Raw genomic sequence first — 57,671 nt, 5'->3', positions numbered from 1 at the left:
CAAAAAATTTTCCTTCCTAATTGGAAAGTAGCCGTCTATCGAAATAATCATCCTAGATCGTATGATTATTATTTCCATACATTTTTAGAGTGTTAGCATCTAATTCATGTATAAATTTATTGTTTTTATATTGTTCTAATCTTTTATAAGCGAGGTCCCATTCAACATTGAATAGCTCTTGAATTAATTGAATGGCTTTATCCTCATTTCCTGGTAAGGTTATGTTATTTAACATAAATGTTGGTACACATGCTTGTACCATAAAATTATTAGCCTTCCACTCTTGATACTCAATCCATGAATAGGGCATTTTCTCCTGGCTGCCACAATGTAATAAAACATGACAAAGCTCATGGCAAAAATCCTGCCACAGCTGTTTAGGTGATAGGTCTTGATTTAAAAAAATATAAGCTCTTCCACCCAAAAACAAAACTTGACTAGGATTATCCCAGAAATATAGTAAAATACCTAGCCTGCATGCAATTTCATTAACATCTAGCTGATGTGGTAATAAAATTCCTATTTTCGTATAAAGGCTTTCAATAAAATCTTCAGTGTATGTAGTATTTGACATAAAATCATCCCCAAACTCTATGTAATGAAACGTATGTTCTTATTTATTTTATAATAAAACCCCACTTCTAGGAAGAAGGGCTAAAAACATACATCTTATTTCTTTTCATGTTTGATAATTTCCCAAATATCACGTAAACGACGAACGGTTTCTTCATCTGATTTAGGAAGCTCTTTATAAAAAACCTGCAACTCTGGATCGTTCGCAAATGCATGAAAAGCTGCCTCGTCTTTATCAAAAGGTTGTTTTTCATCTGTTTCACATAATATATACGCTACACTTACATCGTATTTTTCTGCTAACTTTTGAACACTTCCTATGGAAATTTCGTTGCGGCCTTGTTCATAATAACCGTACGCACTTTCCGAAATACTTAAGAATTTGGCAACATCTGCTTGCGTTAATTTAGCTTCTTTCCTTAACTCTTTAAGCCTTTGCGATACATTAGACATGACATGATTACACCTCACTTAAATATATAGTTTAATTATACAACAATTTGTTGGGTTTATAGCCAATTAAAAATAAAAAACAACAAAAAATCTAGTTTTTGTTTGACTGACAACTTTTTGTTGGGTATTATTAAGACAACAAAAAGTTGGGGGTGCGATTTTGAAAACAACAAATCGTCGGTTAATACTTATAAAGGCTAGAAAACAAAATAATTGGTCACAGAAAAATGTTGTGGAAAAACTTGATAAATCAATAGGTATTACTATTAGTGAAAGCTATTATGGAATGATTGAGCAAGGAGTACGCACACCTTCTTTAGAAGTAGCATTAGCAATTTCTGAACTATTTGAAATGGAACCATCCCAAATTTTTTTACGTAACAAGACAACTAAATGTTGTGTTTGTAAGGAGACCAAAAGAAAATTTATATATCAATCCATTGCAAGCTTTTAACCATCATAATTTAAACGTTCCAATTGTTGAATGAGTAATAACAAGCCCCGGACTTGTACGGAGTTAGCGCTAACTAATATGACTGAAATAATTATTCTTTAGAATAAGGACCAGTCTCAATTCAATGTAGGTCGTTAGAATAAATATTGTCAATGAATATGGATTTTATGAGAAATAAACTCGGTATCCCTTCAAACGGGGCAGTCTTACTTTTCTAATAAGCTTTTGGACAAGGTGGATCATTTGAGTAATACAAAAACTAAAAAAAGCATTTTATACGAGCTAGACATCAATGAATTACTTATACGAATGAGGGGCGAACGCAAATGGCTAAATTTAGGCATGTACACACAACATTTTGGGATGATGGCTTTGTATTAGATCTTACACCAGAGGAGAAATACTTCTATCTATATTTGATGACAAACGGTAACACAACTCAATGTGGCATTTACGAATTACCATATAGAGTCATAGAAATGCATACCGGCTATAACCGTGAAACTGTACAAAAATTATTACAAAGATTCTTTGAATACGGGAAAATCTCTTACAACGAATTAACAAAGGAAATCATGTTGATTAACTGGGCGAAATACAACTTTATCAATTCTCCTAAAGTCAAAAAATGTATCGAAAAAGAGCTTCTTGCCGTTAAACATATCCCTTTTGTTAGGGGCTATGTTACTTCATTAGAACAGTTAGGATACAGTATCGATACCGTATGTATATGGTTAAATAAGCTGAATGAGCAAAAAGAGTCTAATGATAGTAATAATAAAGATTCGATACCCTATCCATACCCTATCGATAGACCTTCTAAAGACTGTAGGGAAGAAGAAAAACAACAAGAAAAAATAAAAGAAAAAGAAAAAGAAACAGCAGAGTGTGAAGATAGTCAGTCGACAGTCACTAACGAACAATTAATTTTTTTAACTAAATTCTATGATGAAAACATCCAAAAAGCTTCTAGTTATATTTGCGAATGTATAGAACATATGGCATGTGAAAATAATCCAGTCCTTGTTTATGAGGCTATGAAAATTGCGGTGCTACAGCAACCAAACAAACCAATTCAGTATATAGAGCGTATTTTAGTAAACTGGCGAACAGATTTAATAACGAATGATGGGCAACTAAAGGCTAAGGAACAAAGGGAGATAAACAAGAGACAGCAATCCTTCCCTTATTCTTATCAAAAGTCTCTTGGCCGAAGAGAAATAGTGCCAGAATGGTTTGATAAGCGTAATGATAAAGTAGAGCACCTAATACCATCTACTGAATCTAATAACAGCGCGATAGATTTTGAGGCCGAGAGACAAAAAGTTTTAGAAATGCTTGGCAAATAAAAATGTGAGCCATTGCTAATAAATGTAATTTCGTAAGTTTGGTGGTCAAGGATGAACTAGCACTTAAAAACCAAAAGGGGATTTTGAGGATGGGTGGTTGATATTTATTTAGCACAAGGGTAAGTACTTAACGGTTAATGACGGAATGATAGAGCAGAGAGAATTGAAAAGATACATAGGAGGGCAAAGCTATGATAATAGAGAAAATACCACTAAATCGTTACCAACTAGACAAGGCAATTAAAAAGTACAATGACAATATGCGTAAGTACATGAGAATGAAGGAAGAATTAGAATCATTGACAGCTGTGGCTTCTACAACCAAGTATGGCTTTGAGGCAGCAATGCCAAAAGCTATTGGAAGAGCGAGTGACCCAGTTCATGCACATGTTCAGATGAGGGCTTTACGTGAGGAGCGTATAAACAAGATTAAAGATGAGCTACTATTAGTTCAAAATTTAGCTGACAAGGTTACAGGCGACCTTGAACTGGAAGTCCTTTTCTGGTTACTAGAGGGTATGCCATTTCGCTGGATTGGAGCAAATCTGAATATGAGTCATACTAGTGTACAACGTGTGCGTGAAAGAATTTTAGATATGATGCTGAAGTAACCTAAGGGTTACTTCTTTTTTTATAATCCTTTAAATAATTTGCTCAAGAAATCCATTTCGTATCGGTTGTTTAATACTCGTATTCACTGAAGTGCGAGTACAAAGCTTTACTAGACAAAAATACATATTAAAACACAAGGGAATTCTAAAACAAATAGAAGATTCTATACCTCCAAAAGTTCTTGATTAAATCTAAAGGTAGAAGAATTGCTTGGTAAGATTTTTTTAATTGCCAAATGTTCCAAGTGTGACAGATGTTCCAAACGTTCCAAATATATCATTTTAAGTAACTGATAGTGTAAACTTGGAAGTAGGACGACGAGGTAAGGATTTCCCCTTTTGAAATTTATAACATCATAAATTAACAAGAGTGAGACCGTCGACCGATCAATATGTCCCATAAGCTTGGGTGAGGCATAAATAAGCTGTTTTATTTTTTAGAGATTAGTTATCGGATCTCCAGGAATATAACAGGCAAAAGAGGGAGTGGTTTCAGTTGAAAGATTTGTAAAACAAAGCTAAGTGGGCAAGGGTAGTAGCTATAGACATCTCATCAGTTCCATAGGAACAAAACGTATTCTAAGCAATCAATTGCAAAGGAGACTATGCGAAATGGTTCACATTCAAGTAAAAGTAAAATGACGCTTTCCTATTCGGTATAAGGGAAGGCGTTTTTTAGTTGGAGAAGAAAAACCGATTCACAAATCAAGGTTGGATCGATTGGATGAGCTGAAGCTTAAATAATCAAAACACCTGAGCTCATATTTACTAACGAACTTGTTGAAGGAGGCTTTGGATGGAAATTTATGATATTCAAAATGCTTTATCTATTAAGCTTCACGAAGCTTTCGGAGCGGAATATAAAAAATATATAGATGAAGTGCCGCAGGAGTTTCATACGCCTGCTTTTTTAATTCAGTTTTTGAGCTTAGAGCATATCCGACAAATAGGTGGTCGATGGAAAGTAACAGCAAAGTTTAATGTAAAGTACTTCCCTGAAAATGGCATATCTGAGGCGGCTAATATGACTTTGAAGGTTCAACAAGTAATAAAAGAAATAACGCTGTTAAATGGTTCACTACTGCTTGGTACCGGAGCAACTAGCGAAATTATTGAAGGCATTGGCAATAATTTTATTCAATTTAATTTCTTCTTACAAGAAAATGAAGAAAATACTTTTATGGGGTCATTAGATCATTATATGCACAAAGAAGAGGTGGTTTCAGTTGACAAAAGCAATTCAGAAGAAGGTTGAGTTGAAGGAAAGCAAAAACGTAATTATTTCAAAATTACCTGAATTTACAAAAGATCAACTTTTAAAAAGTCAAAAATATTTATATCGCCGTGATGCATTAAACGCATTACTAGATTCAAGTAAAACTTATTCATTCGCTCAAGTGGATGAAATACTAAAGAAATTCGATAAGGGAGGTAATTAATATGGCGTTAGGTGGAGGAGTATTTTTATCACAAAACAAAGTATTACCAGGAAAATATCACAATTTTATTAGCGCTACTCGTGCATTTGTAAATCTAAGCAATCGTGGTTATGTTGGTTTGCCAATTGCACTTGACTGGGGCGTCGATGGTGAAGTATTTGCTGTAACACAAGAGGATTTACGAAAGGATTCACGCAAAATTTTTGGTTATGAATATATGGACTCAAAAATGAAAGGTATCCGTGATGTATTTAAAAATGCGGTCACGGTTTATTTTTACAAACTTGCGGTGGATGCAGAGGCAGCGACAAATGATTTTGCAACAGCTAAGTACAAAGGTGCTCGAGGGAATGATATTACGATTGTCATTCAGGCAAATGTTGATGAGCCATCGAAATTCGATGTTAAAACATTACTTGCTAATGTGTTAGTAGACGAGCAAATGGCAGTAGCGACTGCTACAGACTTAATCGCCAATGATTTTGTCGTGTTTAAACCGAATGCACCTCTAGCTGTTACAGCTGGTACAGCATTAGCTGGAGGATCCAATGGCTTAGCTATTACTGGAGGTGCACATCAAGAGGCACTAGACGCTTTAGAAGCATACGGGTTCAATATTCTAGGCTGCTTGTCCTCCGAAGGTTCAATTAAATCGCTGTATGTTGAATATACAAAGCGTATTCGTGACCAAATCGGTGGTAAATTCCAACTTGTAGGTCATAAACTTGGCAGTACTAACCATGAAGGTATTATTGATGTACAAAACGATACTATCGGACCGGAAGAAGAAGTATTTGGTGCCGTATATTGGGTGTCTGGTGCTCAAGCTGGGGTAGCTGTCAATAAATCAAATACTAATAAAAAATACGAGGGTGAATTTACACTTGATATGTCTGAAACAAAGACACAGTCACATCTCTCAACTTTATTAAAGGCTGGCAAATATTTGTTACATCGTGTTGGTGATGAAATTCGTGTACTTGAAGATGTGAATACCTTTACTTCATTTTCGGATGATAAGAACGAGGACTTCAGCTTGAATCAAGTCATTCGTGTACTTGATCAGCTTGCGATTGATACAGCTCAATTATTTAATACTCGTTATTTAGGTCAGGTGCCAAATGATCAAGATGGTCGCATTTCCTTATGGAATGACATTGGTAGTCATCGAATGGAAATGCAACGTATTCGAGCTATCCAAAATTACAACAAGGATGAACTAACGGTAGCACAAGGTAATTCAAAGAAAGCTGTTGTAGTAAATGAAGTCGTGATTCCTACGGTTGCGATGTCACAACTTTACATTACAACAACAGTAGCATAAAGGGAGGGCAAACAGATGAAATCAAACAAAACATTAATTCCAATGAATTTACAGTATTTTGCGGATGCTACAATGCATGCTCGCAATGCCATTCATGGTGCTCAAGGTCGAGCATACGTGACGGTTGAAGGAAGTCGTTATTTATTTGCTCAATTAATTAATTTAGAAGCTCGTATGGATAAAACTAAAACGCAAGTTCCTATTATGGGGCGTGTAGCTAAAGGTAATAAGGCTACTGGAGCAGAATATACAGGCAGTGCTACATTCCACTTTAATACGTCAATATTCCGTAAGTTATTAAAGCGATACAAAGACACTGGGCAGGATATTTATTTTGATATCCAAGTGACTAACGAAGATGGGTCAGCGTCGGTAGGTCGTCAAACAACGATTCTGGTTGATTGTAATATGGATGGAGGTATCATCGCTGCATTAGATGCAGATGCGGAGTACTTAGAGGATTCTATTGATTTCACCTTCGAGGATTGGGATATGCCAGAAGAATTTACAACATTACAAGAAATGCTATAAAACGAGAGATCATGATGTGGGCTCTTTTAAATATAAATAAAAAGGATATGGTGATTAATTATGTCAAACTTAACTGCATTTTTTGCACACAATAAAAAGCAAAATGAAAACATTAAGCATGCTATTTCAAAGAAATTCGTGGATGAACAAGGGAATCCAATTGAATGGGAGTTCGCGCCAATTTCGCCAGAACGAGACGAGGAATTAAAATCTGAATCTACTAAGCGTTCTATGATTATGCAAGGAAAGCGTAAGGGGCAGTATAATACTGATTTTGATCATTTTAAATACCAACGTTTATTAACTATTGAATCTATTGTATATCCTAATTTAAACGATAAAGAGCTACAGGATTCTTATGGTGTGATGGGGGCTGATGCTTTACTTGGTAAGATGCTGACAATTGGTGAAATTGCAGATGCCTCAGCGGTAGCACAGGAAGTTAATGGGTATCAAGCGGAACTAGAGGATATGGTTGAAGAAATAAAAAACTAATAGACGACGGTGATGGTGAAGCTAATATAATGCATTGGTGGGTGCATAAAATGCGTCGTCTTCCGTCTGAATATGTATCGCTATCCTTGGCGGATAAAGCTTGTATTATAGCGTCTCTACGGATTAAAATCGAGGAAGATAAGAAGCAAGAACGCGAGGCAAAACGAGGGTCTAAAAAAGGTAGAAAGCGTTAATAAGTAGCAAATTAGCCTACAGGGCTATCATTTATTTAATTTATGTCAATTTTGGAGTCTTGCAAATTCAACTATGCTGGAAAATTGAGTTGGAAACAATAGAAAACACATAGCTCTACTTAAGTTTAGGAAGAGTTAAAGTTTAAATTATTAAACAATAGCCATAAAAGCATCCTTCTCAAAGGATGCTTTTTTTATAAAGAGGTGAGAGTTCATGGCTACAATCCGTACGGCAATTCAAATTGATGATCGTTTAAGTAAACCAATTAAAGCCATGCATAATATGGTTTCCAGAATGGTCAATCAGTTGGAAGCTATGCATGCCGCTTCTGGGCAAATGATGGATATCTCTAGTGTTCAACTAGCTCAAAGAGAATTAGCTAAAACTGCTGAGCAATTTAACAGAGTTGAAATCGAAATTCGAAAAACTGATCACACCCTACAAAGTTTTAGCAACAATATTAGGGATGGTACTACAGCAGTTGGTGGATTATTAACTAAATTCAAGGAGATAGCAGGTAAATATTTAGATTTTCAAGTAGTTGGGAGAGTACTCTTGTCCAATGAAAATAACACCACATCAGGGTTAAATTTAATCAACAATGGTTTACAAACAACCGAGCAACCTTTAACACAAGCAATGGGAAGTGGAAACCTTCAAGGCCAGGATTTAAATAATGCATTTCAGTCTACGTCAAATGGTGTCCAAAATACTACGAATTACCTTAATGCTTTAATTGAGAAAATACGAGAAATAGCAAGTAGTGGTAAAATTTCTATGGCCGAGATAAGGAAAGCTGTCCTTGGTTTGGCTTTTGAGGGAATATTCGATGGGATTGTAAAAAGCGATCTTTTTAAGGAGCTCGTGCAAAATGCAGCTATTGCTATGGAGAAATTATCTTCAATTGTCTCTAGTACATTGAGTTTTTTTATACCCGATGGAAGTTTAAAAGATAGTTGGTCGTTTATAGTTCCTATAATAAGTACTGTTGCAGCAGCAATGTTGGTATACGAGTCTGCTTTACTACTAGTAAAAGCAGCAGAAATAGCCAGTACGATTTGGACTGGTCTAAGAACGCTTGCGATTGGATTATTAACGGCAACTACATGGACGAGTGTCTCTGCAACATCAGCCGCAACAGCTGCAGCATGGGGCTTAAATGCAGCGATAGCAGCCAATCCTATATTTATTTTAGTAATAGCCATTGTAATTCTTATTGGTCTTTTCTATTTAGCGGTAGCCGCTTTCAATTATTTTGCTGGGACCTCGGTTAGTGCTACAGGAATAATAGCTGGGGCATTCATGGTGTTAGGATCAATGATATATAATGTAATCGCCTATATGTGGAATATGTGGGCCTCTTATGTGGAATTTTTTGTGAATGTATGGAAAAACCCGATGTATTCGGTAAAGAAATTATTTTATAATCTAGCAACTAATATGTTAGATTTAATTATTTCAATGATTAGTGGATGGGATGGATTTGCTACAAGCTTTGTTAATGCTATTGTTGACGCAGTTAACTTTGCGATACAAGCTTGGAATTGGTTTGTGAAGCTATTACCAGAGAATATTTCATCTTCCGTAGGTTTAAAAGTGGGTACAGAGTATAGTCACCGAGAGTCCATTACAAGTGATCTAAAGGGTCTTAGAGGAATTTTGGATAACTGGGTTGGCGAAGCTCCTGATGATTATTGGGAAGCGCCCAAAATGGAATTTAAAGAATTAAGTAAGTCTTGGGATAAAGGATACAATTGGGGGGCCAATCTATTTCAATCAGGTGAAGAAAAAAGCAGCAATATTAAAGGTGATAAGATAAAAAATGACATTGAAAATGCGCTAGCGTTAGGTGACAAACTCGATAAAGGTAATGAGTTAGGTAAGAAAACAGCGGACAATACTGAGAAGGCAACGGAAGGTATTAAAATAATGAATGAGGATTTAAAGTATCTCCGTGATATAGCTGAACGTGAAGCAATCAATCGTTATACGACGGCAGAAATCAAAGTAGATATGAAAAATGAAAACCGAATTAGCAGTGAACTAGATATTGATGGCATTATTGATAGATTTGGTCAACGTGTTGAAGAAGTTTCAGGAATGCTAGCAGAAGGGGGTTCAATCGAAGATGTATAATTTTTTTCTAGATGGCTTACAGTTTCCTATCGCACCTTCCGAACTCACTTTGAAGATTAATGGCAGAAACGAAACAGTAGTGTTAATGAATGAGGGAGAAGTAAATGTAATAAAAAAAACAGGACTAACGAATATAGATTTTGAGGTATTACTGCCCAACGTCAACTACCCATTTGCTGTTTATCCAAATGGTTTTCAACCAGCTTCATTTTACCTTAGTAAACTAAAAAAATTAAAAATCTCTGACAAACCTTTTCGATTTCTCGTAAATCGTATGCTGCCTACAGGTAATTTATTATTTGACACAAACATGACTGTATCAATTGAGGATTATGAGATTAAGGAATCAGCCGATAATGGCTTTGATGTTATTGTACGAATCCAGTTAAAGCAATACAGGGAGTACGGCAATAAAAAAATCAACTTGAAACCAGCTACAAAAGCTAATAATGCAGGAAGTACAGCAAAGACCGCATCGAAAGCTGTAGTAGAGCAGAAGCGGCCAACTACAGGAAAAGAAACCCCAAAAACACATACTGTTAAAGCAGGAGAAACATTGTGGGCTATTGCTAAGAAGTACTTAGGTGATGGCTCTAAATACACCGAAATAGCAAAAATTAATAATATTAGCAATCCAAACGTAATTAAACCAGGGCAGGTGATAAAACTTGGCTAAATCAAAACTTTGTATCATGAGTAAGGCGCAACTATACGAATGTGCCGTAGAGGAAGGTATAGTGTGGGAAACACATCGAAAAGGCACTCCAGGAAAACTGACATTCAATGTAATTAAGGATGGTATGCTTAGCTTTCATGAGGGGGATGCAGTTACTTTCGAATATGACGGACACAAGATTTTCAAAGGTTTTGTCTTTACCAAGAAACGTTCGAATAACAGAATCATTACGGTTACTTGTTACGATCAACTTCGCTACTTTAAAAATAAAGATACCTATAGGTATGAGAATAAAACAGCTGCTCAAGTACTTAAAATAATTGCAAAGGACTTTAAGCTAAAGACCGGTACTATAGACGATACAAAGTATGTAATACCTTGTATGGTTGAAGATAATCAAGAACTGTTCACGGTTATGTCTAATGCCTTGGCTGAAACGACTCTCAATACTCAAAGGCTATTTGTGCTCTATGATGACTTTGGAGCTTTGAATTTACGTGAAGCTAAGGCGCTTCAAACCGATTTACTGATAGATGAAGAATCAGGTGAAACGTTTGAATATACTTCATCCATTGATGAAAACACGTATAACAAAATCAAGTTAGTACGTGAAAATAAAGAAACAGGTGAACGTGCTACTTACATGGCCGAAAGTGAAAGCAGGATGACCGAGTGGGGTGTTCTTCAGTTAACAGATAAGTTCGATGAAGGGGTAAATGGTAAGGCTAAAGCAGAAAGCATGCTTAAGTTTTATAATCGTAAATCGAGAAAGCTACACATTAATAAAGTATTCGGTAATCCAATTGTACGTGGTGGTAGTCAGGTAGCAGTACTCTTGTATGTTGGTGACTTATCAGTGGCTAATTTCATGATGGTTGAAAGTGTGAGGCATACCTTCAAAGAATCTAATTATAGTATGGATTTAACGCTGATTGGCGGTGATTTCATTGCGTAGTATGGAGGATATTTTAAAAGAAATTCAAAAACTTGTGTTGGGAGTTCTGAATGCCCAAAAGCTCGCTACGGTTATTTATGGCAATGTATTAAGAGTAGATCCACTAGAAGTTCAAATTGATCAGAAATTGACTTTAAAAGAAGAACAATTGAAGCTCACCCGTGCTGTAATGGACTATGAAGTAGAGATGGGTGTAGATGGTGGACCAGAGCAGATATATAAAATCTATAACGGCTTAAATACGGGTGACAAGGTGACGATGATCCGCGTGCACGGTGGTCAACAATACTTAATCATAGACAAAGAGGTGATTTGATGATTCCACAGGCCATAAACGATGGACTGACATTCGATTTTGAGGAAGAAATTGAACCTTCTAAGACATTTAAAATAAATAACGAATTAGATCGCTGTTATGGCACCATTGATGAACTAGAGGCCATGAAACAAGCGATTTTTTTTATGCTTAATATCGAGCGTTACGATCATTTAATTTATAGTTGGAACACAGGTTTTGAAACCAATGATTTAATTGGCCAACCAACAGTATATGTTGCCAGCGAAGTAAAACAACGCATTCAAGAGGCTTTATTACAAGATGACCGCATTACGAATGTCGATTCTTTTGAAGTAACAACCACTAAAAATAAAGTGCACGTTCAATACGTAGCCCACACCATTTTTGGTGAAATCACTGCAGAGAAAGAGGTGGATTATTAATGGTAGCAATTTTTGATTTAAATACTTCCTATGAGGATTTATTAGTTCAGAAACTTTCTAATGTACCAGCACAGGATAAACGAGAGACATCGTTGATTTATCAGGCAACAGCAGCCAATACTGCCGAGACAGCTCAAATTCTTTTTACATTGCTAAACTACGAAAATCAAATGTTCGCAGATACGGCCTCACGACAGAATTTAATAAGGCGGGCAGCTGAACGGGGACTTAGTCCAACGCCTGCAACGAAAGCTATACGCAAAGGAGTATTCAATATCGATGTTCCCTTAGGTGCACGTTTTTCGCAGGAAGAATGCAACTACGTAGTCCTTGAAAAAATCGAAAAAGGTATTTTTAAGCTGGAGTGTGAAACCGTAGGTGAGATTGGAAATTTTGAGACAGGACAACTAATACCGATTGATTACATTGCAGGTCTTGAGACAGCACAGTTAACGGATTTGTTAATTCCAGGAGAGAACGAAGAAGATACAGAAGCTTTTAGATCGCGTTATTTCAATAGCTTTGAAAGTATTTCGTTTGGAGGGAACCGCGCCGATTACAAAGAGCGAGTTGGAAATATACCAGGGGTTGGAGGTGCACGTATCTACCGAGCAAAATATGGAGGTGGCACTGTTGGCGTTACGATTATTGACTCTACTTTTTCGAAACCATCCAATGAATTAGTGGGGTTAGTACAACAGTTGATGGATCCATTAGATGCGCAAGGTGACGGAGTTGGCCTTGCTCCTATTGATCACAACGTTACTATTTCGGCTGTCAATGAAACAACAGTAAATATCATATCAACAATTACCCTGCAATCTGGTTGGTTTTTTGAGGATGTAGAGAATGCTATCCAAGAGGTAATTGATGGATACTTTAAGGAGCTCGCAGAACTTTGGGCGTCGGCAGTTACAAAACAAGAAGATGAAGCAGGGCTGATTATTCGTATAAGCCAAATTGAAACACGTATTCTTGGTATTAATGGAGTCATCGATATAGCTAACACAATATTAAATGGTAAGGCAAGCAACCTGGAACTTGATAAAGAAGCAATACCAAAGAGGGGGACTATAAGTGGCTAGAAAAGTGGATGTTTTAAGCTACCTCCCTCCTATCCTTCACGAAATCAAGGAACTTCAAAAGATTGCATCACTTGAAAATCCATCATTAGAGCGAGTATGGGAACTAACGGAATCGTTATTTAATAATCAATTTATCCTTGCCCTAGATGAAAGTGGTGCCCATCGTTATGAGAGAATGCTTGGTTTAATTACTAATGAATCAGAAACACTTGAAACACGTCGTTTTCGCATTTTATCACGATATCAAGAACAAGCACCGTATAGTTTTCCCGTTCTGAAACAGCTACTTGATAGCTTACTAGGGGAGGGAAAGTACGAGCTTACTCGCAGTACATCTGAAAAGTGGGTACGTGTAAAGCTGGAGTTAACCGTGTCTCGAGAATTTGAAATTGTAGAGGTATTACTAGAGCGAGTAACTCCACAAAACATGTTGGTGTATGTGGAAATTAGATACATCCAACATAGTGCACTGGCGCGCTTTACACACGCTCAATTGGCCGCCTATACACATAAACAACTGAGAGAGGAAGTGTTATCGTAATGTCTACTGACACTGTTAATTATGGTTTTAAAAAGGATAATGAAGATGAGTTTTATAATGTAAATGTGGTTAACGCCAATCTTGATAAGATTGATACGGAGATGAAACGTATTGAGGATACCATCCCAACTGTCAGCCCTACTGATTCAGTCAAATGGTTGGAAACAGTAGGAGGCACAGCGAACGCCTTAACTGCAAATGTTCCTGACATTGAAAGCTACAAAAATGGTCTAGCTGTATCATTTCCAGTTAATGCAAACAGTACAGCAGCAATGACATTAAATATAAATGGATTAGGTGCCATTCCTCTAAAAAAAGCGAATGGCACAGCGTTTAGTAATGCAAAGGCTAATGGTGTGTATACTGTTCGCTATCGTGCAGGGGCTTTTATCTTACAGGGTGAGAGTGAGGTGGAAATAGGAAAACAAATCATCACACCAAGTACAGTGAACCAAGCAATCACTCAAGGTGTACATGATGGCACGGGGTATGTACATGGTAGTACAAATCTAATGTCTCAAAACATCAAGAAAGGCGTAACAATATTCAATGTAAGTGGAACATATGAAGGGGAGTTAAGTGGCTACGATTCGTACTATCTAAGCCCGGTTACTAATGTTCCTAAAACCCAACCTTTTTACACAATTCCTATGACTGGTGGATACCGCATTGCACTCTTTATGCCTAATAATGGACCATCTGGATCAGGTGATAGGGATTACATGAATGGTGGCTCATATCCTACAATGGATTATAGACACATAGATCCGAATCCACGATATGGAACCAATGGATACCTTCAAATAATAGTTAATTCGTCAGATGGTAGATCATGGACATACAATTTCCCATTGGGATACAATCAATGGTTCCCATGGTTCTCAGTAATTCTGTCAGGTACTAGGCTAGATCTTAGAGCGTATTACGAATATGATAAACCTGTGATTGATGAGGTATATAACCGTGCCGCTAGTGCAGTTCATGTTAACACTACTTTGGCATATAGTGGTGTTAACGATATTTCAAGCATCCAATTCAAAATGTTCTGGGAGTACGATGGTGTGACTCATACATCAACGTCGGTACAAGGTATAGTACAAAAATACAAATAGGAGGGGCGTACATGATAGGATTTAAAGTATATTATGAAAATGCAACTGGTGAAGTTATTCTGACAATTCCAGAGAAACATAATCCAGGTGCTGTTGAGACTACACAAGAACAAGATTTCATTATGTTTGCCGTGCTTTCTGCAAGAAAGCCAGACACGGTTAACTTCATTCAGCTGCCTTATGGTAAATACCGCAGCGATTTTGAAATCGCAAATAGTTGGAAGGTTGATTTAAAGACAGGAAAGGTTCTATTTGAATATCCAAAATTCGAAATGCCTATATCTGAACAGATACATCTTTTACGACATGAAAATGAGGAACTAAAAGTTGAAAATCAAGTATTAAAGATTGCGTTAGCTGAATCAGCAGAAGTACAACAGCATGATAAAATGCTGAATCAATTAGCTTTAGCTGAACTAGTTGAAACATTAACAACTAAGGAGGTCTTATAATAATGGCTAAACTATATTGGGATTTAATTAAAATGAATTTGCGAACAATCGATCAGGTGCCGTTGTTATGGCGAGAAACTGTACAAGCATTACTTAATAGCGAAAACAAGTAAACGCAGCATAAGCTAGCGTTATTTTTTATGTGTTTTTTAAACTATGAAAGCAATGGAGATGAACTAGTGAATCTCGATGCTTCTCATATGGCTTTTTATTTTAAATAGGGCAAAGGATTGATGTCATGGGAGATGAATTAATCAGAAATATTTATGAACGCCTTGGAGGTATCGAGGCAAAAATTGATGATATTAGAGATATTCGTCAAACTGCGGATAACGCTAAGGATATCGCAGAGGAAGCATTAGCGAGTACTAAAAATGCTCACCATCGATTAAACAAAATTGATAAAATCGTTTGGTGGGTATCTACAACTATTATAGGCGCTGTTATTTTAGGATTGTTAACACTTGTTATCAAAACCTACTAGGGGGATCATACTATGGAATTTTTATATGATTATATTATTGAACAGGCGCTAATTGTAGTGCCTGTTTTATTGGTTATAGGACAGGTTTTAAAGAATACACCTAAAATGCAAGATTGGTTGATTCCCTATATTTTATTAGTAGTTGGGGTTACGTTTACAATCAGCTTGATGGGTTTCACTATGCAAAGTATTGTACAAGGGGTTCTTGTAAGTGGAGCTGCTGTTTTTAGCAATCAATTATATAAACAATACTCAGATAAAGAGGGTAATGGAAAATGAGTTATGTCATTGAAAAGCGATTCATGTCAGGACTACCAAACTATGCTTTAACTGCAGTCAAATACGTCATTGCCCATGAATCGGGCAATGCAAATAATTGTGGCCCGAACGCTCTAGAAAATGAAATAACCTTTATGAATCGTAATAAAGCAAATGCCTTCACTTCCCATTGGGTAGGAGGTGGAGGACGTATTGTACAAATTGCCCCCGTGAATCGCGTGCAATATGGTTGTGGGCCTAAAGGGAATCCATTTAGCTTTGCCCAAGTAGAACTAGCTCGAACCAATAATAAGGAACAGTTTGAAAAAGATTACGCGGCTTATGTTTGGCTATTAAGAGAGCTTGCAAAAGATGCTGGAATCCCTACTATACTTGATGGTAGTGGCAATGGTATAAAGTCACACCGCTGGATCACAGATCATTTAAAAGGTACGACACATCGAGATCCATTTTCATATTTGATGATCATGGGGATATCAGAGGGTCAATTTAAAAACGATATTTTGAATGGTATGGATTTACCACAACAAATTGAAAAGGATGATGGGTGTATGAAATTTACAAATGAGACAACAAAAGCTGCAGTACGTGATTTAATCAAACAAACCGTAGACAAGAAATTAATAGACAAATCGTGGCTAGATAAATTCGATGCGGGTACATTAACTGGCGGAGATTTTGAAGGATTAAAAATCATCATTACACAACGGAGCACTTAATAGCAGAAGCCTGTTACCCTAATTGCAAAAGGGCGTATGAATTCTTATTTTTGAAATATGAGGTGTTGTGGTTTCCAATTTGGATTCGATGAGAGACTGTATATCATATGAAGAATTTCGAAATAATTGGGTTGAAAACAACAGTGAATGGTTTAATGAGGATAAGAAATTGCAACATTGGAATTACAAGAACCCAATTCTAAAACAATCAAACTATCTAGTAAGAATTTAAAAAGACCGGGTCTCAAATTTTGAGCCTAGGTTTTTTGTTTTTTATTATGAAATTCCTATATACAAGTTGCTGCAATCGTATTTTTTCTTTTATTTAACTTTAAATGTATAAATTACCTTGTAAAATAAGAACATTTGTTCTATGATAAAAATAAGAACAAATGTTCTTAAAAGGGAGCTTTTTATTAAAACATAAGGGGATGATAACTTTGGCATTTACAGTCAAAACAGAAGCAGAGAAGATTTTTACAAATTTAATGGGAACAGGAGCTAGTCGATTACCAACAGATCCTGTAGGAGCTGATAATCGAGCAAATTTTCATGGTATTTTTGAAAATAATCCAGCACCAACATCTGAATTACAAATTCAACGAGCGGGAAGTCAGTTACTTTTTTTAACTGCACTTTACCCAAATGCATCAACATCTACAGTGCGAACAAACATATTGGCACGTATTCATCGCATCTTAAATAGATATGCGTCTAATATTGTGAATTATAAAGGAGATGGACTAGCTGGTGGATTAGGTCCTATGGGTCTTTATTCAGCATACGCTTTAGCAAATGATGGAGGATTTGATTACGATCGAGCTGGTACAACAGTTGTAACAAGAACACAATTACTAACTTATTTGAACACATACTTAAAACCTAATCTCTTAGAAAATGCACTGGCTATACGTTTAAAAGAAGGAAAATTGGATAAGGATTATCGGACTGTTGTCTCAAATCACACTCATTTCAATGGTACAAACCATGCTTGTTTTGCGTTAAATGGAATGATTGTTCAATTAGGAGCTAAGTTCTTTATTCATACGGCTATTAAAGGGGCCGGGAATACTATTTACACTGATTTTAATGCTTTCTTTAACACTTTAGCCATTAATTTACGTACTAAATTTGGTAATACCCGATTGAATAATGGTCTAACTGAATTGTGTTTACCTATAGGTGGTGGTATTTACAAAGACAGTATTGCCTATGGTTCATATGCTCAAGTAAGAGGTTACTTCCCAGCGGCTGGATATAATTCACTTATCGTAATGGGGCTTAATTTTGCAGCGAGAGCCTACCGTTGTGCAGAGCTACGTTTATCCGCCACAGCTCCACAATTAAGGAAAGTAGTTGCTTTACCTACTCATGTATGTTCATCAGTCGCTACAGAATTAGCCAATTATTATAAAACATACACAGCTTATTCTAATCAAGCTTTTGAATTAGGTGGACCTAAATTTGTTGCATTAGGTGCAAGTGAAGATAATGGGTGGCTAAAGGTGGCTAAAGATTGGTATGACTATCAAAAACCTCCGCAAGTAGTGTCGAACTATTTAGAAGGTGTATTTGGTAAAGATACGCCTACAAGTTCAGGTCTCTTTTTAAATCTTGCTTATCAAGATGCTTACGATCCAATTTCTGTAACTTCTTATCTCTATTCAATGACTTGGAATGGAGATCATACTTTGGTTAATACGACTATCGGGAATGCAATTAAAGCGAAGTCAGGAACATCTTTAGCTAGCCCATATTATGTTGCGTCAGCTCATGTTGGTTTCAAAGCAAATGCTGGGGCATCTCGAGTACTTCAGGGCTTAGCTGGTGCCATGAATAATGGAATAACAACACTTAATTAACAGAAAGAATCACTAAGTTATTGACGAAAGAATTTATTTAAAAATTTAAGCCCATTAGCTTAATTGGTAATGGGCTTTTTCTATTAAATCGGTATTATTTTCAGTATTTATCTTTGGTATTACTTAATTATTACTTAAAAAATATCAATATATTATTCAATCTAATACTACTAAAATATAGGAAGTTCAAAAAAGGAGAATGTTTGATGAAACAGGTATTTATAAAACCAGCTGAAGGTATTTATACAAGCCTTTATGGCATGAGAAGTGGTTCAATGCATTATGGAGTTGATATCGCAAATAGTAGCTCCAATGTACCAGTACATGCTTCCTCTGCGGGTGTGATTAACAAAGCCGTTGGTGGTTGTTCAAATAATGGCTCTATCGGTAATACATGTAATGGCGGTTATGGAAACTATGTAATAGTTCGACACAGTATTGATGGGAAAACATATGATACACTTTATGCTCATTTACAATCTATTAGTGTCTCTGTTGGTCAAACTGTCAATCAAGGTGATAAAATTGGTGTTATGGGGAACAGTGGGAGTTCAACTGGTCAACACGTGCATTTTGAAATATATGAAAAAGCACGAGTGTCTCAATCAGAGGCCGTAGATCCTATGCCTTATTTAAACGGGGACAAGCCAACAGTTAGCTACCATACGTATGATGGAACTTGGGCAACGATTACAATTACTCAGAAGGCAAATGTGTTCAAAAATGTTGGCTATGAAATTATCGGTCAACTTGAAGCTGGTGGAAAATACAAAGTGTATGGTCAAAGAGAGTATGCAGCTGATGGAACTCTATTCTATAATGTAGGGTCTGGTTATGTTCACCATGCTTACGGAACTATTGCTAATCACCATGCAACTATTACATCTACTATTAATACGTATAGCACTCCTAATGGAGCGTTTAAACGTCAATTAGCACCAGGAACTTATAAAGTACATGCCGCCAAAGATGGTTGGTACAATTTAGGTGCAGAATGGGTTAAAGCGGATCAAGTATTAGTAACTAAAAACTAAATTCAAAAGATAATTAATATGATTAAAGACTTGCCTAGCAATGATGTCGGTCTCTTTCTGTTAGTAATTTTAATGACAGGATGGAAAAAATTAAAAGGATTATCAAAAGAGACCTATCAATAATTATGTAATTTATAGTTAAACAATGTCATGAATCACTATTAAACAAAATTTTTAAAAAACAGGGTCTCATTGAACTGCCCCGTAAAAGTTAGACATCAATCTAACTTTTACGGGGGTTTTTTTTATGGCAAAAGTAAGTGTTGAACAACGTATTCCAGCAGTTCAACGATATTTAAATGGAAATGAACCTTTGATCGAAATTGCGAAAGATATCGGTGTGATAGCTCAGGTTGTCAGCGAATGGGTTCGCCGTTATCAAAAAAATGGCGTAGAGACTTTCTTAACGTCCTATACAAACTATTCAGCTGACTATAAAATGAATGTACTTAATTATATGAACGAGACAGGTACATCTTCGAGAGACACAGCTGCACTATTCAATATTTCATCTTCTGGCATGATTCGGAATTGGAAGTTGAAGTTTGAAGTTGGTGGTTATGATGCCCTTGTTTCTAAGAAAAAGGGGCATCCATCTATGAAAAAAGAGACAAAAAGAACAACGAAATCAACACCAGCTGAAGGATCTGTTGAGGCGTTAGAAGCACGAATTAAACAATTAGAAATGGAGAATGCGTACTTAAAAAAGTTGAATACTTTAGTTCAAATGCAAGAAAAATTACCAATCAAATCAAAGCGCAAGTAATTTATGAACTAAAGGAAATCTATGAAGTAGTGGAATTAAACAAAGTTGCTGATATTCCATGTAGTACGTATTATTACTGAGAGAAGCGTTTGAATCGTCATGATAAATACGCTGATGTGAAAGTCGCAATTCAGTCCATCTATCTGAATGCCATTGGCATAAAGTGTAAAGTCCGCATGAAGAAATATCGTTCGTATAAAGGTAACGTCGGAAAAATTGTCCCAAACATATTACAACGCGATTTTACAGCGAAAAAAATGAACGAGAAATGGGTAACAGACGTGACAGAGTTCCATCTATTTGGTGAGAAACGTTATTTATCACCCGTCCTTGATTTATGTAATGGCGAAATCATTGCATACACGGTCATGAAGCGTCCAGGCCAGGATGAAATTGCGTTATTAACCCATAACATTAATCAAATGTCAGAAGAAATTATGACCAGTATTGTCATGGAAAGAAAAGTTGAGCAGCAAAAGAATGACCTCATTACAAACGTTTCTCATGACCTAAGAACACCGTTTATTTGAAAGGTTTTATAAAAAGGATCCATCAAGAACAAATGTAATGGAGGGCTCGGGGCTTGGACTAGCGATTGCCAAAAGCATCGTGGAGCTTCACGGAGGAACAATTCACGCAAAATACAAGAACGAAACATTGTACCTTATTATCTCACTGCCCTTTACGGCGTAACTAATTTGTCCAAAGTGGATAAATGGTTATAGCATGATGTGGTTGTTCATGGCTGGCAAGCATATCCTGCATGGCAGCTAAGAAAGCAGTGTTTTTAATTAATATTTGAATTTCTGTCTGTTTGTATTGCTTTTGAAAATCAGTAATATAATCTCTAATGATTGAAAGGTTGTAGTGACTGTTAATTTCCACTTCAACGAAAAATGGCAATGTTAAATCAGGAAGCTTGGTACTACCACCGCGGCGAATCCAAACAGCTTCTTGTACATAATAACGGATGGGTAGTTGACGGTTACTGGCAATAAAAATATCCATAAAAAGCCCCCTTCTATGTCTATTTCAAGCCTAAAGGAAAATTCCTCAGTCGTCAAAAGAAAACATGTGGAAATCTTAACAGTGATTTTCTCATGTTTTTTTGTTTGCTTTTTGTTGAATTTTGTTTGATTATGTCCGTTTTTTGGACTAATTGTAAAGGTAGTGTAAACATTTATTTAATCCATTGTAAATGATATGTACAGAAAGCTTAAAACTATTAATAATAAAGTCTGACAACAAGGAAAGGGTTGAATAGATTGGATATCAATATACAGGAGATGATTTTCCAATTTCTTGGAGGGTTAGGCTTATTTCTTTTTGCTATTAAATTTATGGGAGATGGTTTACAGAAGGCTGCTGGTGACCGTCTACGAGATATTTTAGATAAATTTACTACAAACCCATTAATGGGTGTACTAGTGGGTATTATTGTTACGGTTCTTATACAGTCCAGTTCAGGAACCACTGTTATTACAGTAGGACTAGTAAGTGCTGGACTTATGAAATTGCGCCAAGCAATCGGCGTTATTATGGGTGCCAATATTGGTACAACTATTACTGCCTTTATAATAGGGATTGACGTAGGTGCATATGCATATCCCATTATGGCAGTGGGTGCCATTTGCTTATTTTTCTTTAAGAAAAGTATCATTCAAAATATTGGACAAGTACTTTTCGGGTTTGCTGGTTTATTTATTGGTTTAGAGCTCATGAGTGGTGGGATGAAGCCTCTTCGAGATTGGCAGCCATTTATAGATTTGACTATCCAAATGTCCGATGTACCGATTTTAGGTGTATTAGTAGGTACAATATTCACTTTAATTGTTCAATCTTCCTCTGCTACAGTTGGTATTTTACAAGGACTTTATGCTGAAGATTTAATTTCTTTACACGGAGCATTACCTGTTTTGTTTGGTGATAATATTGGAACAACCATTACTGCTATCTTAGCTGCCTTAGGTGCTTCTATAGCAGCAAAAAGAGCTGCTGCCACTCATTTACTATTTAACGTAGTGGGTACGATTATCTTTATGCTGATACTTGGCTTATTTACGAACTACGTAGAATGGATTGCTGGATTGCTTAATTTAGAACCAAAAATGCAAATAGCCTTTGCTCATGGAACTTTTAATGTCATTAATACGCTCGTTCAACTGCCGTTTATTGGCGTTTGGGCATATGTCGTAACAAAATTAATTCCTGGTGAAGATTCAGTCATCGAATATAAACCAAAATTTTTGGATAAAAATTTAATTGTTAAGTCACCTTCAATTGCACTAGGCCAAGCAAAAATGGAAGTCGTGCGTATGGGGGAATATAGTATTCTAGGATTAGAAGAAACGTTAACGATTTTAAAAACAGCTGACACAAAATTGGTAGGCAAGGTCGAACAATTGGAAGAAGCTATCAATAACTTAGATCGTCAATCTACAGAATATTTAATAGAGCTATCAAAGCAATCTCTATCGAACCATGATTCTCAGCTGCATCATGCTTTGTTTGACAATATTCGTGATATCGAGCGAATTGGTGACCATGTAGAAAATATTATCGAGCTTCTACAATACAAAGATAGTAATCGCGTCCGCTTAAGCGATCAAGCGCTGAAAGAGTTAGAAGATATGTTCATTTTTACATTAGCGACTGTAAAAATGGCTATCGAATCTCTCGACAAACAAGATCGATCTTTAGCACAGCAAGTGGTTGAAAAAGAAAATGAAATAGATAATATGGAGAGACGTTTACGTAAATTGCATATTAAGCGATTAAATGAAGGCGTATGCTCAGGTTCAGCAGGCATTGTATTTGCAGATATCGTCAGTAATTTGGAAAGAATCGGAGATCATGCATCCAATATAGCGGAAACTGTTATTTCCTAAAATGGAGCTGTTCAGTAGCGTGAAAACTACTGAATAGCTTTTTAATTGGCGTTCAATGGGATGGATAAGACATCCAAAATGGTGGATAAAGCCTTGAAAGTGACGGATAGAATCGTAAATGTAGGGGATAAAGCCTTGAAACCAATAGCTATCCATATTCATTAGTTGGTGCTGTAATAGTCGTAATCATAGGGGCGTTGAGTTTATGAGGTGGAGTAAAGTACGAGTATGAATAGTTTCTCTTAAAATGAAAAAAGTAAGTAAGACATGGTTGCGTCTTACTTACTTTTACTTTAATGGATATCTCTTTTCTTAAAGTTACCGCCACGAACTTCTGAAACATCAGAAATCACAACAAAGGCACCTTCATCAATATCTTTAATAATAGAAACTAGCTTGTTTTCTTCCATACGGTTAATGACACAGTTTAAAATTTCAGTTGGTTCATTGGAGAAGCCACCACGTCCATGTGTATAGGTAACACCACGTCCGAGACGAGCTTGGATTGCGTCCCCAATCTCCTCAGATTTTGCACTAACTACACGGACTTCTTTTGATTTCTCTAAACCAACCTGGATAATATCGATAACATTTTTCGCAATATAATATGTTAACGCTGAGTATAAAGCGCTCTCTAAGCCAAAGATAAAGCTTGCCCCTAAGAAAATAAAGGCGTTGATAAATAAGATAATATCGCCGACTGAAAATGGAATTTTACGTGATAGTAATACGGCTAAAACCTCCGAACCATCTAAAGCGCCACCGTTACGTAAGACAATCCCAATACCTACACCAAGCAGCATACCACCAGATAAGACAATTAGTAAGGGATCATTCGGTCCTAAAATGGTTTTAACATCATGTAAAAGAACCGTGGAAATGGATAATGCTGCGATACCAGCACTACTCATTAAGGCAAAGGTTTTTCCAACCTGCTTATAACCGATATAGACGAATGGGATATTTAGTACAAAGAGCAGTAAGCCTAATGGAATTTCAAATAGGTGAGCTCCCATAATACTGAGACCTGTTACACCACCATCAATAACAGCATTTGGAATCAATACAGCCTCTAGCCCGTAAGCAGCAATAACTGCCCCAATAATAATCATAATGAATTTTCGTGTGTTTTCTAGTGACTTTCCTTTTTTCATAAATCTTCTCCATTTCTTTACGTAAAATATTACTTAAGGTTTTGGAATAATATTTATAGCAATTGTTTTAGTCTCCGAACCTTTACTTGAGTCGGCCATATTATAGTATTTAGTTAATAAAGCGTTTAATTCATCATCAAAATTCTTGAATTGATCAACTGATAACGTCAAGTCAATAAAAGAAAAAGTAGCTAAATCTGCGGTACTTTCTTTTTCATCAAGTGAATGTAAATAATTTTGATATTGAGATAGTAGCGCTAATTGATAGTAGGAAATGTAATTTAATTTTTGCTTGGTTTTGAGCTGTGTCCACTCCTCCTTACTAAGTTTTGCTGCCCCTTCATTTAATGCATAGAACTTCTCTGTAACAGAACGTACTTTTCGCTCCTTCACAATTTTTATGACGTTTTCGTCCACTAAAATTTGGATATGTCGATATAAAGTAGCTTGCGGTACATCCTTAATGACTGAAATCATCTCCAAAGTGCTTAAGCCTTCTTCTTTATTGTGCATTAGAGCTTGTAAAATTTTCATTCTCACAGGGTGCATTAATACCTCTGCTTTATTGCGCATAAACCGATCCTCCTAATAAATGAATGAGATGGTATCAAGGAAAGCATTCGAATGTTCTCAAATTGAGAACATTATCAAAAAATATATTATAGGTTTTTTTTGGGGGTGTACAGTAAAAAGGTAATGTAATTTTTTTACGCTTATGTTATCATTATTGATAATGATAATGAATGGTGGGCTATAAATTTATGAAATTACACTATGGTTTTGAAGACTTAGGTCAAATGGATTGGGCAAGCATACTACCAATCCTTTTACCTTTTTTATTCGTAGGTTTTTTACTTATCGTTGTTGCACTTGTCGATCTATATCGGCACCGAGAAACGAGAGAAAATATACTAATGTGGGCAATTATTATTTTGTTCTTCAATACAATTGGTTCGGTTCTATATTTTGTAATAGGTAGAAAGGATGTAAATAAACATGCGCTTAGAAATTAATAATATTACAAAAAAATTTAAATATAAAACTGCCGTGAATAATTTTTCATTAATTATAGATACGAATGAATGTGTAGGGCTTATTGGATCAAATGGAGCAGGGAAATCCACATTAATTCAAATCATTGCTGACATTCTTTATGCAGATGAAGGAAACATCGTGCTTGATGGACAAAAAATTTCAAAGATGAAAAATCAAATTGGTTATTTACCACAGTACCCTAATTTCTTCTCGTGGATGACAGCATTTGAAACGCTATCCTTTATGGGGACACTTTCTGGCATATCAAAAAAACAATTACAAAAGGACATTCCAATTCTTTTAGAAAAGGTGGGCTTAGGGAAAGAAGCGCATGTTCATGTCGGAACATTTTCTGGAGGTATGAAACAGCGTCTTGGCATCGCACAAGCTTTATTACACAAGCCAGCTTTAATAATTATGGATGAACCGGTATCAGCACTAGATCCAATTGGTAGACGTGAGGTGTTGAATTTATTAAAACACATCAAAAAAGAAACGACCATATTACTCTCTACACATATATTAGGCGATGCGGAGGAGGTTTGTGAGCGCTTTGTGGTCATTAAAAATGGTTACAAAATAGAAGATGCGACAAAATTAGAGTTACTGAATCGCTACCAAGACTCAGCTATCTTTATAATGATTCAAAAGAAAGATGTTAAGTGGCTAAAAACGATTGAACAGTTACCGTATGTAAAGAAAATCGAAGGTTGTGGTGATGGCTTTAAAGTATATGTCAATCAGTTGGAAGCGGATGCCCATCGATTACTACAGTACGGATTGGATTCTAACGTGATATTTACAAAGTTTAATCTTGGCGTTCAAGAAAGCTTAGAAGAAATATTTTTAGAATTGGTGGTGTAGCGGGAGTGAATACATTTATAGCATTAAGTAAAAAAGAAATGAATCAAATGACAAAGGAGTATAAGGTCATTTGGCTACCCATTGTATATATTCTACTAGGTCTAACTCAGCCAATCATGATGTATTTCTTGCCTGCTATTTTACAATCAATGGGTGGTATTGAAGGGATTATGATTGATCCAACATTGACAAAGCCAGAGGGACAAGAAGTGCTTGCCTCAACCCTTAATTCGCAATTTGATCAATTAGGTATAATCATACTTGCCATTGCAACGATGGGTATTATTCAAGGAGAAAAAGCCAATGGAATGATGGCATTCATTCTCACAAGGCCTGTATCTATCTCCTCCTACCTGGGTAGTAAAATCCTTACTCATTATGTTTTAGCTGTTTTATGTATTACGATTGGCTATGCAATGTCCTTTGGCTATACATCTTATTTATTTACCTCTGTACCGATAACGCGTGCATTAATGGCTTTAGCATTTTATTGTATTTGGCTGTTGTTTGTTATTACATTTGTTGCCATGATCAGTACCTTTTTTAACAGTTCACCATTTATTGCTTTAATCAGTATTAGTGTTTTATTCATTTGTCGTTTTTGTGCTGGCTTACATCCAATTTTAGATGTTATTAATCCAGCTAGTAATAGCTTGTATGCGACTACGATATTAATGACAGGTGACGTAGCAACATGGTATGGCTTTAATTTTGTTGTCACAATAATACTTGTACTATTCATGGTGGTTATCATGCATCATTTTATTGCTAAAAAGAAATTTTAATATGAAGGAAATCCTCGGCAAATGAATGTAAAAGTAAATCGTAAAAGCAAAATTCCCTATTATCAGCAACTCACACAGCAGCTGCTTTTATCCATAACGACAGGAATTTTAAAAAAGGGAGACCATTTGCCTTCTATTCGTCAGCTAGCGGCACAAACCAACCTTAATCTGCATACAGTTCATAAAAGCTACAAAGAGCTTCAGAAAAAGGGTATTATTACCATTAAACCTCATTCTAGAGCAGTCGTTAGTGTAGATTCTAGCAAGGCAAAGACTATTTCACTTCAACAACTTTCTATGAGTGTGGAACAAATATTGATAGAAGCGTATCTTTTGGGAATTAAAGAAGGGCAACTTGAAGAAATGTTTCAGGAGAGTTTACGAAAATATTATACGGAGAGTTAGAGTGAAAGAGAGGGCTTCTACAATGCCCCAAAAACTATCCAACCGTTACTGTTACTGACTGTTAAAGAAATTGCATAAAAGGCTGCATAGACAATATTCCGCTATAAAAACCAAAGCTTTCATTTGTGAACGTTATTTTATTTGAAGTTGTATGAATAATTGAAGAATCGATATAAAGATACAGCTAAAAAAATAAGGATGAAAAAGGTAATAAGGAAATTACAATCGGTAAAATAAAGCCCAGTAGTGCAATGGCAGTGACTACGCCAACAACAGCTAAAGCAATTATTCCCCAAAATGCGAGTTGGTCAAATATACATGGAATTTTAGCGAAAAAAATTGTTAAAATTTCTAAAATAATCCAGTCGGGGCTGCTAATGAGAAAAGCACCAACTGCAATCATGATGATTAAGCGGAAAAAGAATTCTCTTTAATTTTCATAGGGCATGACGTGTGAGTAATGTGCCAGAACGGTTGTCTTCGGCGAATTACGGTGCTGGACAGTTCTTCGAGTGCTCTTGTCGACGATCTGCCGGCAATCACGGGATGCCTTTTTTGGAGAAGTTTATGCCTGGGATATATGAGCCCGTATGATGAAAGTTTTTTCATTTCATCATGGTGGGCTACTTAGTGGGATGCTTGGTGACAAGAGAAAGGTTAAATTAGAGAGGGGAAAAATTACGTGATGGCGAGTGTTTAGGAATCAATCCTATTAAATTGGAGAAATAAAATTATTCTTTCATCAAATGTAAATAATTAAAAGCGATTTTTAACAACATAATTGTATTTAAGTTATTGAAGTCTATATTCATTAACTCTGAAATTAACTTCATACGATATCTAATTGTGTTTTTATGTAAATATAATTGTTGAGCTGTAACTTCTATATTCATATTACTTTTTATAAAATGTTCCAAGGTATCGAGAAAGTTAGATTTATTTTTTTTATCATACTGTATTATTGGATCAAGTGTTTCCATATAAATATATCTCATTTCTAAATCTGAGTTTTCTGAGTATAAAACCCTTTCTAAATATAGGTTGGAAAATTCAACAATAATTAGTCTAGAGTCTTGTACGTTAGCGGATTGTTTGACTATCGTGTTTAATGCAATCCTTGCTTCTCTATAACATTCCTTCAAAGAATTAAAATTATATTTTCTACTTACACCTACTGAAAATCGTATTTTTGGAAAATGTTTACTTATATCATATACCAAATGATCTAACAGGGACCTATAGTTATTTATGGGTAATAAAATAATTATTTTGCTATTTAAATCTAGGCCGGTTAATATATTATTTTCTTTACATAGGTTAGACCAATTAAAGAAACTTAGAATTTCATGATAGGAAGGCAACGTAATCGCGTTATTTATAGGCTGGATTTGAACAAGTGCTAAAATATACTGATCATGTAAAGTTATATCTAAATCAATCAACTTTTTATTTAATAGCTCTTTAGTTTGATAGTTATCATTGATCAAATCCAACAAAAATTCATTCATTTGGCGTTGTTCAATAGATTTTATAATATTTTGTTGCTCTACATGTAAATTAGCTATTAGCGCTGCGTGTTCGATTGCAACAGGGGCTTCTGCTGACTCCTCATTTAATAACCCCCAAATAAAAATTCCTCCCTCTAAAGTGTTTTTTTCATTAATCCATTTGATTGTAAAATTAATATTTTTATAGCGGACTTCTTCTATTTCATTGCCGATTCCACTAAAGACAGTTGTTATAAGATAATCCAATTCTAAATCATGTTCAAATTTCTCAGGATAATCTATACGGATATTCAAACCTTTAAGATAAATTGTTAAAGGAATTCCTATAATTTTATATAAAATTTCTGCTAGACTGTCTATTTTTTTTCTTTCTTTCAAATAAGTATGAAATTTATTATAGACGTTGTTTAATGCTTCTATTTCTTGATTTCTAAATTTATTAATAGTGTTTGTAATTTCTCCTAAATATTCAGTCCAGGGATATTCATTATTTAATGAAATAATAAGAAAGCCTTTTTTATTACAATATTCTATTAATTCACTTGGGATATAAGGAATATGTCTTCCAATTTTAATACCTAATCCAAAGCATTTTCTTTCAATTAATACTTTTATAAATGCCAATAAATCACTTTCCCAAGATTGCATTTGATTAGAATTTACGAAAAAACCTGTAGTAAGTACAAAATCGCCTGAACTTAACCACTTATCGCCGTCAGGAGCATCGATAAATGTTACGTTTTTAATTTTTTGTGCTAGTGGACAAACTGTGATAACTTCCGTATTTTCAAAACAACCGAGAGCAAGCAATTCCTTACAATTCATAAAATCCCCCCCTTTTTTATTCAAAAGTACAATAATTTCAATCTTAATTTAGATAATTATACAACAAATGAAGCTATATAATTGCAAATAAGTCAGAATATAAAGAATTTTCTGTTATGGAGGGATTGAAAATTATAAATGAAGAAGTTGTAGATATGGAGATTGTAAATAAGGAAAGAGTAGTGAATTTATTAAGATGTTTAGTACAAATTAATACTGTAAATCCTCCTGGTAATGAGAAGGAACTTGCCTCACTTTTAGATGTATTTGTAAAAGATTTTGGTTTAGAAACAAAAATTATAGAGTCATTAGAAAATCGATCTACTATAGTCATTTACTTACGAGGTAAAAATAAGAATGCGAAGAAGCTTTACTTCAGCGGTCATTTAGATACTGTACCGATTGGGGAAGATGAATGGGATTATGATCCATTCGAAGCAAGGGTAGAAAATGGCTTAATTTATGGACGAGGTACTTGCGATATGAAAGGTGGGGTAGCAGCACTCATAGAGGCTATGCTAATTCTTAAAGAATCTGGAACCGTATTAGAACATGACATCATATTTTTAGGAACTGCAGGTGAGGAAGTAGATTGTTTAGGTGCACGGACCCTAATGGATAATGGAGTTATAGAAAATCCTGGTGCCATAGTTATTGCGGAACCTACTAGTTTGGAAGTATTTATTGGACATAAGGGTGTGCTTTGGCTTGAAATTAGTACCTTTGGTAAAACAGCACATGGCTCAATGCCTAAACAAGGAATTAATGCTATTTCGAATATGTTAAAGATTTTAGAAGAACTAAATAACTTAGCATTCCCTTTAAAAGATGAGCTATTAGGAAGTACTACAATGAGTGTTAATAGGATTGACGGTGGGGTTGCAACAAATGTTATTCCTGATAAATGCACAGTCGCAGTTGATATTAGAACAGTAACGGCTGAGACAAATGAGTTAGTGATAAAAAGTATTGAAGAAGTGATTAGAAAACTAAAGTCGAACGATCCATCTTTTGTAGCTAGTATTAGTGTTTTACAAAATTTAAGACCTCTCTTAAATGATAGCAAAGACAAATTCATACAATATGCACAAAAATTGAATAAGGATTTAAACTCAAAAGAAATTGAAAATATTGGTGTCAATTACTATACAGACGCATCTATCTTCGGAAAATCATTGGATTGTCCAATAATAATTTATGGTGCTGGGGATGAAAAACTAGCCCACCAGCCAAATGAAAATATTGAAATTGAGAGTTTAATTAAATCAATCAATTACTATGTTAATCTAGCAAAAAATTTCCAGGACATTTATTAAATCTAAGGAGGACTATAAAATGGGTGAATTAAATAATACTGAATTTATGTCAAAAACGACGGTGTACACAGGATCGGGGAGTTTGAAGTTTCTCTCAACTACTGTTGAAAAGTTTGAAGACGGTAATATTTTAGTAGTTACTGATAAAGGAATTGAGGCTTCTGGTATTTTAAACAAAGTTATTAATTCATTGGAAGGCGTCTCAACAGAAAAGCATATTTTTAATGACGTCAAACCGAATCCTAGTGTTACAGCTACTAATGCAATCTATGAATTATATAAAGATAAAGGGATTAAGAAAATTGTTGCAGTAGGTGGAGGAAGTGTTATTGATACAGCCAAAGCATTAGCTGTACTTTTTACAAATGGAGGATCAATTTCTGATTACTTTGGCTTTGACCTTTATCAAAATCAACCGTTACCAGTTTTCGCTATCCCAACTACAGTTGGAACAGGAAGTGAAGGTGGTCATGCAGCTGTAATTACTGAAGATGATAAAGAATTGAAAACAAAGAAATTGGTATTTGGAGAGGCACTATTCCCTAAAGCAGCTATTTTAGATGGCGATTTATTATTAGGAATGCCTAGTTCGCTAGTTTCAACGACAGGAATGGACGCACTTACTCATGCTATTGAGGGGTATGTTTCTAGAAATGGGTCTATTTTGACTGATGCTCTTAACCTTCATGCAGTAAAAGTAATTGGAGAAGCTATATTAGAAGCAGTGGCCGATACTACTAATGTTTCAGCTATGAATAAAATGGTACAAGCAAGCGCTTCAACTGGTATCGGTATGTCAAATGGTGGCTTAGGCTTAGTGCATGGAATTTCACATGCTATCGGTGCACAATTTGATGCACCTCATGGAATCGTAAATGCAATTTTATTACCGTATGTATTGGAATATAACTGGATTTCTAATCCAAAGAAATTTGCAGATATTGCTCAAGCTTTACGTGTAAATACTTGGGGAATGTCAGTCGAGGATGCAGCTAAGGCTGGGGTAAAACGTGTTAAAGAACTAACATTAGAGGTTGGGATTCCAGCGAAATTAAATGATATTGGGATTGATAAATCAAGCATTGATGTCTTAACTGATATTGCATTCAACGATGAATTATATATGAATGCAAATCCTAGAAATGCAACGAGAAAAGATATTTATACTATTTTATCGAAAGCTCTATAAATCAAAAAAGGAGAGTGTGATTATGAATAAAACAATTGAGATTTGTCAAAAAGTGTCTGAATTTTTAGAGAACGATGCGTATCTGTATATTAATGGTGAATTTGTACCTTCTTCAAATAATGTTACTTTTGAGACATTCAATCCAGCTAATAATGAAGTATTAGCAAAGGTTCATGAGGCAAGTGTGGAAGATGTGAATAAAGCGGTCTTAGCAGCTAAGGAAGCATTTGAGAATGGTCCGTGGTCTACTATGACTCCAGCTGAAAGAGGAAGTCTAATTTATAAATTAGGCGAACTCATTGATGAGCATAAACAAGAGCTAGCAGAAATTGATAGCTTAGACAATGGGAAACCTATTACGGAACTATTCGAAAACGATATTCCAAATGCTGTAGGCCAATTTAAATATTTTGCTGGTTGGGCGACTAAAAATATGGGTCAAACCATTCCGATCGGCGATAACTTTTTAAACTATACACGTCATGAACCAGTTGGTGTAGTTGGTCAAATTATTCCTTGGAACTTCCCTTTAATGATGGCATCTTGGAAAATTGCTCCAGCATTAGCTACAGGCTGTACAGTTGTCCTTAAATCAGCAGAACAGACACCCCTTTCTGTATTATATTTAGCTAGATTAGTAGAATTAGCAGGAATCCCTAAGGGTGTAGTAAATATTATTTCTGGTCACGGTGAAACTACAGGAGATGCATTGGTTAAGCATCCATTAGTCAATAAAATCGCATTCACAGGTTCTACTGCTGTAGGTCAAATTATTATGAAAGAAGCCGCAAATACAATGAAGCGAGTAACATTAGAATTAGGAGGTAAGTCTCCGAATATTGTCCTATCTGATGCAAATTTAGAGAAAGCAGCTGATGGAGTATTTGCAGGCATAATGTATAACCAAGGTGAAGTATGTAGTGCAGGTTCCAGAGTTTACGTGCATGAAGATATTTATGACATTTTTATTGCGAAATTAACTGAACGTGCCGAAAAGGTGAAACTAGGTAGTGGATTATCTCACAATACGACGATGGGATCTTTAGTTTCACTAGAACAAAAAGAGCGTGTAGTAAATTATATTAAAATTGGACAAGAAGAGGGAGCGAAAATCTTATATGGAGGTAAAGCATCAGAGCAAGGATGCTTCGTTGAACCTACAATTTTTGTAGATGTTAATGATTCTATGAGAATTTCTAGAGAAGAAATTTTTGGTCCGGTTATGGTAGTGTCTAAATTTAATTCTGAAGAAGAGATAATTCATCGAGCTAATGATTCAGAATTCGGCTTAGGAGCTGGTATTTGGACTGAGAACTTAACAAAAGCACATCGACTTGCAAACAAATTAAAAGCCGGTTCAGTTTGGATTAATTGCTACAATGCAACAAATCCTGCATCTCCATTTGGTGGATATAAAAAGTCAGGGTTTGGCCGTGAAATGGGGTCATACGCTTTGGATAATTATACTGAAGTGAAAACAGTTTGGGTAAATTTATTTTAATAAAATTATATTTCCATATATTTAGGGATATCGATCGAACAAATGATGTAATTCAAACAGTATAAATAAGACAGCTATATTATCTCATATAGCAAGTTTACATTAATCTAGCTGTTTTTATGATAATTCATGTCCATTTAGTCTTAGGCTTTCAAGTAATGATTTAAAGTTTTTTAATCATTCATAAATTTCCTTATAAAGGGAGGAATAGCATGGTTACTAAATATATTATCGTCTCCATTTTTTTGGTTATATTATTTGCGGTATCCTACAATACGTTCAGAAAGATAAAAACTTATCAAGATTATAATTTGGCTGGCAAAGGAACAGGATTATTTGCATTAACGGCAACTCTAGTAGCAGCAGAGTTTAATACAGCAACTTTAATAGGTGGAGCTTCTGTAGCTTATCTATTTGGTACTGTTGGTATGTGGTATACATCTTTAATATTTATTGCGGTATTTCTTGCATACGCATTTACGGTTGCTAAAAAATATAGGAAATTAAATATTTCAACCATTTCTCAATTTTTTGATAAACGTTTTAAGAATGAAAAATACTCAGAACTTATAAGATTTATGTCAGCCATCATCACATTGTTCTATACATGGCTAGCACCAGCTTCGTATCTAGCAGGTTTAGCAGTAATAGGAAGCGTTTTACTTGGGGTAGATCCAGTAATCTTTTCCATAACAATTGTAGTGATTTGTCTAATTTTAAGTATCACTGGTGGATTATTGACAGCAATTGGTATTGATGTTGTAGCATTTATAATGATTATGATTGGGATTCCAACAATTTTATTTATTGGTATTAGTGCAGCTGGTGGATTTGGAAGTTTGAGTCAAGTATACGAACCGAAACTTTTATCTTTGGCACCAGTTTGGGATACAGAGGTTAACTTCCCTATCGCATTGACATGGGGCCTGCAAATTCTGTTCTTATATATTGCTGCCCCTTGGTATGGTCAACGAATCTTCTCAGCAAAGAATGAAAAAGTTGCTTATACAGCTATGCTATGGAATACATTTTTCATTGTAGTGTTATACGGTATGGTCGTTTTAGCTACAATGTTCTCAAAAGTTGTATTCCCAAGTCTGGATAAACCAGAGGAAGCGTTACCTTTATTAATAGCAACTCAAAGTAACTCATTAGTACAAGGATTACTATTAGTAACATTATTACTTGTAGGGGTTAGCACTCTGATTGCAGTTTGGAATTCTGCAGTTTCAATCATTGTAAATGATGTTGTACGCAGATATTTCTTGAAAAATAAAGGGGATAGACAATTCATAATTGCTTCAAGAATATGTTTTGTTATAATTGCAGCTTCTACATTAATTTTTGGGATCGTTTTCATTGGAAATATTCAAAACTCATTGCTGTTTTTATCAACTTTTACAGGTATAGTGGCAATTCCGATACTAATTTCATTGTATTGGAAAAAGTACAACAGCTTGGGTGCACTTTCATCAATGATTTCAGGGTTAGCATATTCCGGAATCGCTATAACTTTAAGCTTCCCAATTTATTTTATTAGCCCTATTGCTGTAATTGTAGCTACTATTGTAGGAATAATAGTTTCTTTGGCAACATCTAAAAACCATGTTACCGATAACCAAGAGTTTTATGAATTAATTGAATCACCTTTAGAATTAGAATCCCATGAAACTGAAAGTGTATTCATTCCTAAAGAATCAAACTAAGTGGGGAGAGAGTTATTAATCAGCTCAGTCGCAATGTCAGTATGCGAGGTATTGCCGATGGCGCTTTAAAGGGTTATTCATCAACTTTTAGTGTTGATAAAGATAAAATCGATCCATTTAAAATACCTGCGCCTGAAGATGTTTTAAAAAGGGCGGAAAATACCGATATTTGGCGTCAGATCTAATTAATAATAGTTCAGGCACAATTATTAAGGGACGAGCAGATGATAATAGTTTTTACTACTATGAATTTCCCCAATAGAAATGACAATTTACAGAGACTGATTATAACAATGAAGACCACTCCGTAAAGGGTGGTCTTACTTATATTTCTTTTATGGGAATCAGTGTACCGCCACCAATATAAGACAAATTAGCATTCTATCAACCTGAGCTGTTTCCAATTTAGACATATGAAGGTACATAGGCCCATAAAAATTTTATCAGGGAGCGCCTTATTTAAATCAAAAACACCGCTACAATCGTCGTCACAACAAGCCCAATGGCTACAGGAATTAAGTTCCGCCTTGCCAGTTCAAATGGGCTGACATTACAAATAGCAGCAGCTGGAATTAAAGCCCAAGGAATCAAGGTACCGCCACCAACCCAAATCGCTGTGATTTGCCCTAAAGCAGTTAAAGTGGCTGTTCCCCCACCAATGGCATTCCCAAATAGACTGCCAATCGAGCCTGCTAAAGAAATTCCAGAGAAGCCCGAACCATCCAATCCAGTAATAGCTCCAACAACCGCTAACGTCATAACAGCAATTTCCTTTGTTAAAGGTACGACCGCGGCAAGGCCAACTCCAAGATCATTAACAATGCCGTGTGAGGTAGCGGGGAGATGGTCCCCGATGATTTGTGTAAAGCCAGCATCTCCAAGATAGAAGAATGCGGCGATTGGGATAACAGGGCCGAAAACTTTAAAGCCGAATTGGAACCCTTGTATCAAATAGCTTGTTGTCTTCTCGAGACCCTCCGCTTTATGAGTAACAATACTAAGCAAAAGTAGGATAAAAACAGAGGTTCCACCGATTAGAGCAGTTGCATCGCCGCCCGTTAATTTGAATACTGACATCGTGATTACATCTAATATAAAGGCAATGGGAATAAGCACGGCGAAGAAACGCTTTTGCCCAATTGACAGTAAATGTTCAGTAGTTTCTTTTTCGCCAGCTTCCTCTTCCTCGTTGACCGTATTGAAAAGTAACGTTCCTCGTTTCATATCTCGCCGTAAGAAAATATAAGCAACAATTGTCGTCACAACCCCCATAGTAATAACGAGTGGAATACTAGCCGTAACCACATCTCCAACAGGTATACCTGCTGCATCAGCGGTTAGTTTTGGAGCCCCTTGTATGACAAAATCACTCGATAACGCCATCCCATGCCCAAATAAGTTCATCGCCATGGCAACGCCAAGTGCAGGAAGCCCCGCACGAATCGCAACAGGCAACAAAACGGCTCCTAACAACGCAACAGCCGGTGAAGGCCAGAAAAACCAAGAGATTAACATCATCAAAAGACCAATTGTCCAATAGGCAAGTGCGGGTGTCTTAATTAATTTGGTAAAAGGAGCAATCATAATCTCATTAATACCTGAAGTTATCATTACTCGACTCATGGCAACAATAATCGAAATAATCAAAATGGTGGATAACAACTCTGTAATGGCGTAAATAAAGCTGTTAAAAATACCACTAATGGACGAAGTTAAATTGCCAGTCGCAATGATCGCTAGCATGAAGATGCCAAGTATACAAATGAGGGTGGTATCACGACGTTTAACCATAAATCCGATGATGAGCACAATGAAAATAACGTAAATCCAATGGAGAGCTGTGAATTCAATCCCCATAATGTTTCCCCCTCAATATTCGACCTGATTTTATAGAATATGAAGAGAAAAAAAAGATGGTGATGATTTTGAAAAATTTCGAGCGTGGTGGAAGTTCTTGTAAATTTATAAGGTAAATAATAACTATTGATGCTGAAAAGCATAAAATTAATGAAAAGGGCCGTGCTACACGTTGAAGTAATACTTTGAAATGATGAAGGAGCAAGAATAATAAGCGATAGCATTGTTACGAAGAAGAACGCTAATCAAGAGAAAAAAACCTAGCCATTATGTATAAATATTAATAGGTAAAAAATATAGTATGACAGTAATTATTACTTCGTATTGACTTTATAGATACAACACTTTATTATATAGACCAGTCATTATAATTCGGAGGGGAACATGCCTAGAAATCAAGAAAGTAAAATGAAAATTTTATCGACGGCGTCAGTACTATTTCAAAAACAAGGGTACCACGCTACTGGATTAAATCAAATTATTAAAGAGTCGGGTTGTCCAAAAGGTTCGCTTTATTATTATTTTCCTGAAGGTAAGGAACAATTAGCGACAGAGGCAATTAACAGAACAAAGGATCTTGCTGTTCAAGAGCTAAGAAATTTATTTTCACAGCATGATGATGTCATAAAAGCTTTAGAGTGTTTTTTTGATCAATTTACAAGTTTTGATTCGAAAGTTGCCCATGATGGGATCCCATTAGCACTTATTTCTTTGGAAACTTGGCATATGAGTGAGCAACTTCGTTTAGCATGCAAGGATGCTTATGAAGCACTTATTTTGATAGTAAAGGCAAAATTTATTCAATCAAACTGGCCCCCTGATGAAGCTACAGAAATGTCGTATTTAGTCTTTAGCATGATAGAAGGTGGCAGTATTTTTGTACTCACTTCCCAATCAAATGAACCACTTAAAAGAATATGTAAAACGATTATAGAATTACTCGAGATAAAACAACGTGAAATTAGAGGAAATAGAGGGATATAAAAAGCGATACATGCTCAAAGAATGAGGTTTTCATACATTGGAATACTAATAAACAAAAGTTATATAGCCAGAATTCAAAAGGAGGTATGGTTTATGCCATTGGATAACATTTCAAGTAACTAATAGTACAAACTAAGGAGTGCTTGAAATTTGCTAAAATCATATATTCATTCATTTTTAAACACAAAGGAAGAGGAATTTAGTGGAAATATATTAGTAGTTCGTCAAGGAGAAACCATTTATAAAGAATCTTTTGGAAAAGCAAATTATGAATGGGACATACCAAATACCGCTATAACTAAGTTCCGTATTGGGTCAGTAACAAAAATATTTACTGCCATTGCAATTTTAATACTAATGGAAGAAAAAAAGTTATTGTTACATAATACTGTAGCTGATTTTATTCCGAACTTTCCAAAAGGCAACCAAATTACGATTGAACATCTATTAACTCATACATCTGGCATTGGTAATATAACTGATCAACCTGATTTTTTATTAAAATCTTATCAGCTACAATCTCCAGATGATTTGATAAATTGGATTGCTTCATGTTCATTCAAATCTTTACCAGGGAAAGATTTTAATTATTCTAATTCAGGATACATTGTGTTAGGTAAGATACTTGAAGTAATAAGTGGTTTAAGTTATGAAGAATTTCTTAAACAAAAGATTTTACAGCCTCTATCCATGTTAAATACGGGTCTTGATTCTAACGAAGCTATTCAAAAGCATAAAGCAAGTGGTTATGAGTTGGATAAAAATAATAATATTTATCATGCTAGTTTCATCAATATGTCTAACACTTATTCGGCTGGAGGGTTATTTTCAACAGTTGAAGATTTACATTTACTTGATGATGGAATAAAAAGTAATAGTTTATTAACCAAAAATATAACATCTCAAATGTTTTCATCAGGTCGTTTTGGCTATGGATATGGATGGAACATTACGAAGACAAAAAAGAATAATATGCTCATTTTTCATCATGGGGGCATTAATGGTTTTACGTCCTCATACTTGAAGTTGCTAGAAAAGAACGTGACGATTATAGTTTTAAGTAATATGTCGACGTTATTAACGTCAACAGTTGCTAATGAAATTGTTGCTTATTTAGAGAATTGCAACTAAGGGTAAGACACTTTTTTTTATTTGGATGAAATTGCTAGAGCAGAGTCTTATTGAGGCCTACAAATTGTTAGATAATAACTAGCAATTTGTGGGCCATTTTTATGGCATAATACTGTGCAATTTATCTATCAAACTAGCTCCATATACAGGTCTAATCAACCTAACAACTACTTTTTTAGCATGTTTTAATTTTCTCTAATTACGTACCCACAAACAAGATAATTGAAAGAATTGAATTTTTATAATAGAATACTTTTATAGATTATCGATAATCTATAATCCATAATATATAACACCTGTAGCTAATCACCCTATACACTGAACTATGTTAAAATAAAACATATAAATTTATTGGAGTGGTTTAATGGGGTTTGATGAAAATTCAATTTCAAAAAAAACAATTTCTGAACAAATAGCTGAACAATTATTATTTCGCATATTTTCTGGTTATTATGAACAAGGTCAGCGCTTAATAGAAGCGGAAATTGCAAAAGAGTTACAAGTAAGTCATGCACCTGTCCGAGAGGCACTTTATCTTTTACAAAAAGATGGTGTAGTTGAAAAAGTACAACATAAAGGTGTAAGAGTGAAGACTATATCCGATCAGGAATTGAAGGATTATTTGGAAGCGCTTTATAACCTATTGGATTTTGCACTGACTAAATGTGAACCTAAATGGACTGGTGATTTGCAAAATGAACTATTAATTCGTTTTGAAGCGATGAAACAAAAAAAGTCTGCTGAAAATATTTATGAATATGTTGTTTCGTTTGCTCATTTATTACAGTTGTTTTTTGATGTTTCAGGAAATATTGCGATGCTACGATTCTTTAAAGAAACAATCTTTGTTACAAATGTAGCTGCCCAAACAAAATGGAAAATGAATCTAGTTGAGTCCTACCATATGTCCATCAATACATTTATCAGATGTATAGAAGCGTCAGATTTTGATCATGCACGAGTAGCTATTAAAGATGTTATTTTATGGTACCAATTTAAATAATTTTATGGGGGTAACATAAATGAAAGCTGCAGTTTGGCATGGTGTGAAAGATATTAGAGTAGAAGAGGTTGAATTACGTACTTTAAGAGAAGATGAAGTGAAAGTAAAAGTAGCATGGGCTGGTATTTGTGGCAGTGATTTGCATGAATACGAAGAAGGTCCAGTTTTTGTACCAGTTGATGTGAAAGCTGATTTAACAGGTGAAGTTGCCCCACTTACAATGGGTCATGAATTTGCTGGTATCATCGAGGAAGTTGGTTCTAAAGTTACGGACTTACAGGTAGGAGACCGAGTGGTCATCAATCCTACTTTAACTTATAGAAACAAACATGAAGATGTCGATCGATATGATGGATTTAACTTTATAGGATTACATGGAGACGGTGGATTTGCGGAATATGTCAATGTCCCTGCAACAAATATACACCGTTTAGCAGATAACTTAACATTACAAGATGGTGCACTAGTAGAACCAATGGCAGTAGCTGTACAAGCTGTCAAAGATGCTGGCGTTACATTAGGAGATTCTGTTGCAGTATTTGGAGCTGGCCCAATCGGATTATTAACAGTCATCGCTGCAAAAGCATCTGGTGCAAGCAAAGTCATCGTATTAGATTTATCTGATGAACGATTAGAAAAGGCAAAAGAATTGGGTGCAACCCATGCTATTAATTCAGGTAAAGAAAATCCTGTACAGGCAGTTCGAGCAATTGTAGCAGATGGTGTTGATGTATCTTTTGAGGTTGCTGGTGTAGCTCCTACCTTTAAACAGGCAATAGATGTTACAAAACCTCGTGGGAATATGATGATCGTTTCTATTTTTGCTAGACCAATTGAATGGAATCCAATGCAACTTACAAATACAGGTGTTAATGTACTATCATCCATTGTCTATACACCATCCATTTTTCAAAGAACAATTGATGCAATGAGCGCTGGTCAACTAAATCCACAAGGAATCATTACAAGTCAAATTGAACTAGATGAAATTGTTGACAAAGGATTTAAAACATTAACAAGCGACAAATCGCAGTCTAAAATTTTAGTTTCTATTAGTGGAGAAAATTAATAATCTAAATCTATTCTTCGGGAGCATGGCTAATGGCAGCCATGCTCTTTTCTTATTTTTATAGTCTGCTACTGAGGTGCATTTTAGCTTTAAAAATATACCTTAATTTCTTTCTCTTGCCCTTTGTGTGTCTCTAATATTCTTTTGAACCGTGATGGATGCAAATAAACTAAGAACAAATGACATCCCATAAAATCCTTTTTCGCTTAAAACAATACTTTCAGCATTGTATAATCCAATAGCCATTAATAAAATAGATACTATAAGTGCAATCCAACTAATACCATAATACATATTTGTAACGGGTATTCCCTCATCCTTATCTCTTACTGATTTTTGTAGAGATACTGCCGAGTAAAGTCCTAATACTAAAACTGCTAAGTAATATCCAGTTTCGTTTAGTGGCATCGTTGCGTTAAACAAACCTATAAAATAAGCAGTAACACCCACTAACAATGCAGCCCAAGAAGCACCCTTAAAAGCAGCAGTCGGTTCTCCCTCCTGCCTTTCCACTTTGATTTTTGGAGCTGGCTGTTTTTCCTTTTCTTCTGAACTCTCAGTTTGATTCGACAATTTTCTCCTCCTTCTATCACTGTATAATAACTTCTTCATCTACAGGAAGTTATGAGAACAGAAACATATATAGGCATTATTTGAATTTTTTTCTTCTTCCTTAGCATCAGGTTTACTATCTTGAATAGGGTGCCCTTGCCTATATCAGGGTTCAGTTCATTCCTCTAAAGCTATTTTTTAACTTAATTGAACAATCGTTAATGCGCGGCTGCCATATCCAGATACAGGATTTCCAGCTGCACTTACGCCAACTACATCTCCAGGATTTAAAGGAGTTTGAATGATATAGGCTGAACTACTTCTATTAGCCACATTAAATATTGCCTCTCCTGTGCCATCATAAATGGGAACTCCATTGATTGTAATGAATACTGTGAAAAATGGCTGAGTTGGATCTGGAGCTGCAGTGGCCTCTGAATTTATAGAAATTGTAATCTGGTATATCCCACTTTCAAGAACTACCAATTCATTCCCAGAGCTACTTACTGTAATATTTTTGGATAACGGACCTACTTCATCAAATGAAATGGGTGTCCGAGTGGGTCCAACCACAGATTCTAATACTAGGCTTCTTAGTGAACCATAACCCAACACGCCTCTTTCAGCAGGCGCAATTGGACCAGAAAGAGCAACGATTTTTCTAAAGAAATTGTTTTCATTTTGACAAATACATTTATGCATTTGGTTAAATAACATATTTTTCACCTCAGTAATATAATTAAAGTATTATATTATATTCCTTTAGAAAGAAGGTACTTGTACGAGTGTCCAATATGTATAAATAAGAGTACGACAATTGAGTGGCTAATATGACTGATTGTCAGGCTATCATAACTCGAAATACTATGTCTACTCGAATCCAATGGAGAGCTACTAATTTAATTTTCCCTTCAATATGCCAATACTAAAATCAAGGATGGGAATGGTTTCATATATTAGGCAGTGTTTACTCCTGATAATATGTACCATACTGCAGGTAAAGGAATGGAAACGTTAGGGCTTACCTATGAATAAAATTTTTGAAACTATCATTCTCGTAACGGAGCGGTGGTAAGGACCTGTTTACGAACAAATGAAATAAATCATGATGGCGAAATCTGTTTTACATATTAATGAGCTGTAAAGAGCAAACGCCATAGATGCCCCTATAAATACAATTAAAACAACAGGTACTTATACTGGATGGGAATGCAAAAAATTAAACAATTTATATTGAATGATCCTCTATACAAACATTATTATGGATAGTCAAAAAAAGAGGTTGAAAATGATGAGTAGTGATTATTCCATTACTAGGTGCAACTTTTGTTGCTGTAAGGGGTAGGGGCTCTTTTGAAGGAGTATATGGAGCTAAATTAAATGTGAAAACTTATGATATTACCGATAAAAATAAAGCTAAGGTAGTAGATTCAAGTAATATTAATTTATAGAATTTATTGTGATGGTGGGTTGTTTAAGTTTGGCATCAGGGAATGGTTTACGCCTCTAGAAATACAACTAAAACGATTAGAGGTTTATTGGATTTTTGATGAACTGTATTTTAAAGTACTTCCCCTAAATATTCCTTTTAGATAACCATTTTCCAAATGGCTACTTCCAATTTAGCAGATGTATTAAAGTATAGTTTATATTTATTTTGAATACTATATTATATGAGTTTTGTAAAAAAACGAAATACTTAATTTAAAAATTGCTGGGGCATCTAACGGTAAAATCCTCATCGTACTGTTGGTGAATGTGAAAAATATCAATATTTAAAGATTTTTTGAGAGACTACTCTAATTATGGTTTCTAAGCTTTTGTAGTAATTGAGTGATTATAAAATCTAAATTACTTTTCTACAGCTTCTCGAACTTGATTTATACAGATTAGGAGGGAAACAATTTGAAAAAAATGGTGTTGTTATTAGGTATAGTGACAAGTATTCTTTTTTCTACTCCAGATGTTTTTGCCTCAAATACGATTGAACCAAATGGATTGAAGCCACCAGGTGAAAGTTTTACACCTGGAGAGTGGTTTCTTGGAGATACTCCACCTAATGCTGATCCGAATAAACCACCTATTGTTTTCGTTCAAGGAAAAAACGGTAATTCTACCAATTGGTATGGTCATACTGAATATCACGGTCTTAATGATATGTATACAAAAGCTTATGAAGCTGGATATCAAACGGTATTTGTTCAATTGTATGATTCAGCAGGTAAAGGCTCTTATAGTCAATACGATAACGGAAAATTATTAGCCTCTATGTTAAAAGAAATCAGTCAATATTTTCATGGGAAAAAATTAAATATAGTTGCCCATAGTAAGGGTGGGCCTGATACTCAAGCAGCATTAGTACTTAATAATGCTCATCCGTACGTTGGTAGGGTGTTTACTTTAGGATCCCCTCATTATGGATCAGAGTTAGCTGACCTTGCATATAGTTGGTGGGCAGGTTGGCTAGCTGATTTACTAGGTGAAAAAGATGATGGAACATATTCACTTCAGGTTGGAGAAATGGAACACTTTCGCTCACTAATAGACAATCACCCCAATGTAAGCAAAAACAACTATTATACAATTGCCGGTACTAATACAGGGCCATTTCTATCTGCACTTTGGATGGGTGGTCTATATCTTTCCGATCCAAATGATGGATTAGTTAAAGAGGCGAGTACTAAATTATTTTACGGAACACATCTATTTACCGATACCTCACTTGACCATGACAATATTCGAATGGGATCTGCGGTATTTTCTAGATTGGAACATTATCTACAGTCTTCTTCTACTGATCTTAGCATTATGAACAAAGAATTCTTTTCTCAAACTGATATGTTTCAAGAGTTAGATGTTTCTCATTATTTTTATGGAGGAAAGTTACAGTCATCAAATGATGTTACACATTCTTTTTATGTAGATACCGCACTCGATAATGTTACATTGTGGACAGGAATGACTACTGACAAGATAGAGTTGGTATCTCCTTCAGGAAAAAAATACACAAACGAGACAATCGAATCTTATGAGGAAGCCTCTTTCTTTAATGGCGTGGTACCTCATACATTTCCTAATGTTATCTCTGAGAAGGGGGAATGGAAGGTAAATATAAGCACGCAGGCAGGTGATAATGCGTATTTACTAGCTGTTCAACATGGAGGCCCATCTTTGATTAAGGTGAGTATACCAACAGCAGCATTAGAAACGAATAATATTATTACAATACAAGCAAATCAAAAATTACGAAATCTTGCCTTCGATGTACAAGTACTAGATCCAGCAGGCAAAGATATTGCCTCCTCTCTACAAATACAAAAGGTTGATCAACAAAAATTTTCAGTAATTTTTCCAGAGAATAAAAAGTCTGGTGTATATAACATAACTTTAAATATTTCTGGTGAAACCTTACAAGGTGAGCCATATAAGAGGACGATTGTTCGTTCTAAGTATTTAAAATAGACATGACTTAGTTAGGAAAATTAGTGAATATAAAGGAAGGTTAGCTGCTTTTCATGAGTAAAGATTTCGATATGTTTACTAGCATGGGAAATGCTTTGCCAATACAATACTAAAAAAACATGTTTCTATATATGAGGATATACAAGTTTCTAATAAACGATTAAAACAATACCCCAATCCATCTTAGAAGATGAAATATTTTGTTATTATGAAACTCTCACGCTTGAGCGTGAAAAATCTAATGATTTTGCCCCCTTTAGGTTAATGTTATCTTAACATACTGAAGTTTTTTAACATTGACTAATAGGGGGGGATCATGCGCTCAACAGGGTGAAGGGTGACCTTCTTACTTTTTAGCTCCATCATCCTTGATGAAAACATGAATATTAAATTTTTTAATTGAATGTTCAGTAATGGAATTTAATTTATCTACAGTCCATGATTGGGGCTTGAAGCGATAAGCTTTTTCTGAAAAATTGAAGACATCAGAGTTTATTTCCAACCCTTTATTAAAGGTACTTTGAAACTGTGATAAAATAATATTTTTAATTTCATTTTCAATTGTTTCTTTTCCAATATTTTTTGGATTTTCTCTGATTGAAGCTTTAATGTCTAAATTTATAATATATTTTGGAAATGAATTATCCACTATTTCTATATGATAATCTATATTTTCAATAAACATTGAAACTGACTTACCCTTTATTAATAACTTCATGTTATTAAAATCCTTATTAAACCAATCCAGCCCTGAAAGCTCTTCTTCCTTTATCCAACCATTGAATCTTTGACGTGAAAGAAAATAAGCACCACTTATTTTTAAAATATTTTTAGATTTATTATTCTCCATCCAATAATCTTCACTAATTTTTATTGTAGGAACCATAATGGATCCAACTGGTTCATAATATCTTTTAATCATGTCTTGTATAGTACTGGTTGAGATGAATGAATTAAAGAATAATTGTTCATTTGGATCATAAGGAAATGTTAATATTGGCGGTTTGTAAAAGAGACCATGTACATTCATTATCTCTTTAATATCATCTTCTTCATATCCAAAAGCTAAAGTATTATAACGTAGAAAATAATCCCTACTAAAAAAATCAAAAAATTCATCCAAATGACCATCCAATATATTTTTGGAAATAAAGAAAGTTTGTATATGTCCATAATACAAAGGGTTAACAGAATTCTTTTCTATATCATCGATTGCTCCCTGAATAGTTTCACCTTCTCCATGTCCAACAACAATTGGAGCAGGCTCAGATGCTATGCCAGGATCTGAGCCCGCAACATTGTTAAATCCGAAAGCTTGAAAATATAAATGATACATTTCATTAGAATAATCTATACCAAGAGCGGTAATATAAACTTCACTTTGAATCTCCTTGGTACCTAAACAGCCGCCTAGAATAAATAATAAAGGAAAAATTAATGTCATTTTGTATGGGGAATTATAATGGGACATATAAACTCCTTTCTGCTGAAAAACAGTCAGTCTTTTATTTTAATTCTAAAGGGCATTTTTAAAAAACCTTTAATAAGATCAGGTATACTTACTTTTGAAAATGTAGAAAGGTAAGGATGCCCGAAGCTTTCTAATGAAGAGATATATGTTAAGAAAAATAAGACACTTAAAACAAAGCCATACATTCCAAAAAAGGAGGCAATTAGTAATGTTGCGACTCTTATTAAAAATATATTGCCTAGTAAATTTTGATTAATTAATGTATAGCTAGATATAACGGTAAGTGCCCCAATTACTAATGTTGATGGTGATGTAAATCCTGCTCTTATAGCAGCTTCTCCAACTATTAAGCCTCCTAAAACTGCAATAGTTTGACCTATAGCTTTAGGTAAGCGTATTCCCGCTTCTCGAAAAAGGTCAAAAAATATGAGCATAATAAGAATTTCGAACGAAGAGGAAACAGGTAGTCCAATTTTAGAAGCAGATATTGATACTAGTAAGGGAAAGGGTAGCTGATTTAGTTGATGAACAGTTAATGCAATCCAAAGCCCAGGTAAAAATATACTTGTTAATAAAGAGGTAATTCTTAAAATTCGTGATAAACTCACAAATAAAAAATTGGTTTGATCATCTTCAGCTGCTTTCAAAATAAGTAATAAATTTACGGGTCCAATTAAACAGCTTGGACTTCCATCTACCAGTATGACAAAACGGCCTTTATTGAGGGAACTTACTACAAAATCTGGCCTTCCTGAATAATCCAGGAGGGGAAAGAGGGTCAGCTTATCATAAAGTAATTCCTCAATATGATAACTACTTGCAATATTATCTACTTTTATTTTATTTAGTTTGCTTTGTACATTCTTTAACGTACTTTGGTCAATATAGTTTTCAATATAGAGTAATAAAACTTTGGTTTTACTGGTGTCGCCAATTGTAAAATCGTTACTTGATAAATTTTTACTTTTTAATCTCATTCTTATTAAAGAAAAATTGGTATCTATATTTTCAACAAACCCATCTCTCGGTCCTCTTAATGAGACTTCCATATTTGATTCTTCAATGGATCGTTCAGGAAGTTTAGCTAAATTGGTTGAATATAAGCTATTTGATGGAACATGGAAGAAATATAAAAAACCTGAGAAAATTTTGCTATTCATTTCATCTGTCTTTGTTCGGTACTCTTTGATTTCAAATACTTCTAAATAACGGTTTATAATTTCAACATCATGCAAATGTCCGTGTTCAGCAAGGAATCTAATATTTGGTAATAATGAATTCAAAAAAAGTACACTATCAACTAAACTATGGCAATAGACAAATATAACTTCATGCTTTTCATTATTAGACATATAGAATTTACTACTTATCGTTATATCTGATTGGTGGCCTAATTCTTTATAGAGAAAATCCTTATTTTCGGTCAAGATGATGAACTCCCTTTTGCTTTTTTTCTACTACATAGAAAACAATCATAAAAAAGAATAAAAATAAAAAGATAGAAAGGAGATAAGCGCTTTTTATAAACGACAAAAAATCAGAAACAGACCAAGGAATTAATAATCCTATTGTTAAGCATAAATAACCAACAATTAATATGAATTTTCGATTTTGAAAGAAGGACGACACAATATACATAAATAAACATATACGAATAAAAGCCATTGATAATAATTGGACAACAGATAAAGAATCTAACCTTGTAAAGTACTTACCAAATGATAAAACTCTCCATTGCTCGTTTATAGGAAAGAGCATTTTTTGCGTTAGATAAATGCCGAATTCAGATACAGCCGTCACAATAGCGATTAAAACGAATAAGGCAAACAGAATAGAAAATATGAGTATACCTTTCCTTTTCAGTTGCTCTTTTACATAACCATTTAAAACGATTAAAATAAAGCCCATTTCTAAAATACCAATACATATGTATAATATTCCCCAATAAATGGACGGAGTATTACTTGTATTTACTGGTAATAATAGTTCGTATTCATTTTTTATTGAGTTTCCTAAATTGAGAAGAACAAACAAAAAAATGTATAGTGAACAAATAATCAAGGACTGGATAGCTATGGTCTTAAGCCCTTTTAGGGAACCATAAAAGCATAATAATATAAATAAAATGACTGTAATAAAATAGGGATAATCAGAGTTAAAACTTTCTTCTGCCCAAATAATCGTAAATTTGAGTGAGACAAACGTTGATGACATTAAATAAACGATATATATATAAATGATGAATACGTACAGTGTTTTATTATTTTGGACAGTTTTTAATTCAAGGATTGAACTATTATTTAATGAAGAAGTTATTCTAGAAATAAATAATGCTAAAAGGAATATGGGGATTAAACTGAGCAAGGCACTTATCCAAGCTTCACGTTCCACCACTGTAAAAATTGAGGGAATTAAAACAAAGTGTGCTAAAAAACTAACTGATAAGAATAACAAACAATATACATGGATTGGCTGTAAAATTTTGTTCATTTTATCATTAACCCCCTCCTAACAATTCTCCCCAAGTCCGAGGTCATCTAATCGAATGGGGTGTATTTTTTTTATAGACACACGTAAACGCCTTTATAGCTCTCGAATAAAATATTCACTCTCTTCTGAGGATTTATAGTAAGTAAACTATGCTGCATTTCAGCTTTTACCCACAACCATTATTGTTATTATGTACAGCCAAACTACCGTACCTAATAAACCTCCAATTACTCTACTAATTTTCAAAGCATGTTAAAAAGCAATCAAAAGTAGATTTTGTTTTATTTTATATAACTGCTAATATTTAACTATATTGAAGCAGTGTGAAACAGTGAAAATGCTAATAAATTTTTAAGAAAAATTGCACCAAATTTAATAAAAGGGGGCTTTTTCAATTTGCTTAAGAAGAATATTATCATTTTAGAAAACAATCTTTATTTAAAAATGGGCTTAGTGAAAATTCTGGAGAATGACTATAATATTTATTCAGACATTAACTTATCAAAAAATCTTTATGCTTTAATGAGTCAATACAAACCAGATATTATCGTCATTAATAAGCTTAGTAAAAATAACTTAGAAGATGTCAAACGAATTCGATCCGAATATCCTACTACATATGTTGCTATTCTTACTTCAATTATTTTAGAGGAAGAAATGCACGAGGCTTTGTTAGCTGGTGTCTCAGGGTTTATTTTATATAATATAAAATTAATAGAATTAACAAAAGCAATAGACTTAATTTCTAAAGGTGAATACTATTTTGATAGCTCGTCAATGACAACTTTTATAAAAAGCTATTTAAAACTATTCGATTCGAAGAAAATAATAGCGCATCTTTTTACAAAGCGGGAATATGTCATTTTGCTAATGCTTGCAGAAGGTAAAGACGTACAAGAGATTAGTCAAAACCTTAATATTTCCAAAAAATCAATCAAAATGAACATTAATAAGATTTATAACAAATTATCAGTAAAGACTCGCCTACAAGCGATAGAAAAAGCTATTAAAAACAGGTGGATTCCTTATAATTTAGCTATATCTAATTTATATGTGATGAATTATAATCAAAAACAGACAATACTACATTGATAAAAATCCGAATATTTCTTATATTCGGATAATTTTGCGTTCATTGAAAACCCCTACCACGTAAGAGTTTCACGTATTTTCTCCCACTTTAACTGATTGTATCTACTTGGTGCTCCTGACAACAAAATGATTGACTGCCATAACAAAAGTGCTTCAATTACAAATAATTCTTTTTTCTTATATCTAATTATCAATTTGTGTATCATTTGAAACAAATATTGATTTTGAAGACATGTGAATAGATGTTATGGTAATGGTTAATTAATATAGGTATATTTAATTATTCCGAAAGAATTTAATAGCAATCTTTGCTCGCTTGGTTTTAAAAAAAGTGTAATAAACCATAATATTGTTACCGGTGTATCTATATTGGTAGAGAAATTCGTAAGAAATAGAGGTGAGAGTATGTATAATTTTTTAGATCGTTTCACTTTACAAAAGGTGCAACTGTTAGATCATATCCATAATGAAAAACGATTCTTTTCTAGTCAGGAGTTAGCTAAAAAAATGGATTTATCTGAAAGAACCATCTTAAAAATAGTGACAGAACTCTCAAGTGATTTAGAAAAATTTGATGAAGCTATTCTTTTAAACGAACTGAAACAAAAGCAATTTAAATTGGATTATAAAGATTATTTTTCAATTAAAACAATCGAAAGATTTTACCTGCAAAATTCGTTAGCATATAAAATTTTCAATGATATTTTTTATAATAAATTAGTCGATTTTAATATGTTTATTATAGAAAATTTTACAAGTCAAGCTTCTATATATCGTCAAATAAATAAAATTAAACCTTTATTAAATGAATTTCAATTAAAATATACCTCTCAAGATTTCATTACACTTGAAGGATCAGAAAAACAATTTCGTTACTTTTACTATTTGTTCTATTGGAATTCATGTTGGGGAGAAACTTGGCCTTTTTTAGGAATATCTAGAGAGGAAATAGTAGAAATTATTAAGGACTATAATCGAGAATTTCAAATTTCCGTATTATACTTGCTAGCGATTTGCTTAATACGGGCTAAAATGGGTTTTGTCATAGAAGATGACGTGGCATATACAAGATATACTGAACATCATTATCAATTTGAAAAATTTTCACAAACATTTAGTGTTTTATTTAAAAAATTCACAAACCTGAATGATGAAGCAATAGAGAAAGAGATAAAGTTTTCATTTTCATTTCTAGAATCTCAGCATCGTTATGAGAAAAGTGAAAGTTCCATAAGTTTAATGATGAATTTTGGTCAATACCATAATCAAGAATTATTTGTACAAGCTACTTTGTATTGGATGGAGAAATTTAGGAAGTTCTTTTCAATTACTTTAGATATAGAGGAATATGGAGTACTGTTTGTAAACTTACTGAACCTTCATTATCATACATTGAATTTTTCTGGTCCTGCATTTTTATTTAAAGAGGACCTTTATAAAAAGAGATTTGATTGTCATGCTACTATACAAATTGAAATTATGAATCAATTTTACGACTATCTTTTAGAGAATGAAGAATTTTATAAGGTTTTTGAACGAAGAGAGCTTTTAATTGGTAGATATCATAGATTACTAAAGCAATCAATCGATGTTCTTAAAAGAAGCACCATAAAAATAAAAATATACTCCTTGATCCATGATGTTCATTATTTATTCGATAAGGTCAAACGCGTCTTTACGCATGTTGATTATTGTACAAAAGATGAAGAAGCCGAATTGATCATTACTGATCGCCTATACTTAAATATTGCTAAAGACAAAGAAGATATTTTTGTATGGGATTCTATACCTGGGAGAGAGGATTTTTTCAGGCTAGGTACAAGACTTCAAAAAATTTACTTTACTAAAGAACAACAGCCAGACCAATTACTTTTAAAAACATTATTAAGTCAAGTATAAAGTGTGGGGATTTCATTGATTTTGAGACAAGAAAACTGAAACGAGAATTATTTGATTATTTTGAATACTATTCTTAAAAATAGTAGAAAAACATAATGGTTATACATCTGACTGCTTCATTTTTATGAGTGCATACCATCTTGCTTTAGACAAAGAATCATCATTGTACTACCTTTAACCATTTTCAAATGAAGGGGTTAAAATACATAGTCTTTTTGGTTACCTTTCTGTATAAAGTAGTTTGGGTACTTGGGAAACGAACCGGTGATAAAGTAAGACCAAACGTTTTTGTTATTAAGTGAATAACCGTTAATTCATACAAATTTTCGTTTGCTATATTTCCAATCGAAGGGGGTAATTATGATGTTACGCAATCTTTCTACAATGAAAAAATTATTAGTTTTAATGTTAATATCCATTTTTACAGTTGGTATTATTCAAGTCGTTGGATACAATACGATGAAATCTTTAAAAAATAATATAGAGGATATATTTAAGGACCGCTTAGAACCAGGTATAGTTTTGACTGATTATAGGCTAAATAACCGTATTATTTTAACATACATGTATCGTTCCTTCCATTACACTGATGAAAAAACGATTAATGAAATTCATGCTGGGGTAAAGAAGGCTTTTGAAGAAAATGAAATGAATCTTCAATTACTTAATGACACCAGCTTAAAGTCAGATGAAGCAGAAATAATAAATGAACTGATTGATGAATATCCAAGTTTTAAAGAAACTATGGAAAAAGTATTCGAATTAAGTCTTGCCAATAAGAATGAGGAAGCATTAAATCTCTATTATTCTATTGCTGAGCCTGAGTATAATAGGATTTTATCAAAAGGTAGAGAGTTAACACAATTAAATAGAGACTATGCAAGCTCTTTGTATAAGGAAAGTGTAGAAGAAGTAAATAAAAATACTAGGTATACATTGATCATTTCAACGGTATTAAGCATACTGTATGTTGTGTTCGGTTTTATTGGTGTCCGTACATATATAACAGCTCCAATAGATAAAATAAAAACTGCTGTCCAACGGGCAGAAGCGGGAGAATTAAATTTTAGTGTAGACTATGATTCTAAGGATGAAATTGGCGTATTATCTGCATCACTTAATCGTATGATTACTAAATTAAGAGATTTAATAGGTCAGGTGAAGCAATCGTCTGAACATATGGCAGCGTTTTCTAATGAACTCACGGCAAGTACGGAACAAACAAGTAAAGCCAGTGAGCATATTGCAACTGTTACGTTAGATATTGCAAGTGGAACAGAGCATCAAGTTCGAACACTAATAGAAACAGAAGATATTGTTACGCAAATGGCCCAAGATGTCCAAACAATCGAAAGTAATTCAACTAGCGTATCAGAGGCAGCTATTCATGCAGAACAAATTTCGGTGGATGGAAATGAAATTATTAAAAACGCTGTTCAGCAAATGAACAAAATCCAAACGTCTATTGATAGTCTAAATAATGTGATTTTTGGTTTAGGAGATCGCTCATCAGAGATTGGGCAAATTGTAGAAGTTATTACAAGTATTGCTGAACAGACGAATTTATTAGCATTAAATGCAGCTATAGAAGCGGCAAGAGCAGGGGAAAATGGTAAAGGATTTGCTGTGGTTTCAGAAGAAGTTCGAAAATTAGCTGAAGAATCCTCTTTGTCTGCACGGAGAATTTCTGTATTAATTGATGGGATTCAAACGGAAACGAATAGAGCGGTAGATTCAATGCAATTCACAACAAATGAAGTGGTTATAGGTATAAACTGTGTAAACACGGCAGGAGAATCCTTTAAGAAAATTCAACATGCTACCAAGGAAGTTTCGGCTCAAGTTCAGGGGATTTCTACTTCAGTAGAGCATATGGCGATAGAAATGAGACATATGACTGATTCTATGAAGCAGATCAACGGAATCGCTCAAAGTTCTGCGGAGGGAACACAAAATATTTCGGCAGCTACTGAGGAACAGCTAGCTTCCATGGAAGAAATTACTGCATCTACTTTTACACTTTCTAAAATGGCAGAAGAATTACAAAACAAAACAAATACGTTTAAAGTTTGACGTGGCAGATTTTTTAAGAAGTACATAAGAGGAATTGAAGTTATTCTACAATTATTTCAGTTAAAGGATAATCGAAGTTCTTAGGCAAGGATAAAAGGATTTGATAAACAGCTAAGTAAAAGGATACGCTTGATGTTACACTTACTCCCTATAACCAGCCAGGTACTCTAGACATTTGCACAAATGAATAACCAGAAGCTCCTATTATAGGTGAGCTTCTGGTTTTTTTGTGTGAAATTATAGGAGTTAGATAGATTCCTTAGACGTCATCAATCTGGGCTATTCATAAGTAGGTGCTAGCCTGATGTCAATGCCTTTTCTATCGCTTAATAACATAGCTGGGATAACCTAATCTCGTTACTCCCTTCATTCTTTTTTGCTGAACGGTCAAATTCAGATTCTCAAGGATATGTTGCAATAGTTTTAGAAGGTATAGCATATATTGAACTTTAATTCTCAAAATAGGAGTGGGGCAAGTGAACGATATCGAGCTATTGTTAAAAAAATTAAAGTACTTTGATAAAAAATTTAAGTTCATGATTCAGCAAAACAAAGATCATCTTCTAATTAATTATGATGAGCTATGTGAATTAATGGATGATTATTCTTCTTTTATAATCAATCGTGATAATGAAAAACAATGGAAACATATCAAACAATCGATAGAGATACTATCATTAATTGACAATTTAAGAAATAATTCTGCTGTTTGTGTCCAAATCCTAGAGAAACATTGGGCGGTATTACTAAGTCATGAAGAGAAAGAGATGACCGATTACTTTCGTAATATAGGAGCTTGTATTGGCAAGGAATTTGGAGGTTTTCAAGTTACCAGTCAATCGAAGGTACTTTTGATAGGTTCTGGGTCTTTTCCCATAACATTATTAATGGTTGCAGAACAAACAGGAGCAGACGTTTTTGGAATAGATATTGATGATGAGGCGATTCAGCTGAGCAAACATCTAGTAAATAAATTAGGAAGTCATTTATCCATTCAAATTGATAAGAAGACATTAGAGGAGCTAACAGTTATGCAGCAAATTAGTCATGTTATATTTAGTTCCACCGTAAGTAATAAATATGACATTTTAGACCAATTATATGATGTGACAAATAAAGATGTGCTGATTGCTATGCGTTATGGAAATGGACTAAAGTCTCTTTTTAACTACCCTAGGCAAAATGTAGACGAAAATAAATGGCATATAATAGAAGAAGTTATGCAACCTCAACATGTGTTTGATGTTGTTTTATATCAAAAGGTACAATGAATTTAATAGGTGAGGAGAAAGCTATGACTTATTTTAATCATGTATTACTGTTAGGAACAGGGCCTACAGTCATTCAATTAGCTGTGAATTTCAAAAATTTTTTCAAGAGTAAAATTGCTATTGCAGGTCGAGAATCTGTAAGTTCCAATATTTTCTTTGAAGCAGTTGTTCAGCATCAGCTTGTACTTAAGGTGTCTGTACAAAATACACAACATCAGGCTGTTTCAGGAGTATGTAAGATTGATGCATGTTTTAAGGGGTATCATAAAATATCTGGAAAGTGGGATACTGTTGTCCTTTGTGTGACGACAGATTCTTATCTAGCTGTATTAGCACAAATTGATACGAAAGTATTGAAGGAGGTTAGTAGCTATATATTAATCTCACCTACATTTGGTTCTAGTCTTTTAATGGCTAATTTTCTAAAGAATCTTTGCCCTCATGCAGAGATCATTAGTTTTTCCACATATTATGGAGATACTAGATGGATAGGTGGAATTCCATCAAATGAAGTTTTGACAACAGGAGTGAAGAATACAATTTATATTGGCTCAACCTACTCAACGTCTCCTAGACTAGTTAAAATTACTGAATTATTTAAGGATTTGGGAATTCATTTGAAAAAATTAGCTTGTCCCCTTGAAGCAGAAACAAGGAATATTTCTTTGTACGTCCATCCTCCCTTATTTATGAATGATTTTGCATTAAAAGCAGTATTTGAGGAGGATAACGTAACAAAATATGTGTATAAGCTTTATCCTGAGGGGCCTATTACTTATACTATGATTAGGCATTTACTAACCTATTGGGGAGAAATGATGAAAATTACAAACCACTTCAATATTCAACCTCTCAATTTATTAAAGTTTATGGTAGATGATAATTATCCATTGCAGCCAGCAAGTATAAATAGACAGGAAATCGAGAATTTTAATAAACTTGAATCTATACATCAAGAATATTTGCTCTATATTCGTTATGCTTCTTTATTAATTGATCCATTTTCTATACCAAACAAAGAAGGAAAATACTTTGATTTTTCGGCAATCCCTTTTAAAGGAATGTATAAAAATCTTGATGGAGAATGGGATATTCCTAGAATGCCAAAAGAGGACTATTTTCGTATGAAAATCATACAAGGGATTGCGAGTGCCCTGAAATTGGAAAGCCCAACGCTTGATCATTTTGTCCAAACCTACGAAAAAAAACTACAGCAAGTTGTGGCTACATCTAGGAATAAAATATTTTCTGATGCCTTCCAAATAAAATCCTATTCACAAGAAATCGAGATGATTTGTAAGGATTTAATTTTAAGTGAAAAACAAAAGACAGGGAAGAAAATATGTAACAGGATTAATTAGTTATTAAGTTTTCAATCAGTCGTATCATTAAGCTGGCTTTAGTGGTCGTATGAAAACTAAGAATTAGCGGACTCTTCAAAAGTCTGAAGTTATTGCTAAATAAATGCGTAGTGCAAGCCACCAATTAGTAGATGGGTGGTTCTATTTTAAATTGACAATGATAATCATTATCGATAAGGTGGAGATAGACGAGCATCGTCATCTCCACCTTTTCGCATGTTAGGCTAAATACGTTTGAATAATATTGCAGAATGGACTTCTGTAAAAAGATAGAGGAACAGACCTAAAATGTCTGTGTCTTTTAGCTACATCAGTAGCTTATTGAAGGGTATACGCTGTTTATGGTCAAAAGTTATTCAAGATGTATAGCTAGAATTTTACGATTACTGGTAAACAATTTTTGAAATGAGGTATGCAATTTGAACATCGATGTAAATCAGTTAGCAGCATATTTAGCACATATTCCATTTCAAGTAGAAGGAATATATCGATATGCTAGTAATTCAGGTGTGCCATACGCTGACTATACAGATGC

At 34.4% G+C, this 57,671-nt stretch carries 57 protein-coding genes and 1 pseudogene (1 of these 58 running past the window's edge); 46 read left to right on the top strand and 12 right to left on the bottom strand.

Going from position 1 to position 57,671, the window contains the following annotated elements; all coding sequences use genetic code 11:
* Positions 1–52: 52 nt before the first annotated feature.
* Complete coding sequence (locus tag ACOZBY_RS01110) at positions 53–574, bottom strand: ImmA/IrrE family metallo-endopeptidase (RefSeq protein WP_031419157.1); 522 nt, start codon at positions 572–574, stop codon at positions 53–55.
* Between the two features lie 95 nt (positions 575–669).
* Positions 670–1,026, bottom strand: a complete 357-nt coding sequence (locus ACOZBY_RS01105) for a helix-turn-helix domain-containing protein (RefSeq protein ID WP_012293465.1) — start codon at positions 1,024–1,026, stop codon at positions 670–672.
* Between the two features lie 160 nt (positions 1,027–1,186).
* Between ACOZBY_RS01105 and ACOZBY_RS01100 the strand changes: the two genes are divergently transcribed.
* From ACOZBY_RS01100 to ACOZBY_RS00975, 26 genes and pseudogenes are all read left to right on the top strand, one after another.
* The gene (locus tag ACOZBY_RS01100) at positions 1,187–1,480 is read left to right on the top strand and encodes a helix-turn-helix transcriptional regulator (RefSeq protein WP_031419160.1); all 294 of its coding nucleotides are present in this window, start codon (positions 1,187–1,189) and stop codon (positions 1,478–1,480) included.
* Between the two features lie 326 nt (positions 1,481–1,806).
* On the top strand, positions 1,807–2,829 hold the full coding sequence (locus ACOZBY_RS01095) for a DnaD domain protein (RefSeq protein WP_422761286.1): 1,023 nt from the start codon (positions 1,807–1,809) through the stop codon (positions 2,827–2,829).
* A 191-nt stretch (positions 2,830–3,020) separates the two neighbouring features.
* Positions 3,021–3,440, top strand: a complete 420-nt coding sequence (locus tag ACOZBY_RS01090; RefSeq protein WP_230586133.1) for a hypothetical protein — start codon at positions 3,021–3,023, stop codon at positions 3,438–3,440.
* 796 nt (positions 3,441–4,236) lie between these two features.
* Complete coding sequence (locus ACOZBY_RS01085; protein ID WP_036167571.1) at positions 4,237–4,695, top strand: phage tail terminator family protein; 459 nt, start codon at positions 4,237–4,239, stop codon at positions 4,693–4,695.
* Positions 4,667–4,879, top strand: a complete 213-nt coding sequence (locus ACOZBY_RS01080) for a hypothetical protein (RefSeq protein WP_230586134.1) — start codon at positions 4,667–4,669, stop codon at positions 4,877–4,879. The genes ACOZBY_RS01085 and ACOZBY_RS01080 overlap by 29 nt, the downstream gene beginning before the upstream one ends.
* Before the next feature lies 1 nt (position 4,880).
* Positions 4,881–6,203 carry a phage tail sheath family protein gene (locus tag ACOZBY_RS01075; RefSeq protein ID WP_036167574.1) on the top strand — a complete coding sequence of 441 codons (1,323 nt, stop codon included), beginning with the start codon at positions 4,881–4,883 and terminating at the stop codon, positions 6,201–6,203.
* A gap of 15 nt (positions 6,204–6,218) precedes the next feature.
* A complete protein-coding gene (locus tag ACOZBY_RS01070; RefSeq protein ID WP_012293472.1) occupies positions 6,219–6,734 on the top strand; it encodes a phage tail tube protein in 516 nt (171 codons plus the stop codon).
* Positions 6,735–6,794: 60 nt separating this feature from the next.
* Positions 6,795–7,229 (top strand): phage tail assembly chaperone, encoded by a 435-nt coding sequence (locus ACOZBY_RS01065; RefSeq protein WP_012293473.1) that lies wholly within the window; start codon positions 6,795–6,797, stop codon positions 7,227–7,229.
* Between the two features lie 29 nt (positions 7,230–7,258).
* A complete protein-coding gene (locus ACOZBY_RS01060) occupies positions 7,259–7,423 on the top strand; it encodes a hypothetical protein (RefSeq protein WP_008174525.1) in 165 nt (54 codons plus the stop codon).
* 214 nt (positions 7,424–7,637) lie between these two features.
* A complete protein-coding gene (locus tag ACOZBY_RS01055) occupies positions 7,638–9,560 on the top strand; it encodes a phage tail tape measure protein (RefSeq protein ID WP_422761282.1) in 1,923 nt (640 codons plus the stop codon).
* Positions 9,553–10,236 (top strand): LysM peptidoglycan-binding domain-containing protein, encoded by a 684-nt coding sequence (locus tag ACOZBY_RS01050; RefSeq protein WP_036161043.1) that lies wholly within the window; start codon positions 9,553–9,555, stop codon positions 10,234–10,236. The genes ACOZBY_RS01055 and ACOZBY_RS01050 overlap by 8 nt, the downstream gene beginning before the upstream one ends.
* Positions 10,229–11,191, top strand: a complete 963-nt coding sequence (locus ACOZBY_RS01045) for an XkdQ/YqbQ family protein (RefSeq protein ID WP_139015321.1) — start codon at positions 10,229–10,231, stop codon at positions 11,189–11,191. The genes ACOZBY_RS01050 and ACOZBY_RS01045 overlap by 8 nt, the downstream gene beginning before the upstream one ends.
* A 1-nt stretch (position 11,192) precedes the next feature.
* A complete protein-coding gene (locus ACOZBY_RS01040) occupies positions 11,193–11,507 on the top strand; it encodes a DUF2577 domain-containing protein (protein WP_012293477.1) in 315 nt (104 codons plus the stop codon).
* Positions 11,507–11,911, top strand: a complete 405-nt coding sequence (locus ACOZBY_RS01035) for a DUF2634 domain-containing protein (RefSeq protein WP_012293478.1) — start codon at positions 11,507–11,509, stop codon at positions 11,909–11,911. Before ACOZBY_RS01040 ends, ACOZBY_RS01035 begins: the two co-directional genes overlap by 1 nt.
* Complete coding sequence (locus ACOZBY_RS01030; protein WP_012293479.1) at positions 11,911–12,996, top strand: baseplate J/gp47 family protein; 1,086 nt, start codon at positions 11,911–11,913, stop codon at positions 12,994–12,996. The genes ACOZBY_RS01035 and ACOZBY_RS01030 overlap by 1 nt, the downstream gene beginning before the upstream one ends.
* Complete coding sequence (locus ACOZBY_RS01025; RefSeq protein ID WP_012293480.1) at positions 12,989–13,537, top strand: putative phage tail protein; 549 nt, start codon at positions 12,989–12,991, stop codon at positions 13,535–13,537. Before ACOZBY_RS01030 ends, ACOZBY_RS01025 begins: the two co-directional genes overlap by 8 nt.
* On the top strand, positions 13,537–14,649 hold the full coding sequence (locus ACOZBY_RS01020) for a hypothetical protein (protein WP_422761279.1): 1,113 nt from the start codon (positions 13,537–13,539) through the stop codon (positions 14,647–14,649). Before ACOZBY_RS01025 ends, ACOZBY_RS01020 begins: the two co-directional genes overlap by 1 nt.
* A gap of 11 nt (positions 14,650–14,660) precedes the next feature.
* A complete protein-coding gene (locus ACOZBY_RS01015) occupies positions 14,661–15,101 on the top strand; it encodes a hypothetical protein (RefSeq protein ID WP_422761277.1) in 441 nt (146 codons plus the stop codon).
* Positions 15,102–15,103: 2 nt separating this feature from the next.
* Positions 15,104–15,214 (top strand): CD1375 family protein, encoded by a 111-nt coding sequence (locus ACOZBY_RS01010; protein ID WP_422761275.1) that lies wholly within the window; start codon positions 15,104–15,106, stop codon positions 15,212–15,214.
* 125 nt (positions 15,215–15,339) lie between these two features.
* A complete protein-coding gene (locus ACOZBY_RS01005; RefSeq protein WP_012293483.1) occupies positions 15,340–15,585 on the top strand; it encodes a hemolysin XhlA family protein in 246 nt (81 codons plus the stop codon).
* 12 nt (positions 15,586–15,597) lie between these two features.
* Complete coding sequence (locus tag ACOZBY_RS01000) at positions 15,598–15,864, top strand: phage holin family protein (RefSeq protein WP_325881229.1); 267 nt, start codon at positions 15,598–15,600, stop codon at positions 15,862–15,864.
* Positions 15,861–16,583, top strand: a complete 723-nt coding sequence (locus ACOZBY_RS00995; RefSeq protein WP_422761273.1) for a peptidoglycan recognition protein family protein — start codon at positions 15,861–15,863, stop codon at positions 16,581–16,583. Before ACOZBY_RS01000 ends, ACOZBY_RS00995 begins: the two co-directional genes overlap by 4 nt.
* A gap of 440 nt (positions 16,584–17,023) precedes the next feature.
* Complete coding sequence (locus ACOZBY_RS00990) at positions 17,024–18,445, top strand: calcium-binding protein (protein WP_422761271.1); 1,422 nt, start codon at positions 17,024–17,026, stop codon at positions 18,443–18,445.
* Between the two features lie 206 nt (positions 18,446–18,651).
* The gene (locus ACOZBY_RS00985; protein ID WP_422761269.1) at positions 18,652–19,479 is read left to right on the top strand and encodes a M23 family metallopeptidase; all 828 of its coding nucleotides are present in this window, start codon (positions 18,652–18,654) and stop codon (positions 19,477–19,479) included.
* A gap of 247 nt (positions 19,480–19,726) precedes the next feature.
* Positions 19,727–20,245: a helix-turn-helix domain-containing protein gene (locus ACOZBY_RS00980; RefSeq protein ID WP_332289071.1), complete on the top strand. Its 519-nt coding sequence runs from the start codon at positions 19,727–19,729 to the stop codon at positions 20,243–20,245.
* Between the two features lie 176 nt (positions 20,246–20,421).
* Positions 20,422–20,938 (top strand): annotated as a pseudogene (locus tag ACOZBY_RS00975) (ATP-binding protein).
* Here the strand turns inward: ACOZBY_RS00975 and ACOZBY_RS00970 are convergent.
* Positions 20,939–21,253 (bottom strand): hypothetical protein, encoded by a 315-nt coding sequence (locus ACOZBY_RS00970; protein WP_012293491.1) that lies wholly within the window; start codon positions 21,251–21,253, stop codon positions 20,939–20,941.
* 278 nt (positions 21,254–21,531) lie between these two features.
* Between ACOZBY_RS00970 and ACOZBY_RS00965 the strand changes: the two genes are divergently transcribed.
* Positions 21,532–23,133, top strand: a complete 1,602-nt coding sequence (locus ACOZBY_RS00965) for a Na/Pi cotransporter family protein (protein WP_012293492.1) — start codon at positions 21,532–21,534, stop codon at positions 23,131–23,133.
* Positions 23,134–23,426: 293 nt separating this feature from the next.
* Here ACOZBY_RS00965 and ACOZBY_RS00960 read toward each other — a convergent pair whose 3' ends face one another.
* A complete protein-coding gene (locus ACOZBY_RS00960) occupies positions 23,427–24,287 on the bottom strand; it encodes a YitT family protein (RefSeq protein WP_012293494.1) in 861 nt (286 codons plus the stop codon).
* Between the two features lie 33 nt (positions 24,288–24,320).
* Complete coding sequence (locus tag ACOZBY_RS00955) at positions 24,321–24,860, bottom strand: transcriptional regulator (RefSeq protein WP_012293495.1); 540 nt, start codon at positions 24,858–24,860, stop codon at positions 24,321–24,323.
* A 188-nt stretch (positions 24,861–25,048) separates the two neighbouring features.
* On the opposite strand from ACOZBY_RS00955, the gene ACOZBY_RS00950 reads away from it, so the two are divergent.
* From ACOZBY_RS00950 to ACOZBY_RS00935, 4 genes are read left to right on the top strand one after another with little or no spacing between them, the layout of a single operon-like run.
* Positions 25,049–25,300, top strand: a complete 252-nt coding sequence (locus ACOZBY_RS00950; RefSeq protein ID WP_036161050.1) for a PLD nuclease N-terminal domain-containing protein — start codon at positions 25,049–25,051, stop codon at positions 25,298–25,300.
* A complete protein-coding gene (locus ACOZBY_RS00945) occupies positions 25,284–26,186 on the top strand; it encodes an ATP-binding cassette domain-containing protein (protein ID WP_422761267.1) in 903 nt (300 codons plus the stop codon). The genes ACOZBY_RS00950 and ACOZBY_RS00945 overlap by 17 nt, the downstream gene beginning before the upstream one ends.
* Before the next feature lie 5 nt (positions 26,187–26,191).
* Positions 26,192–26,971 (top strand): ABC transporter permease, encoded by a 780-nt coding sequence (locus ACOZBY_RS00940; protein ID WP_036215059.1) that lies wholly within the window; start codon positions 26,192–26,194, stop codon positions 26,969–26,971.
* A gap of 21 nt (positions 26,972–26,992) precedes the next feature.
* Entirely contained in the window at positions 26,993–27,376 is a 384-nt protein-coding gene (locus ACOZBY_RS00935; protein WP_031419187.1) for a GntR family transcriptional regulator, read from the top strand.
* A gap of 731 nt (positions 27,377–28,107) precedes the next feature.
* Here ACOZBY_RS00935 and ACOZBY_RS00930 read toward each other — a convergent pair.
* The gene (locus ACOZBY_RS00930; protein ID WP_197149363.1) at positions 28,108–29,709 is read right to left on the bottom strand and encodes a PucR family transcriptional regulator; all 1,602 of its coding nucleotides are present in this window, start codon (positions 29,707–29,709) and stop codon (positions 28,108–28,110) included.
* Positions 29,710–29,825: 116 nt separating this feature from the next.
* Here ACOZBY_RS00930 and ACOZBY_RS00925 point away from each other — a divergent pair, with 116 nt between their 5' ends.
* The 4 genes from ACOZBY_RS00925 to ACOZBY_RS00910 all read left to right on the top strand — a co-directional run bounded on the left by ACOZBY_RS00925 (position 29,826) and on the right by ACOZBY_RS00910 (position 35,421).
* On the top strand, positions 29,826–31,025 hold the full coding sequence (locus tag ACOZBY_RS00925; protein ID WP_012293502.1) for a M20 family metallopeptidase: 1,200 nt from the start codon (positions 29,826–29,828) through the stop codon (positions 31,023–31,025).
* A gap of 19 nt (positions 31,026–31,044) precedes the next feature.
* Complete coding sequence (locus tag ACOZBY_RS00920; protein WP_036215068.1) at positions 31,045–32,214, top strand: iron-containing alcohol dehydrogenase; 1,170 nt, start codon at positions 31,045–31,047, stop codon at positions 32,212–32,214.
* A 22-nt stretch (positions 32,215–32,236) separates the two neighbouring features.
* Positions 32,237–33,715, top strand: coding sequence for an aldehyde dehydrogenase family protein (locus ACOZBY_RS00915; RefSeq protein ID WP_281486670.1), 1,479 nt, complete (start codon positions 32,237–32,239; stop codon positions 33,713–33,715).
* Positions 33,716–33,927: 212 nt separating this feature from the next.
* Positions 33,928–35,421 carry a sodium:solute symporter family protein gene (locus ACOZBY_RS00910; RefSeq protein WP_230586136.1) on the top strand — a complete coding sequence of 498 codons (1,494 nt, stop codon included), beginning with the start codon at positions 33,928–33,930 and terminating at the stop codon, positions 35,419–35,421.
* A gap of 459 nt (positions 35,422–35,880) precedes the next feature.
* Here the strand turns inward: ACOZBY_RS00910 and ACOZBY_RS00905 are convergent, their stop codons facing one another.
* The gene (locus ACOZBY_RS00905) at positions 35,881–37,278 is read right to left on the bottom strand and encodes a hypothetical protein (RefSeq protein ID WP_197149369.1); all 1,398 of its coding nucleotides are present in this window, start codon (positions 37,276–37,278) and stop codon (positions 35,881–35,883) included.
* A 384-nt stretch (positions 37,279–37,662) separates the two neighbouring features.
* On the opposite strand from ACOZBY_RS00905, the gene ACOZBY_RS00900 reads away from it, so the two are divergent.
* The 4 genes from ACOZBY_RS00900 (at position 37,663) to ACOZBY_RS00885 (ending at position 41,465) form a co-directional block, all read left to right on the top strand.
* On the top strand, positions 37,663–38,262 hold the full coding sequence (locus tag ACOZBY_RS00900) for a TetR/AcrR family transcriptional regulator (protein WP_031419200.1): 600 nt from the start codon (positions 37,663–37,665) through the stop codon (positions 38,260–38,262).
* 150 nt (positions 38,263–38,412) lie between these two features.
* Positions 38,413–39,393, top strand: coding sequence for a serine hydrolase domain-containing protein (locus tag ACOZBY_RS00895; RefSeq protein WP_281486668.1), 981 nt, complete (start codon positions 38,413–38,415; stop codon positions 39,391–39,393).
* Between the two features lie 364 nt (positions 39,394–39,757).
* Positions 39,758–40,396, top strand: coding sequence for a GntR family transcriptional regulator (locus ACOZBY_RS00890; RefSeq protein WP_008174480.1), 639 nt, complete (start codon positions 39,758–39,760; stop codon positions 40,394–40,396).
* Between the two features lie 19 nt (positions 40,397–40,415).
* Complete coding sequence (locus ACOZBY_RS00885; RefSeq protein ID WP_012293510.1) at positions 40,416–41,465, top strand: 2,3-butanediol dehydrogenase; 1,050 nt, start codon at positions 40,416–40,418, stop codon at positions 41,463–41,465.
* A 102-nt stretch (positions 41,466–41,567) separates the two neighbouring features.
* Here the strand turns inward: ACOZBY_RS00885 and yiaA are convergent, their stop codons facing one another.
* Together yiaA and ACOZBY_RS00875 are read right to left on the bottom strand one after the other, a co-directional pair.
* Positions 41,568–42,038: an inner membrane protein YiaA gene (yiaA, locus tag ACOZBY_RS00880; protein ID WP_031419202.1), complete on the bottom strand. Its 471-nt coding sequence runs from the start codon at positions 42,036–42,038 to the stop codon at positions 41,568–41,570.
* A gap of 177 nt (positions 42,039–42,215) precedes the next feature.
* Positions 42,216–42,734, bottom strand: a complete 519-nt coding sequence (locus ACOZBY_RS00875) for a hypothetical protein (protein WP_012293512.1) — start codon at positions 42,732–42,734, stop codon at positions 42,216–42,218.
* Positions 42,735–43,931: 1,197 nt separating this feature from the next.
* On the opposite strand from ACOZBY_RS00875, the gene ACOZBY_RS00870 reads away from it, so the two are divergent.
* Positions 43,932–45,479: an esterase/lipase family protein gene (locus tag ACOZBY_RS00870; RefSeq protein WP_422761641.1), complete on the top strand. Its 1,548-nt coding sequence runs from the start codon at positions 43,932–43,934 to the stop codon at positions 45,477–45,479.
* Positions 45,480–45,825: 346 nt separating this feature from the next.
* On the opposite strand, the gene ACOZBY_RS00865 is transcribed toward ACOZBY_RS00870, so the two are convergent.
* Genes ACOZBY_RS00865 through ACOZBY_RS00855 form a run of 3 tightly spaced genes read right to left on the bottom strand, consistent with a single transcriptional unit; the run spans position 45,826 to position 49,440 of the window.
* Complete coding sequence (locus tag ACOZBY_RS00865; protein WP_422761260.1) at positions 45,826–46,950, bottom strand: Ger(x)C family spore germination C-terminal domain-containing protein; 1,125 nt, start codon at positions 46,948–46,950, stop codon at positions 45,826–45,828.
* Positions 46,951–46,976: 26 nt separating this feature from the next.
* Positions 46,977–48,377: a spore germination protein gene (locus ACOZBY_RS00860; RefSeq protein WP_200991029.1), complete on the bottom strand. Its 1,401-nt coding sequence runs from the start codon at positions 48,375–48,377 to the stop codon at positions 46,977–46,979.
* On the bottom strand, positions 48,364–49,440 hold the full coding sequence (locus ACOZBY_RS00855; protein ID WP_422761258.1) for a GerAB/ArcD/ProY family transporter: 1,077 nt from the start codon (positions 49,438–49,440) through the stop codon (positions 48,364–48,366). Before ACOZBY_RS00855 ends, ACOZBY_RS00860 begins: the two co-directional genes overlap by 14 nt.
* A gap of 396 nt (positions 49,441–49,836) precedes the next feature.
* Here ACOZBY_RS00855 and ACOZBY_RS00850 point away from each other — a divergent pair, with 396 nt between their 5' ends.
* From ACOZBY_RS00850 to ACOZBY_RS00825, 6 genes are all read left to right on the top strand, one after another.
* Positions 49,837–50,532: a response regulator transcription factor gene (locus ACOZBY_RS00850; protein ID WP_036161073.1), complete on the top strand. Its 696-nt coding sequence runs from the start codon at positions 49,837–49,839 to the stop codon at positions 50,530–50,532.
* 405 nt (positions 50,533–50,937) lie between these two features.
* Positions 50,938–52,431: a helix-turn-helix domain-containing protein gene (locus tag ACOZBY_RS00845; protein WP_197150371.1), complete on the top strand. Its 1,494-nt coding sequence runs from the start codon at positions 50,938–50,940 to the stop codon at positions 52,429–52,431.
* A 360-nt stretch (positions 52,432–52,791) separates the two neighbouring features.
* Complete coding sequence (locus ACOZBY_RS00840) at positions 52,792–54,504, top strand: methyl-accepting chemotaxis protein (protein ID WP_080695179.1); 1,713 nt, start codon at positions 52,792–52,794, stop codon at positions 54,502–54,504.
* A gap of 476 nt (positions 54,505–54,980) precedes the next feature.
* Positions 54,981–55,775, top strand: coding sequence for a nicotianamine synthase family protein (locus ACOZBY_RS00835; RefSeq protein ID WP_036215113.1), 795 nt, complete (start codon positions 54,981–54,983; stop codon positions 55,773–55,775).
* A 23-nt stretch (positions 55,776–55,798) separates the two neighbouring features.
* The gene (locus tag ACOZBY_RS00830; RefSeq protein WP_416277455.1) at positions 55,799–57,136 is read left to right on the top strand and encodes an opine metallophore biosynthesis dehydrogenase; all 1,338 of its coding nucleotides are present in this window, start codon (positions 55,799–55,801) and stop codon (positions 57,134–57,136) included.
* A gap of 419 nt (positions 57,137–57,555) precedes the next feature.
* Positions 57,556–57,671, top strand: partial view of a helix-turn-helix transcriptional regulator gene (locus tag ACOZBY_RS00825; protein WP_197150374.1) — the 5' end (the start) only. Its footprint extends 712 nt past the window's final position; 116 of the gene's 828 nt are visible here — the first part of the coding sequence; it begins with the start codon at positions 57,556–57,558; its stop codon lies beyond the right edge, outside the window.

This window comes from Lysinibacillus sp. NPDC056220 (assembly GCF_049315265.1).
Classification (GTDB): domain Bacteria; phylum Bacillota; class Bacilli; order Bacillales_A; family Planococcaceae; genus Lysinibacillus; species Lysinibacillus pinottii.
Note: the sequence above shows the minus strand (reverse complement) of the source record. Positions and strands in the feature narration are given on the sequence as shown.

Coding starts and splice junctions, on each gene's coding strand:
- ACOZBY_RS00855 (WP_422761258.1), bottom strand. CDS start 49,440: ATGAACAAAATTTTACAGCCAATCCATGTATATTGTTTGTTATTCTTA.
- ACOZBY_RS01105 (WP_012293465.1), bottom strand. CDS start 1,026: ATGTCTAATGTATCGCAAAGGCTTAAAGAGTTAAGGAAAGAAGCTAAA.
- ACOZBY_RS01055 (WP_422761282.1), top strand. CDS start 7,638: ATGGCTACAATCCGTACGGCAATTCAAATTGATGATCGTTTAAGTAAA.
- ACOZBY_RS00925 (WP_012293502.1), top strand. CDS start 29,826: ATGGAGGGATTGAAAATTATAAATGAAGAAGTTGTAGATATGGAGATT.
- ACOZBY_RS01015 (WP_422761277.1), top strand. CDS start 14,661: ATGATAGGATTTAAAGTATATTATGAAAATGCAACTGGTGAAGTTATT.
- ACOZBY_RS00985 (WP_422761269.1), top strand. CDS start 18,652: ATGAAACAGGTATTTATAAAACCAGCTGAAGGTATTTATACAAGCCTT.
- ACOZBY_RS00945 (WP_422761267.1), top strand. CDS start 25,284: ATGCGCTTAGAAATTAATAATATTACAAAAAAATTTAAATATAAAACT.
- ACOZBY_RS00980 (WP_332289071.1), top strand. CDS start 19,727: ATGGCAAAAGTAAGTGTTGAACAACGTATTCCAGCAGTTCAACGATAT.
- ACOZBY_RS00920 (WP_036215068.1), top strand. CDS start 31,045: ATGGGTGAATTAAATAATACTGAATTTATGTCAAAAACGACGGTGTAC.
- ACOZBY_RS00890 (WP_008174480.1), top strand. CDS start 39,758: ATGGGGTTTGATGAAAATTCAATTTCAAAAAAAACAATTTCTGAACAA.
- ACOZBY_RS01110 (WP_031419157.1), bottom strand. CDS start 574: ATGTCAAATACTACATACACTGAAGATTTTATTGAAAGCCTTTATACG.
- ACOZBY_RS00885 (WP_012293510.1), top strand. CDS start 40,416: ATGAAAGCTGCAGTTTGGCATGGTGTGAAAGATATTAGAGTAGAAGAG.
- ACOZBY_RS01040 (WP_012293477.1), top strand. CDS start 11,193: ATGGAGGATATTTTAAAAGAAATTCAAAAACTTGTGTTGGGAGTTCTG.
- ACOZBY_RS01060 (WP_008174525.1), top strand. CDS start 7,259: ATGCATTGGTGGGTGCATAAAATGCGTCGTCTTCCGTCTGAATATGTA.
- ACOZBY_RS01050 (WP_036161043.1), top strand. CDS start 9,553: ATGTATAATTTTTTTCTAGATGGCTTACAGTTTCCTATCGCACCTTCC.
- ACOZBY_RS00845 (WP_197150371.1), top strand. CDS start 50,938: ATGTATAATTTTTTAGATCGTTTCACTTTACAAAAGGTGCAACTGTTA.
- ACOZBY_RS00870 (WP_422761641.1), top strand. CDS start 43,932: ATGGTGTTGTTATTAGGTATAGTGACAAGTATTCTTTTTTCTACTCCA.
- ACOZBY_RS01005 (WP_012293483.1), top strand. CDS start 15,340: ATGGGAGATGAATTAATCAGAAATATTTATGAACGCCTTGGAGGTATC.
- ACOZBY_RS01070 (WP_012293472.1), top strand. CDS start 6,219: ATGAAATCAAACAAAACATTAATTCCAATGAATTTACAGTATTTTGCG.
- ACOZBY_RS00830 (WP_416277455.1), top strand. CDS start 55,799: ATGACTTATTTTAATCATGTATTACTGTTAGGAACAGGGCCTACAGTC.
- ACOZBY_RS00915 (WP_281486670.1), top strand. CDS start 32,237: ATGAATAAAACAATTGAGATTTGTCAAAAAGTGTCTGAATTTTTAGAG.
- ACOZBY_RS00840 (WP_080695179.1), top strand. CDS start 52,792: ATGATGTTACGCAATCTTTCTACAATGAAAAAATTATTAGTTTTAATG.
- ACOZBY_RS01075 (WP_036167574.1), top strand. CDS start 4,881: ATGGCGTTAGGTGGAGGAGTATTTTTATCACAAAACAAAGTATTACCA.
- ACOZBY_RS00995 (WP_422761273.1), top strand. CDS start 15,861: ATGAGTTATGTCATTGAAAAGCGATTCATGTCAGGACTACCAAACTAT.
- ACOZBY_RS01090 (WP_230586133.1), top strand. CDS start 3,021: ATGATAATAGAGAAAATACCACTAAATCGTTACCAACTAGACAAGGCA.
- ACOZBY_RS00960 (WP_012293494.1), bottom strand. CDS start 24,287: ATGAAAAAAGGAAAGTCACTAGAAAACACACGAAAATTCATTATGATT.
- ACOZBY_RS00970 (WP_012293491.1), bottom strand. CDS start 21,253: ATGGATATTTTTATTGCCAGTAACCGTCAACTACCCATCCGTTATTAT.
- ACOZBY_RS01010 (WP_422761275.1), top strand. CDS start 15,104: ATGGCTAAACTATATTGGGATTTAATTAAAATGAATTTGCGAACAATC.
- ACOZBY_RS00950 (WP_036161050.1), top strand. CDS start 25,049: ATGAAATTACACTATGGTTTTGAAGACTTAGGTCAAATGGATTGGGCA.
- ACOZBY_RS01000 (WP_325881229.1), top strand. CDS start 15,598: ATGGAATTTTTATATGATTATATTATTGAACAGGCGCTAATTGTAGTG.
- ACOZBY_RS00935 (WP_031419187.1), top strand. CDS start 26,993: ATGAATGTAAAAGTAAATCGTAAAAGCAAAATTCCCTATTATCAGCAA.
- ACOZBY_RS01030 (WP_012293479.1), top strand. CDS start 11,911: ATGGTAGCAATTTTTGATTTAAATACTTCCTATGAGGATTTATTAGTT.
- ACOZBY_RS00955 (WP_012293495.1), bottom strand. CDS start 24,860: ATGCGCAATAAAGCAGAGGTATTAATGCACCCTGTGAGAATGAAAATT.
- ACOZBY_RS00865 (WP_422761260.1), bottom strand. CDS start 46,950: ATGTCCCATTATAATTCCCCATACAAAATGACATTAATTTTTCCTTTA.
- ACOZBY_RS01065 (WP_012293473.1), top strand. CDS start 6,795: ATGTCAAACTTAACTGCATTTTTTGCACACAATAAAAAGCAAAATGAA.
- ACOZBY_RS00900 (WP_031419200.1), top strand. CDS start 37,663: ATGCCTAGAAATCAAGAAAGTAAAATGAAAATTTTATCGACGGCGTCA.
- ACOZBY_RS00905 (WP_197149369.1), bottom strand. CDS start 37,278: ATGGGGATTGAATTCACAGCTCTCCATTGGATTTACGTTATTTTCATT.
- ACOZBY_RS01095 (WP_422761286.1), top strand. CDS start 1,807: ATGGCTAAATTTAGGCATGTACACACAACATTTTGGGATGATGGCTTT.
- ACOZBY_RS01020 (WP_422761279.1), top strand. CDS start 13,537: ATGTCTACTGACACTGTTAATTATGGTTTTAAAAAGGATAATGAAGAT.
- ACOZBY_RS01035 (WP_012293478.1), top strand. CDS start 11,507: ATGATTCCACAGGCCATAAACGATGGACTGACATTCGATTTTGAGGAA.
- ACOZBY_RS00875 (WP_012293512.1), bottom strand. CDS start 42,734: ATGTTATTTAACCAAATGCATAAATGTATTTGTCAAAATGAAAACAAT.
- ACOZBY_RS01085 (WP_036167571.1), top strand. CDS start 4,237: ATGGAAATTTATGATATTCAAAATGCTTTATCTATTAAGCTTCACGAA.
- ACOZBY_RS00910 (WP_230586136.1), top strand. CDS start 33,928: ATGGTTACTAAATATATTATCGTCTCCATTTTTTTGGTTATATTATTT.
- ACOZBY_RS00965 (WP_012293492.1), top strand. CDS start 21,532: ATGATTTTCCAATTTCTTGGAGGGTTAGGCTTATTTCTTTTTGCTATT.
- ACOZBY_RS00930 (WP_197149363.1), bottom strand. CDS start 29,709: ATGAATTGTAAGGAATTGCTTGCTCTCGGTTGTTTTGAAAATACGGAA.